General features: G+C 74.2%; 51 protein-coding genes (1 of these 51 running past the window's edge). 29 read left to right on the top strand and 22 right to left on the bottom strand.

What is annotated here, in order from left to right; translation table 11 throughout:
• Positions 1-455: the end of a CCA tRNA nucleotidyltransferase gene (locus ACI794_RS10335; RefSeq protein WP_456603671.1), read on the top strand. 1045 nt of this gene lie to the left of the window's left edge; 455 of the gene's 1500 nt are visible here — the last part of the coding sequence; its start codon lies off the left edge, out of view; the stop codon is at positions 453-455.
• A 12-nt stretch (positions 456-467) separates the two neighbouring features.
• Here the strand turns inward: ACI794_RS10335 and ACI794_RS10340 are convergent, their stop codons facing one another.
• Positions 468-1739, bottom strand: a complete 1272-nt coding sequence (locus ACI794_RS10340) for an MFS transporter (RefSeq protein WP_456603672.1) — start codon at positions 1737-1739, stop codon at positions 468-470.
• A gap of 192 nt (positions 1740-1931) precedes the next feature.
• On the opposite strand from ACI794_RS10340, the gene ACI794_RS10345 reads away from it, so the two are divergent.
• Positions 1932-2585 carry a YqgE/AlgH family protein gene (locus ACI794_RS10345; RefSeq protein ID WP_456603673.1) on the top strand — a complete coding sequence of 218 codons (654 nt, stop codon included), beginning with the start codon at positions 1932-1934 and terminating at the stop codon, positions 2583-2585.
• Positions 2586-2708: 123 nt separating this feature from the next.
• On the opposite strand, the gene ACI794_RS10350 is transcribed toward ACI794_RS10345, so the two are convergent.
• The 3 genes from ACI794_RS10350 to ACI794_RS10360 all read right to left on the bottom strand — a co-directional run bounded on the left by ACI794_RS10350 (position 2709) and on the right by ACI794_RS10360 (position 5515).
• A complete protein-coding gene (locus tag ACI794_RS10350) occupies positions 2709-3464 on the bottom strand; it encodes a hypothetical protein (protein WP_456603674.1) in 756 nt (251 codons plus the stop codon).
• A 120-nt stretch (positions 3465-3584) separates the two neighbouring features.
• Positions 3585-4664, bottom strand: a complete 1080-nt coding sequence (locus ACI794_RS10355; protein ID WP_456582731.1) for an inositol-3-phosphate synthase — start codon at positions 4662-4664, stop codon at positions 3585-3587.
• Between the two features lie 92 nt (positions 4665-4756).
• Positions 4757-5515 (bottom strand): helix-turn-helix transcriptional regulator, encoded by a 759-nt coding sequence (locus ACI794_RS10360; RefSeq protein ID WP_456616325.1) that lies wholly within the window; start codon positions 5513-5515, stop codon positions 4757-4759.
• Positions 5516-5675: 160 nt separating this feature from the next.
• On the opposite strand from ACI794_RS10360, the gene ACI794_RS10365 reads away from it, so the two are divergent.
• From ACI794_RS10365 to ACI794_RS10375, 3 genes are all read left to right on the top strand, one after another.
• The gene (locus ACI794_RS10365) at positions 5676-6089 is read left to right on the top strand and encodes a DUF5318 family protein (RefSeq protein ID WP_456582733.1); all 414 of its coding nucleotides are present in this window, start codon (positions 5676-5678) and stop codon (positions 6087-6089) included.
• 144 nt (positions 6090-6233) lie between these two features.
• Complete coding sequence (locus ACI794_RS10370; protein ID WP_456616326.1) at positions 6234-8750, top strand: transglycosylase domain-containing protein; 2517 nt, start codon at positions 6234-6236, stop codon at positions 8748-8750.
• A 21-nt stretch (positions 8751-8771) separates the two neighbouring features.
• Entirely contained in the window at positions 8772-10274 is a 1503-nt protein-coding gene (locus tag ACI794_RS10375) for a glycosyltransferase family 87 protein (protein WP_456603677.1), read from the top strand.
• Here ACI794_RS10375 and ACI794_RS10380 read toward each other — a convergent pair.
• Positions 10254-11066 (bottom strand): deoxyribonuclease IV, encoded by an 813-nt coding sequence (locus tag ACI794_RS10380; RefSeq protein WP_456603678.1) that lies wholly within the window; start codon positions 11064-11066, stop codon positions 10254-10256. The two genes, ACI794_RS10375 and ACI794_RS10380, sit on opposite strands and share 21 nt — an antisense overlap.
• 123 nt (positions 11067-11189) lie before the next feature.
• Here ACI794_RS10380 and ACI794_RS10385 point away from each other — a divergent pair, with 123 nt between their 5' ends.
• The 6 genes from ACI794_RS10385 to dnaB all read left to right on the top strand — a co-directional run bounded on the left by ACI794_RS10385 (position 11190) and on the right by dnaB (position 16129).
• Positions 11190-12203, top strand: a complete 1014-nt coding sequence (locus ACI794_RS10385) for a hypothetical protein (protein ID WP_456616327.1) — start codon at positions 11190-11192, stop codon at positions 12201-12203.
• 212 nt (positions 12204-12415) lie between these two features.
• A complete protein-coding gene (gene rpsF, locus ACI794_RS10390; RefSeq protein ID WP_456603680.1) occupies positions 12416-12703 on the top strand; it encodes a 30S ribosomal protein S6 in 288 nt (95 codons plus the stop codon).
• A 2-nt stretch (positions 12704-12705) separates the two neighbouring features.
• Positions 12706-13194: a single-stranded DNA-binding protein gene (locus ACI794_RS10395; protein WP_456603681.1), complete on the top strand. Its 489-nt coding sequence runs from the start codon at positions 12706-12708 to the stop codon at positions 13192-13194.
• 103 nt (positions 13195-13297) lie between these two features.
• A complete protein-coding gene (gene rpsR, locus ACI794_RS10400; RefSeq protein WP_014378671.1) occupies positions 13298-13534 on the top strand; it encodes a 30S ribosomal protein S18 in 237 nt (78 codons plus the stop codon).
• A gap of 11 nt (positions 13535-13545) precedes the next feature.
• Positions 13546-13992: a 50S ribosomal protein L9 gene (gene rplI, locus ACI794_RS10405; protein ID WP_456582740.1), complete on the top strand. Its 447-nt coding sequence runs from the start codon at positions 13546-13548 to the stop codon at positions 13990-13992.
• 766 nt (positions 13993-14758) lie between these two features.
• Entirely contained in the window at positions 14759-16129 is a 1371-nt protein-coding gene (gene dnaB, locus ACI794_RS10410) for a replicative DNA helicase (protein WP_456603682.1), read from the top strand.
• 86 nt (positions 16130-16215) lie between these two features.
• Here dnaB and ACI794_RS10415 read toward each other — a convergent pair whose 3' ends face one another.
• Both ACI794_RS10415 and ACI794_RS10420 read right to left on the bottom strand, forming a co-directional pair.
• Complete coding sequence (locus ACI794_RS10415; protein ID WP_456582742.1) at positions 16216-17415, bottom strand: fatty acid desaturase family protein; 1200 nt, start codon at positions 17413-17415, stop codon at positions 16216-16218.
• A gap of 25 nt (positions 17416-17440) precedes the next feature.
• Positions 17441-18550 (bottom strand): ferredoxin reductase, encoded by a 1110-nt coding sequence (locus ACI794_RS10420; protein WP_456603683.1) that lies wholly within the window; start codon positions 18548-18550, stop codon positions 17441-17443.
• Between the two features lie 92 nt (positions 18551-18642).
• Between ACI794_RS10420 and ACI794_RS10425 the strand changes: the two genes are divergently transcribed.
• The 3 genes from ACI794_RS10425 to ACI794_RS10435 are packed head-to-tail and all read left to right on the top strand — an operon-like array spanning position 18643 to position 22117.
• Positions 18643-19854, top strand: a complete 1212-nt coding sequence (locus ACI794_RS10425; RefSeq protein ID WP_456603684.1) for a PucR family transcriptional regulator — start codon at positions 18643-18645, stop codon at positions 19852-19854.
• Positions 19851-21197 carry a CoA transferase gene (locus ACI794_RS10430; RefSeq protein ID WP_456603685.1) on the top strand — a complete coding sequence of 449 codons (1347 nt, stop codon included), beginning with the start codon at positions 19851-19853 and terminating at the stop codon, positions 21195-21197. The genes ACI794_RS10425 and ACI794_RS10430 overlap by 4 nt, the downstream gene beginning before the upstream one ends.
• Positions 21198-21229: 32 nt before the next feature.
• Positions 21230-22117: a hypothetical protein gene (locus tag ACI794_RS10435; protein ID WP_456603686.1), complete on the top strand. Its 888-nt coding sequence runs from the start codon at positions 21230-21232 to the stop codon at positions 22115-22117.
• A 106-nt stretch (positions 22118-22223) separates the two neighbouring features.
• Here ACI794_RS10435 and ACI794_RS10440 read toward each other — a convergent pair whose 3' ends face one another.
• The 4 genes from ACI794_RS10440 to ACI794_RS10455 form a co-directional block, all read right to left on the bottom strand.
• Entirely contained in the window at positions 22224-22838 is a 615-nt protein-coding gene (locus ACI794_RS10440; protein WP_456616328.1) for a class I SAM-dependent methyltransferase, read from the bottom strand.
• Positions 22839-22887: 49 nt separating this feature from the next.
• Positions 22888-24228, bottom strand: coding sequence for a DNA polymerase IV (locus ACI794_RS10445; RefSeq protein ID WP_456616329.1), 1341 nt, complete (start codon positions 24226-24228; stop codon positions 22888-22890).
• 152 nt (positions 24229-24380) lie between these two features.
• On the bottom strand, positions 24381-24743 hold the full coding sequence (locus ACI794_RS10450) for a hypothetical protein (RefSeq protein WP_456616330.1): 363 nt from the start codon (positions 24741-24743) through the stop codon (positions 24381-24383).
• A 47-nt stretch (positions 24744-24790) separates the two neighbouring features.
• Entirely contained in the window at positions 24791-26533 is a 1743-nt protein-coding gene (locus ACI794_RS10455; RefSeq protein ID WP_456616331.1) for a helicase, read from the bottom strand.
• Between the two features lie 223 nt (positions 26534-26756).
• Between ACI794_RS10455 and ACI794_RS10460 the strand changes: the two genes are divergently transcribed.
• Genes ACI794_RS10460 through ACI794_RS10470 form a run of 3 tightly spaced genes read left to right on the top strand, consistent with a single transcriptional unit; the run spans position 26757 to position 29216 of the window.
• Positions 26757-28004 carry a DUF3152 domain-containing protein gene (locus ACI794_RS10460; protein WP_456603692.1) on the top strand — a complete coding sequence of 416 codons (1248 nt, stop codon included), beginning with the start codon at positions 26757-26759 and terminating at the stop codon, positions 28002-28004.
• Positions 28005-28047: 43 nt separating this feature from the next.
• Positions 28048-28884, top strand: coding sequence for an alpha/beta fold hydrolase (locus ACI794_RS10465; RefSeq protein ID WP_456603693.1), 837 nt, complete (start codon positions 28048-28050; stop codon positions 28882-28884).
• Positions 28881-29216, top strand: coding sequence for a YnfA family protein (locus ACI794_RS10470; protein ID WP_456603694.1), 336 nt, complete (start codon positions 28881-28883; stop codon positions 29214-29216). Before ACI794_RS10465 ends, ACI794_RS10470 begins: the two co-directional genes overlap by 4 nt.
• 25 nt (positions 29217-29241) lie before the next feature.
• Here ACI794_RS10470 and ACI794_RS10475 read toward each other — a convergent pair whose 3' ends face one another.
• Both ACI794_RS10475 and ACI794_RS10480 read right to left on the bottom strand, forming a co-directional pair.
• Positions 29242-29979, bottom strand: a complete 738-nt coding sequence (locus ACI794_RS10475) for a DUF222 domain-containing protein (protein WP_456616332.1) — start codon at positions 29977-29979, stop codon at positions 29242-29244.
• Positions 29885-30457, bottom strand: coding sequence for a DUF222 domain-containing protein (locus tag ACI794_RS10480; protein WP_456616333.1), 573 nt, complete (start codon positions 30455-30457; stop codon positions 29885-29887). The genes ACI794_RS10475 and ACI794_RS10480 overlap by 95 nt, the downstream gene beginning before the upstream one ends.
• 226 nt (positions 30458-30683) lie before the next feature.
• Between ACI794_RS10480 and ACI794_RS10485 the strand changes: the two genes are divergently transcribed.
• From ACI794_RS10485 to pgm, 4 genes are read left to right on the top strand one after another with little or no spacing between them, the layout of a single operon-like run.
• Positions 30684-31139, top strand: a complete 456-nt coding sequence (locus tag ACI794_RS10485; protein ID WP_456616334.1) for a DUF4190 domain-containing protein — start codon at positions 30684-30686, stop codon at positions 31137-31139.
• 48 nt (positions 31140-31187) lie between these two features.
• Complete coding sequence (locus ACI794_RS10490; RefSeq protein WP_456603697.1) at positions 31188-32042, top strand: helix-turn-helix domain-containing protein; 855 nt, start codon at positions 31188-31190, stop codon at positions 32040-32042.
• Entirely contained in the window at positions 32039-32476 is a 438-nt protein-coding gene (locus tag ACI794_RS10495; RefSeq protein WP_456603698.1) for a VOC family protein, read from the top strand. Before ACI794_RS10490 ends, ACI794_RS10495 begins: the two co-directional genes overlap by 4 nt.
• Positions 32477-32514: 38 nt before the next feature.
• Positions 32515-34149, top strand: coding sequence for a phosphoglucomutase (alpha-D-glucose-1,6-bisphosphate-dependent) (gene pgm, locus ACI794_RS10500; RefSeq protein WP_456603699.1), 1635 nt, complete (start codon positions 32515-32517; stop codon positions 34147-34149).
• Positions 34150-34164: 15 nt separating this feature from the next.
• Here pgm and ACI794_RS10505 read toward each other — a convergent pair whose 3' ends face one another.
• The 6 genes from ACI794_RS10505 to ACI794_RS10530 all read right to left on the bottom strand — a co-directional run bounded on the left by ACI794_RS10505 (position 34165) and on the right by ACI794_RS10530 (position 39840).
• On the bottom strand, positions 34165-34731 hold the full coding sequence (locus ACI794_RS10505) for an HAAS signaling domain-containing protein (RefSeq protein ID WP_456603700.1): 567 nt from the start codon (positions 34729-34731) through the stop codon (positions 34165-34167).
• 10 nt (positions 34732-34741) lie between these two features.
• Positions 34742-35086, bottom strand: coding sequence for a PadR family transcriptional regulator (locus ACI794_RS10510; RefSeq protein ID WP_456582760.1), 345 nt, complete (start codon positions 35084-35086; stop codon positions 34742-34744).
• Between the two features lie 99 nt (positions 35087-35185).
• Positions 35186-36703 carry a glycerol kinase GlpK gene (gene glpK / locus ACI794_RS10515; protein WP_456603702.1) on the bottom strand — a complete coding sequence of 506 codons (1518 nt, stop codon included), beginning with the start codon at positions 36701-36703 and terminating at the stop codon, positions 35186-35188.
• Positions 36704-36726: 23 nt separating this feature from the next.
• Entirely contained in the window at positions 36727-37461 is a 735-nt protein-coding gene (locus ACI794_RS10520) for an MIP/aquaporin family protein (RefSeq protein WP_456603703.1), read from the bottom strand.
• A gap of 155 nt (positions 37462-37616) precedes the next feature.
• Positions 37617-39119 carry a glycerol kinase GlpK gene (gene glpK, locus ACI794_RS10525; RefSeq protein WP_456603704.1) on the bottom strand — a complete coding sequence of 501 codons (1503 nt, stop codon included), beginning with the start codon at positions 39117-39119 and terminating at the stop codon, positions 37617-37619.
• A complete protein-coding gene (locus ACI794_RS10530; RefSeq protein ID WP_456603705.1) occupies positions 39112-39840 on the bottom strand; it encodes an IclR family transcriptional regulator in 729 nt (242 codons plus the stop codon). Before ACI794_RS10530 ends, glpK (ACI794_RS10525) begins: the two co-directional genes overlap by 8 nt.
• A 229-nt stretch (positions 39841-40069) precedes the next feature.
• Here ACI794_RS10530 and ACI794_RS10535 point away from each other — a divergent pair, with 229 nt between their 5' ends.
• Positions 40070-41800, top strand: coding sequence for a glycerol-3-phosphate dehydrogenase/oxidase (locus ACI794_RS10535; RefSeq protein WP_456580227.1), 1731 nt, complete (start codon positions 40070-40072; stop codon positions 41798-41800).
• Between the two features lie 42 nt (positions 41801-41842).
• On the opposite strand, the gene ACI794_RS10540 is transcribed toward ACI794_RS10535, so the two are convergent.
• Entirely contained in the window at positions 41843-42745 is a 903-nt protein-coding gene (locus ACI794_RS10540; protein WP_456603706.1) for a GGDEF domain-containing protein, read from the bottom strand.
• Between the two features lie 154 nt (positions 42746-42899).
• On the opposite strand from ACI794_RS10540, the gene ACI794_RS10545 reads away from it, so the two are divergent.
• The 3 genes from ACI794_RS10545 (at position 42900) to ACI794_RS10555 (ending at position 45108) form a co-directional block, all read left to right on the top strand.
• Entirely contained in the window at positions 42900-43835 is a 936-nt protein-coding gene (locus ACI794_RS10545; RefSeq protein WP_456616335.1) for a hydroxymethylglutaryl-CoA lyase, read from the top strand.
• Positions 43835-44350 carry a flavin reductase family protein gene (locus ACI794_RS10550; RefSeq protein WP_456580230.1) on the top strand — a complete coding sequence of 172 codons (516 nt, stop codon included), beginning with the start codon at positions 43835-43837 and terminating at the stop codon, positions 44348-44350. Before ACI794_RS10545 ends, ACI794_RS10550 begins: the two co-directional genes overlap by 1 nt.
• A gap of 62 nt (positions 44351-44412) precedes the next feature.
• Positions 44413-45108 carry a hypothetical protein gene (locus ACI794_RS10555; protein WP_456603708.1) on the top strand — a complete coding sequence of 232 codons (696 nt, stop codon included), beginning with the start codon at positions 44413-44415 and terminating at the stop codon, positions 45106-45108.
• Here ACI794_RS10555 and ACI794_RS10560 read toward each other — a convergent pair.
• Together ACI794_RS10560 and ACI794_RS10565 are read right to left on the bottom strand one after the other, a co-directional pair.
• Positions 45105-45530: a hypothetical protein gene (locus ACI794_RS10560; RefSeq protein ID WP_456603709.1), complete on the bottom strand. Its 426-nt coding sequence runs from the start codon at positions 45528-45530 to the stop codon at positions 45105-45107. The genes ACI794_RS10555 and ACI794_RS10560 overlap by 4 nt on opposite strands.
• Positions 45523-45885 (bottom strand): hypothetical protein, encoded by a 363-nt coding sequence (locus ACI794_RS10565; RefSeq protein ID WP_456603710.1) that lies wholly within the window; start codon positions 45883-45885, stop codon positions 45523-45525. Before ACI794_RS10565 ends, ACI794_RS10560 begins: the two co-directional genes overlap by 8 nt.
• A gap of 184 nt (positions 45886-46069) precedes the next feature.
• Between ACI794_RS10565 and ACI794_RS10570 the strand changes: the two genes are divergently transcribed.
• Genes ACI794_RS10570 through ACI794_RS10585 form a run of 4 tightly spaced genes read left to right on the top strand, consistent with a single transcriptional unit; the run spans position 46070 to position 49958 of the window.
• Positions 46070-47077: a siderophore ABC transporter substrate-binding protein gene (locus ACI794_RS10570; RefSeq protein WP_456616336.1), complete on the top strand. Its 1008-nt coding sequence runs from the start codon at positions 46070-46072 to the stop codon at positions 47075-47077.
• 37 nt (positions 47078-47114) lie between these two features.
• Positions 47115-48137 (top strand): ABC transporter permease, encoded by a 1023-nt coding sequence (locus tag ACI794_RS10575; protein ID WP_456603712.1) that lies wholly within the window; start codon positions 47115-47117, stop codon positions 48135-48137.
• A complete protein-coding gene (locus ACI794_RS10580) occupies positions 48127-49203 on the top strand; it encodes an iron chelate uptake ABC transporter family permease subunit (RefSeq protein ID WP_456616337.1) in 1077 nt (358 codons plus the stop codon). Before ACI794_RS10575 ends, ACI794_RS10580 begins: the two co-directional genes overlap by 11 nt.
• A complete protein-coding gene (locus ACI794_RS10585) occupies positions 49200-49958 on the top strand; it encodes an iron ABC transporter ATP-binding protein (protein WP_456603714.1) in 759 nt (252 codons plus the stop codon). The genes ACI794_RS10580 and ACI794_RS10585 overlap by 4 nt, the downstream gene beginning before the upstream one ends.
• The last annotated feature ends 132 nt before the right edge of the window (positions 49959-50090 follow it).

Raw genomic sequence — 50090 nt, forward strand, 5'->3', positions numbered from 1 at the left:
AGCGGCTGATGGCGCTGCGGTACTCCAAGGAGATCGTCGAGGCGGTCTCCCGGCTCACCTTCCTGCACCTGCGCTTCCACGGCTACGGGGACGGGCAGTGGACCGACTCCGCCGTCCGGCGCTACGTCACGGACGCCGGCGACCTGCTCCCGCGGCTGCACAAGCTCGTGCGGTCGGACTCGACGACCCGCAACAAGCGGCGCGCCGCCGCGCTGTCGGCGACCTACGACTCCCTGGAGCAGCGGATCGCCGAGCTCGCCGCGCAGGAGGACCTGGCGCGCGTGCGCCCCGACCTCGACGGCAACGCGATCATGGAGATCCTGGGTCTCGGGCCCGGTCCCGAGGTGGGTGCGGCGTGGCGCTTCCTGAAGGACCTGCGGCTCGAGCGGGGGCCGCTGGACCGTGACGACGCCGAGACCGCGCTGCGCGCGTGGTGGGCCGCCCGGCAGGGCTGACCGCCCCTCCGCTCAGCGCCGGGCCATGCGGGCGTGCAGCAGCGCGGTGCCGACGTACCCCGCGCCGACGACGGTGAGCAGCGGCGGTGAGACCCCCGACTCGGGGAGGGTGAACGCCGCGGCGACGAGTGCGGCGACGTAGCCCACGTTGACGACGGTGTCGTAGACGGAGAAGACCCGGCCCCGGTGGTCGTCGTCGATCGACTCCTGCAAGGTCGCGTCGACGCAGATCTTCACGCCCTGGCCCATGAGCCCGAGGACGAACCCGGCGAGCACGGCGGCCGAGGGCTGGAACAGCAGCCCGAGGCCGGCCTGAAGCAGCCCGCCCGTGGTCAGCAGGATGCCGATCCACGGCACCGTGCCGATGCGGCGCACGACGGGCGGGGTGGCGACGGCGGCGGTGAGCGTGCCGGCGGCGATCGCGGCGACGACCACGCCGAGCCCCACCAGGCCCCCGGGCAGCGGGCCGCTCCCGTCGACGAACGTGTTGCGGTAGAGCAGCAGGGTCATGAGCGTCAGCAGGCCGAACCAGACGCGGTGCAGACCGATGGCGGTGAGCGCGGCGGCGGCCTGCCGGTGCGCCCACGCGTGCCGGGCACCGGAGGCCATGCCGGTCAGCACCTGCGCCACCGACATCCGCGCGGTGCGGGCCATGTGGTCGGGCCCGAGGTAGGCCCGCGTGAACCCGGCGACGACCGCCGCGGCCGCGAGGTAGGGCACGGCGGAGGAGAGGGCCAGCGTGGCGTACCCGGCGTCGCCGGACCCGGTCAGCTGCAGCAGCGCCAGCGCGGCTCCACCCCCGACCACCGTGGCCACCGCGCCCGACGTCGTCGACAGGGCGTTCGCCGGGACCAGCGAGGACTCGTCGGTGGTGTGCGGGAGGCCGGCCGAGAGCGCGGAGAGCACGAACCGGTTCACCGAGAAGACGGCGAGGCCGGCGAGGTAGAAGGCCGGCCCCTGCACGCCGGCGAGCACGAGGGCGGCCACCACGGCCACGAGTCCGGCGCGCAGCACGTTGGCGCGCAGGAGCACCTGGCGCCGGCTCCAGCGGTCCAGCCAGACGCCGGCGAACGGCCCGACGAACGAATAGGGCAGCAGCAGGACGGCGAAGCCCGCGGCGACGTCGACGGGATCGGCGGCGCGCTGCGGGTTGAACAGCACCGTGCCCGCCAGCGCGGCCTGGAAGACGCCGTCCCCGAACTGGGAGAGCAACCGGGTGCCCAGCAGCCGGCGGAAGTCCCCGCGCACCAGGAGACCGCGCACGGTCGTCCCCGCCCCCGCCACACGGCCAGCCTAGAGAAAGGACCCCGTGCCCCCCGCCACTCGCGAGCTCGCGGCGGGACCCTGCACGGGGCCGCCGTGCCCCGCCACTCGCGAGCTCGCGGCGGGACCCTGCACGGGGCCGCCCGTGCCCCCCGCGCGCAGGGCGAGCGGCCACCGGCGCCGACGTGGGGCACACTGAGAAGGATGTCGCCGGTGCCTCCCCCGCCCGAGCCCGAGTCCGGTCCGCCTGCACGGCCCGCGACCGGTCGCCGCCGTGCCGGCGCGGTACCCCAGCTGTCGGTCGGCAGCCTGGACGACGTGCGGGCGGGCGCCCTCCTCGTGGCGATGCCGGCGCTCACCGAGCCCACGTTCGCCGGCGCGGTCGTCTACGTCCTGGACCACTCCGACACCGGCACGCTAGGCGTGGTGCTGGGTCAGCCCAGCCAGGTCCAGATCCGCGACGTGCTGCCCGGGTGGTGCGATCTGGCGGTGGAGCCGGGCGTCTTCCACGTCGGCGGGCCGTGCGAGACCGACACCGCGCTCTGCCTGGCGACGGCGGCGGTCGACGCCAGCGAACCCGGCCTGCGGTCCGTGGCCGGGGACGTCCACCTCGTCGACCTCGACGGGGACCCGGAGGCGCTCACCGGCCGCCTCTCGGGCCTGCGGGTGTTCGCGGGCTACGCGGGTTGGTCGCCCGGTCAGCTGGCCGGTGAGCTCGCCGAGGGGGCGTGGGCCTGCGTGCCGAGCCGACCCGGCGACGTCCTCTGCGAGCTGTCCGGCCCCGAGCTGTGGCGGCGGGTGGTGGGCCGGCAGACCGGTCGCCTGGCCGTCCTCTCCTCCGCCACGCTGGACCCCACGGTCAACTGACGTCCCTCCCGGCTCGTGTCGGGCAGCGCGATCCGGCGTCGTCTGGTAGGAAAGAGCCCGGGAAGGGGCGGTCTGGGGAAGAGGCCGCCCCTTCCCGCTTCTCTGCGGTGACGATTCCCCGCCTCAGACCCCGAACGCCGCAGCGATCTCCGGGTGGTCCGTCGCCGCCGCCGTCTCCTCCGCCGTGGGGAGTGCCAGCCGGCGGGTGCCGTGCTCGGCGAGCGTGACCGTCACCTCGACGCCGCCCAGCGGGGTCCGGTACTGCACCAGCGTCCGGTCGGAGTCGTCCACCGCCACCGTGCGCTCCTCGCGGAGCCGGTACACCGTCGTCGGCCGGCCGTCGACCGCCTGCTCCCCGTCCCACCGGTACGGGCCGTCCAGGAATGCCGACGGCGGGTCGGCCCGCTCCGCGGCGAGGTTCTGCAGCACCCGGACGAGCACGTCGAGCAGCGGTGGGTCCGCGGCGCCGGCCGGCAGGGTCCGGCGCAGGTAGGTCGCGTCCGGGGCGCCGTCGGCGGCGAGCGCCTCGGTCAGCCCGGGCACGTCGCCGGCCCAGAGGTCGTCGCGGTCGAAGAACAGGGTGCGGGTGTCCCGGTCCTCGCCCCCGACCGTCGTCACCGCCTGGGCCTGCCCGACCCCGCGGCGGAAATCGATCTGCCCGGTGAGGGTGAGCACCGCGTCGTCGGCGAAGGGGGCGGTGACGACGAAGTCCGCGCCGCCCTCCTCGTGGTTGCGGTGGAGCAGCTCGGCCAGGACGGCGGCGTCGTCCTCGGTGACCGGCTCACCGGCCTGCCGCTGGTCGCTGGTGCACCCGGCGAGGAGCAGGAGGGCCAGCCCGGCCGCGCCCGCCCGGCGGACGAGCTGTCGGCGGGCACGCATGCGGTGCAGCGTAGGCAGCCGATCGCCCGGGATCGGCGACGACGCGGCGGGGGCGAAGGAGGCTTTACCTGCGTCCTGGTCCCCAGGGACGTAGGTAAAGCCTCCTATGCCCGGTGGGCCTCAGCGCTCGATGTCGCCCCGGATGAACGCCTCGACGGCGTCGCGGGCCTCGCTGTCGTCGTACTGCACCGGCGGGCTCTTCATGAAGTAGGACGACGCCGACAGGATCGGGCCGCCGATGCCGCGGTCCTTGGCGATCTTTGCGGCGCGGACGGCGTCGATGATGATGCCGGCCGAGTTCGGGCTGTCCCAGACCTCGAGCTTGTACTCCAGGTTCAGCGGGACGTCGCCGAACGCGCGGCCCTCCAGGCGGACGTAGGCCCACTTGCGGTCGCTCAGCCACGGCACGTGGTCCGACGGGCCGATGTGCACGTTGCCCACGCCCATGTCCCGGTCGACCTGGCTGGTGACGGACTGGGTCTTGGAGATCTTCTTGGACTCCAGACGCTCGCGCTCGAGCATGTTCTTGAAGTCCATGTTGCCGCCGACGTTCAGCTGCATCGTGCGGTCGAGCTGCACGCCGCGGTCCTCGAACAACTTGGCGAGCACCCGGTGGGTGATCGTGGCGCCGACCTGGCTCTTGATGTCGTCACCGACGATCGGCACGCCGGCGGCGGTGAACCTGTCCGCCCACTCCTTGGTGCCGGCGATGAAGACGGGGAGGGCGTTGACGAAGGCGACACCGGCGTCGAGCGCGGCCTGCGCGTAGAACTCGGCGGCCTGCTGGGAGCCGACGGGGAGGTAGCACACGAGGACGTCGGCACCGGACTCGCGCAGGGCGGCGACGACGTCGACCGGCTGCTCGTCGGACTCCTCGATGGTCTCCCGGTAGTACTTGCCCAGGCCGTCGAGGGTGGTGCCGCGCTGCACCGTCACGCCCAGCGGCGGGACGTCGCAGATGGTGATGGTGTTGTTCTCGCTGGCCACGATGGCCTCGGACAGGTCCCGGCCGACCTTCTTGGCGTCGACGTCGAACGCGGCGACGAACTCGATGTCGGAGACGTGGTACTCGCCGAACCGGACGTGCATCAGCCCCGGCACGGACGTCGTCTCGTCGGCGTCCCGGTAGTAGTGGACGCCCTGCACCAGCGAGGCGGCGCAGTTACCGACGCCGACGATGGCGACCTTGACTGACCCCATGACTCTCCTTCTCCCTGGACCGTTGGGCCCGTGTACGTGAACCGCGTGCGGTCCGGTGATGGCTGCGCCCGGGCGCGGAGGCCCCGGCGTGTTCAGGTGGTGATCGGCGGTGGCTTCGCCCCGATCGGGTCGGGCCGCGCGGTTCCGCCCGTCTCCTGTCGTGTCGTCCCTGGCTCCTGCGCCTCCGACGACGCAGCCCCCGGCTCCGACGCCTCCCGGCGCACCGCCCCCGGCTCCGTCGCCTCCCGGCGCACCGCTGCGGGCTCCGTCGCCTCCCGGCGCACCGCTGCCGGCTCCGTCGCCTCCCGGCGCTCGCTGTCGATGAGCTCCGACAGCCAGCGGACCTCCCTGTCCACCGACTCCAGGCCGTGCCGCTGGAGTTCGAGCGTGTAGCGGTCGAGCCGCTCGCGGGTCCGCGCCAGAGACGACCGCAGCCCCTCGCGCTGCCGCTCCACGGTGCGCCGGCGGCCCTCGAGGATCCGCAGCCGCACGTCGTGCGCCGTGTGCCGGAAGAAGGCCAGGCGGACGCCGAAGAACCCGCCGTCGTCGTAGGCCTCCGGGCCGGTCTGGCTGACCAGCTCGTGGAACCGCTCCTTGCCTTCCGCGGTGATCGTGTAGACCACCTTCCCGCGACGGCCGGTGAGCGGCGGTGCGTCGGCCGGGAGCAGGCCACGCGGGGTGGGCTCATCGGTGGAGATCAGCCCGGCTGCCTGCATCCGCCGGAGGGCGGGGTACAGCGAACCGTAGGAGATGCTGCGCAAGCCACCGAGCACCGCGGCGAGCTGCTTGCGCAGCTCGTACCCGTGCATCGGGGCCTGGTGCAGCAGACCGAGGATGGCGAACTCGAGCACGTCGCCCTCCCCCGGGTGGTCCCTGTCGATCGATGTATCGGCACGATACATCGGGCAGCGCGCCCGCTCTACACGGAGGCGTGGGGCAGGTGGGTCACCCGGGGTGAGTACGGTGCTCGGCGACCCCACGGACGCGGGCCCGGTGCGTACATTGGCCGCCGTGCCCGGACGTCGTTCCGTCGTGGACTACTCGCTGCAGCGGCGAGCCGTCCTGGCGGGAGTACATGCGGGCCGCACCGGGTTGTTCGAGGTGTGCGACGCGAGCCCGTACCTCTCACGGGCGGCGAAGTACCACGGAGAGCCGACCGACGCCGCGTGCCCGGTCTGCCGACGTGAACGTCTCACCCTGGTGAACTACGTGTACGGCGAGCACCTCGGGCCGGTGGCCGGCCAGGCCAAGACCGAGGCCGAGCTCGCCCGCATGGACGCCGCCCAGGACGAGTTCTCCGTGTACCGGGTCGAGGTCTGCCGCGCCTGCGGCTGGAACCACCTCGACTGCTCGTACGTCCTCGGTGCCGAGCCCGAGCCGGGGCGCAAGCCCCGCGGCAGGCGCCGGACCGCTCCCGAGCGGTGACGGACGGGCCGGCGACCGGCCCCGACCGTGCCACCGGGCCCGCGACGGAGCGGGCCCGCTGCGCTGCCACAAGCTGAAGACGAACCGCTGCGTCCGGGCAGGTGCCCGGCGTCGCCCATGACAGTCCAGGAAAGGGGTGTGCTCGTGCCCAGCCACGACGAGACCTCGCCCGTCGCACCGCGGGCCGGGTCGGTGCGCCGGCCGCCGGCCACCCGTACCCGCAGCACCGGTGGCGGAGGCGGCACCGGGCGTCCCCCGGGCGGGCGCCCGTCGGGCGGCGGTCGCCCGCCCGCCTCGCGCGGCGGCACCACGGCGTCGCGTGGCGGTTCCGGGCGTCCCGCCGCGCGACCGGCCGCGGCCAAGGGCAAGGCGGCGCGCAGCAAGAAGCAGCGCCGCCAGCGCCGGCTGAAGATCACCGCCGCGCTGATGGGCGGGCTGATGGCCCTGCTGTTCGTCTTCGTCGGCGTCGTCTACGCCAGCACCCAGGTGCCCAGCCCCGACTCGGTCTCCACGAAGCAGACCACGGTCATCTACTACTCCGACGGCGTGACCGAGATGGCGCGGCTGGGCGACGAGAACCGCACGAACGTGCCCCTGTCGGCCATCAGCGAGCCGGCGCAGCGCGCGGTGCTCGCGGCCGAGAACCGCAGCTTCTACTCCGACCCGGGCATCTCCTTCACCGGCATCGTGCGCGCCGCCTGGAACAACCTGACCGGTGGCTCCACGCAGGGCGGTTCGACGATCACGCAGCAGTACGTGAAGAACGCCTTCCTGACGCACGACCAGACGTTCAGCCGCAAGTTCCAGGAGCTGTTCCTGGCGATCAAGTTGGACAACAACTTCTCGAAGGAGCAGATCCTCGAGAACTACCTCAACACCATCTACTACGGCCGCGGCGCCTACGGCATCGAGGCGGCGGCGAACACCTACTTCGGCATCCCGGCCGCCGAGCTGACCGCGCAGCAGGCCGCGGTGCTCGCCGTCCTCATCCGGAGCCCCTCCAACTACGACCCGGAGACCAACCCCGAGGGCGCCCAGGACCGCTGGGGTCTGGTGCTCGACGCGATGGTCGAGGAGGGCTGGCTGACGGCGGAGGAGCGCGAGGCCTCGGCGTACCCGCCGGTGCTGCCGAAGACCGACTCCACCCTCGGCATGCCGGAGGGGCCCGAGGGCCACATCGTCCGCCAGGTCACCCAGGAGATGCAGGAGCGGTACCGCTACGACGAGCAGCAGGTCAACGCCGGTGGCCTGCAGATCACGACCACGATCAGCAAGCCGGCGCAGGACGCCGCCGTCGCCGCCGTCCGCGAGGTCACGGCACCGCCGGAGCCGCAGGAGCTGCGGGAGGCCCTCGTGGCCGTCGACCCGCGCAGCGGCGGGGTCGTCGCCTACTACGGCGGCGAGAACGGGGTCGGCACCGACTACGCGCAGGCCAAGCGCCAGCCCGGGTCGTCGGTCAAGCCCTACGTGCTGGCCACCGCCCTGGAGCAGGGCATCGGCATCCAGGCCCGGCGCGACGGCAGCGACGACCAGGAGTTCCCCGACCGGCCGGGGCTGCCGGTGACCAACTCCGGCGGCGCCAGCTGCTCCGCGTGCACGCTCACCGAGGCGATCACGCGGTCGCTCAACACGACCTTCTACGGCCTGGCCTACGAGGTCGGCCCGGAGAACGTGCGCGACACGATCCTCGCGGCCACCGGCCTGCCCGACACGTGGGGCGGCAGCGACTTCTTCGCGGGCAAGACCGTCCTGGCCAACTCCGACGGCCTCACCGGCTCGTCCATCGGCATCGGCGAGTACGAGCTGCGCCCGTTCGACCAGGCGCAGGGGTTCGCGACGCTCGCCGCCGGCGGGGTCTTCCGCGACGCCCACTTCATCGGGAAGGTGACCGACAGCGCGGGCACCGTGCTGGTGGACCAGACGGCGGCCGCCGCCGGCGAGCAGGTCCTGCCGGCCGACGTCGTCAACGACGTCACCGTCGCCCTGAAGGACGTCGCCTCCTACTCGCGCCGGGCGCTGGAGGGCGGCCGAGAGGTCGCCAGCAAGACCGGCACCCAGGGGCAGGGCGAGAACAACTCCGACGCGTGGATGGTCGGGTACACCCCCTCCATCGCGACCGCGGTCTGGGTGGGCAACGACTCCCCCAGCGACCCGATCGTCGACTCCCGCGGGCGGATCATCTACGGCTCGGGGCTGCCCGGTGCCATCTGGCAGCGGTTCATGGACGCGGTGCTCGCCGGTACCCCCGAGGAGGACCTGCCGGACCGGGCGCTGATCAAGGGCGACAGCGGCGAGGGCGTGCCCGCGCCCACGACGGAGGCCCCCGCTCCGGTGGAGACCCCGGCCGCGCCGTCGTCGCCGAGTCCGTCCAGGCCGAGCTTCCCGGACGCCAACGGCAACGGCGTGGACGACCGCACGGAGTTCCCGGACCGGAACGGCAACGGCATCGACGACCGCACGGAGTTCCCGGACGCCAACGGCAACGGTGTGGACGACCGCACGGAGTTCCCGGACGCCAACGGCAACGGCGTGGACGACCGCACCGAGCAGCCTCAGTTCCCGGACCAGAACGGCAACGGCATCGACGACCGCACCGAGCGGACGACACCGCCTTCAGCCGGCGGCACACCGGGCCCCGTCGTCCCGCCGCCCGTCGACTGACCGATCACGCACACTGCTCGCATGAGCAGCACCCCCACGGGCCCGTCCGCCACCGCGGACGGGCCCGTGCTGGTTCCACGTGGAACCCAGCCGCCGTCCGCACCGGACCGCGTGGTGCCGTCCTGGACCGACCCCGTGGTGCGGCAGGCCAGCGAGGCCGTCGGGGGGCCGTGGGGCCGCTTCGCCGTCACCGGCCGGGCCCTGTTCTGGACGCCGCTGCGGGTGTGCCTCCTCTTCGCCACCCTGGCGCTCGCGGTCGCCTGGGTGAAGCAGGCGCCCTGCGCCGACGGGAACTGGGCCGGCTCGGTCCAGTACACGCACTTCTGCTACTCCGACACGGTGCCGCTGTTCGGGCTGCACGGCCTGGCCGACGGCGCGATCCCCTACCTGGACTCCGCCGTCGAGTACCCCGTGCTCACCGGCGGCTTCATGGCCCTCGCGGCCGCCGTCGCCGCCGGGTACGACCGCGCCGCGACGGCATCGGGCCTGCTGCCCGAGGTCGCGCCGGTGCTCAGCTACTACGTGGTGACCTGCCTGCTGCTCACCATCTGCGCGCTCCTCGTGGTGCGGGCCACCCTCGCGCTGGCCGGCCGCCGCCCGTGGGACGCGGCCATGATCGGGCTGTCCCCGCTGCTGGTGGTGCACGCCTTCACGAACTGGGACCTGCTGGCCGTCGCGCTCGCCACCTTCGGCATGTGGGCCTGGGCGAGGCACCGCCCGGTGCTCGCCGGCGTCCTGCTGGGCCTCGGCGTCGCCGCGAAGCTCTACCCGGCGTTGCTGCTCGCCGCGCTGCTGCTGCTCTGCCTGCGGGCCGGACGGCTGGCCGTGTGGGCGAGGACGGCGGCCGCCGCGGCGCTGACCTGGGTCGTGGTCAACCTCCCCGTCGCGGTGCTCGCACCGGAGAACTGGTCCCGCTTCTTCACCCTCAACAGGACGCGCCCGGCCGACCCCGACTCGCTGTGGAACATCGCCCTGCACGTGGCCGGGGACCAGCTGCTCGACGGCCCGCTGGCCGAGGGGCAGACGCCCACGGTGCTCAACGCGGCGGTCGCGGTCGTGCTCCTCGCCGCGCTCGGCGCGGTGGCCTGGCTGACGCTGGCCGCGCCGGTGCGGCCGCGGGTCGCCCAGATCGCGTTCCTGCTGGTCGCGGTCTTCCTGCTCACCAACAAGGTGTGGAGCCCGCAGTACTCGCTGTGGCTGCTCCCGCTCGCGGTGCTCGCCCGGCCCCGGTGGCGCTCGCTCCTGGCCTGGCAGGCCACCGAGGCGCTGCTCTGGGTGCCGCGCCTGCTCTGGTACCTGGGGACGGACAACCGAGGCATCGACGTGGAGTGGTTCTTCCTCGCCGTGACGCTCCGCGACGCAGCCGTCCTCGTCCTCGTGGCGCTGGTGGTGCGCGACGTCCTCCATCCCGACCGGGACGTCGTCCGCACCAGCTGGCCGGGGGTGGACGATCCGGCCGGCGGACCACTGGACCACGCCCCCGACCGGCGGGTGCTCCGGCGGTCAGCCGAGGGCGTCGCGTAGCAGCGCGATCTCGGCCGCGTGGCCGGCGGCGTCGCCGGGGGTCTCGAGGACCACCGGGCAGCCCGCCGCCCGCGCGACCTCCACCAGCACCTCGGCCGGGATCTCGCCGCCGGTCAGGGGCGCGTGCCGGTCGCGGCCGGACCCCGCCGGGTCGCGGCTGTTGTTCAGGTGCAGCAGGTCGATCCGGCCGGTCACCGCCCGGACGGCGTCGACGACGGTGCCGAGGTCCCAGCCGGCGGCCCAGCCGTGGCAGGTGTCCAGCACGAAACCGGCCCCGAACTCGCCGACGGCCTCCCACAGGCGGCCCAGCGCGTCCAGGTCGCGGGCCATCGCGTTGCCGCCGCCCGCGGTGTTCTCGATGAGCACCGGCACCGGGAAGCCGCCCTGCTCGGCCTGGCGGGAGAAGGTCTTGCGCCAGTTGTCCACCCCGACCGCGGGGTCGACGCCGGCCAGGACGTGCCCGCCGTGCACGACCAGGCCCCGGGCGCCGATCTCCGCGGCGGCCCGGGCGTGCTTGCCCAGCATCGTCCGGCTGGGGATGCGGATGCGGTTGTTCGTCGTCGCCACGTTGAGGACGTAGGGGGCGTGGACGTAGACGGCGACGTCCGAGCCCCGCAGCTCGTCGGCGTCGGGCCGGGGCCCGGGCGCCTTCCAACCCTGCGGGTCGCCGAGGAAGACCTGCACGGCGTCGGCGTCCACCTCCGCGGCACGGGCCAGCGGGCCGCCCCGGTCGAGGTCGCCGTCGTCGGCGAGGCCGGCGCCCACGTGTACGCCGATCGGGTGACCACCCATGCTGACCTCCGGTTTCCCGTGGATTTCCAGCTTGCCCGTATCGCGCGCGTCACATCATCGTTGTGGCTGTGACGGCGGTTACCCGCCGGTAGCACTGGGGCGTCGACGTGGAGGTAGCAGAGCATGGCAACGGGTCGCATCGGTCGCACGGCCCGCCGGGGCATCGCCGTGGCGGTCCTGGGCTGGCTGGGCGTGGCGGCGGCCTCGGTGGCGGCCCCCGTCGCCACCGCCGCCCCGACGGCGACCGTGCCGATCCGGGACCTGACCCAGCTCGTGGTCTCGGTCGACCAGGGCGGGGCGGTGACCTTCGTCAACGAGCTGCAGGACAGGACGGTGCAGGTGGGCGGTGGTGGGCTGCTGCCCTCGCTGATCAGCGTCACCGCCAGCACCGAGGTCACGCTCACCCTGCCGTCGGGGCAGCGGGAGCTCGCACCCGGCGCCGGCCACACCGAGCGCTTCGACCGCAGCTGCGTCGCCGGCTGCTGGCTGGCCTTCAGCTACTCGCTGGAATCCGGCGCCGCGCTCACCCAACCCCTGGTCGACGCCACGACCGCGCTCCTGCCGCCGCTGCCCCGGCCCCAGCCCCTCGTGGTGAACACGCTCCTGCCGCTGCCGAACGTGCCCGGCGTCAACCTGCCCCAGCTGCCGCCGGTGACGCTGCCGGCCGCCCCGCCCCCGTCGGCCCCGAAGCCCGCACCGGCGCCGGAGGCCCCGCAGCCACCGGCCACCGGGCAGCCGACCCCGGACGCCGCCCCGGCGCCGCAGGACGTGCCGGGCGACCAGTACACGTACGAGACCGGCTCCGGCGGGGCCGCGCAGCTCCTCCCCGGGGCCCGGGCCTCCGCCGCGGCGCTCGACCCGACCCGATCCGTGGCCCCCGGCCGGTCCGGGAGCGGCGGTGAGCGCGACGGCTCCGGCGGTGTCACCGGCACCTACGACGGCGCCACCGTCCCCGAGTTCGGGCAGCTGGCCGGCCTCAGCACGCCGGCGCCGGGCGCGGACGGGGACGGCGAGGCGGTCGCCTCCGGGGCGCAGCCGGGCACGCTGCCCGCCGCGGCGCTCGCTGCCGTCGTCGCGCTCGCCACGGTCACCGCCGCGCTGGTGCGCACCCTGCAGGCGGCCCGCGGGTCCCGCTGACGTCGGCCCCGTCCCGGGGGTCCCGCCCGAGCTCGCGAGGCGTCGGGAGGGGCGGGGTCCTCGGTCTGTGGGCAGCGCCTGGCCCGCCGGACCGGGCCGCTGGTAGCCTGGCGGCAGCGCGTTCCGGCTCCTGCCGGGGCGCGCGACGCGTGTACGACCCTCCTGCTGCAGATTCCCTGCAGCCGCGAAGACCAGAGGAGGTGGGGTTCTCCGTGCGTCACTACGAACTGATGGTCATTCTCGACCCCGACCTGGAGGAGCGCACGATCGCTCCCTCGCTCGACCGGTTCCTGACCGTCGTCACCAACTCCGGTGGCACCGTCAAGACCGAGATCTGGGGCCGTCGCCGCATGGCCTACGAGATCAAGAAGCACGTCGAGGGCATCTACGCCATCGTCGACATCCAGGCCGAGCCGGCCGCGGTGGCCGAGCTCGACCGGCAGCTGAACCTCAACGAGTCGGTCCTGCGCACGAAGCTGATGCGGCCCGAGGTCCACTGACCATGGCCGGCGAGACCGTCATCACCGTCATCGGCAACCTGACCGCCGATCCGGAGCTGCGCTTCACGCCGTCGGGCGCTGCCGTCGCGAACTTCACCGTGGCCTCCACGCCGCGGACCTTCGACCGCCAGTCGCAGGAGTGGAAGGACGGCGAAGCGCTCTTCCTCCGCTGCAACGTCTGGCGGCAGGCTGCGGAGAACGTGGCCGAGTCGCTGACCCGCGGGTCGCGGGTGATCGTGAGCGGTCGTCTGAAGCAGCGCTCGTTCGAGACGAAGGAAGGCGAGAAGCGCACCGTCGTCGAGCTCGAGGTCGACGAGATCGGCCCCTCGCTGCGCTACGCCACGGCCAAGGTCACCCGCGCCTCGCGCGGTGAGGGCGGCGGCGGTGGCGGCGGCTTCGGCGGCGGCGGTGGCGGCGGTTTCGGCGGCGGCGGTGGCGCGAGCGACCCGTGGTCGACCCCCGCCGGTCCGTCCGACGAGCCGCCCTTCTGACAGGACCTCCTCGCCCCCACACCTGGCTCCGCTCGGTGTGGGCCCCTGCGAGGAGGCCGTTCCATCCCCTCGATGTTCCTGATCTGACTACTGGAGAACTCCGGTGCCCAAGCCCCCTGTTCGCAAGCCCAAGAAGAAGGTCTGCCAGTTCTGCAAGGACAAGGCGACCTACGTCGACTACAAGGACACGACCCTGCTGCGGAAGTTCATCTCCGACCGCGGCAAGATCCGTGCCCGCCGCGTCAGCGGCAACTGCAGCCAGCACCAGCGGGACGTCGCCACGGCCGTGAAGAACAGCCGTGAGATGGCCCTGCTGCCCTACACCTCGACGGCGCGCTGATCATGAGCACGATGAAGCTGATCCTGACGCAGGAGGTCACCGGTCTCGGGTCCTCCGGCGACACCGTCGAGGTCAAGGGTGGCTACGGTCGCAACTACCTCCTCCCGCGCGGGCTGGCCATCGCGGCCACCCGGGGTGCGGAGAAGCAGGTCGAGTCCCTGCGCCGGGCGCGTGCCGCCCGCGAGGTGGCCTCGCACGAGGAGGCGCAGGCCGTGGCCGGCCGCCTGTCCGGGCTGACCGTCCGGGTGCCGGCGCGCGCCGGTGACGGCGGCCGCCTGTTCGGCCGGGTCACCACCGCCGACGTCGCCGCCGCCGTCACGGCCGCCGGCGGGCCGGAGCTCGACCGTCGCCGGATCGAGCTGCCCAGCAGCATCAAGACCACGGGTCAGCACACCGTCACCGTGCGGGTGCACCCCGAGGTCACGGCGCCGCTGACCATCGAGGTCGTCGCGAGCTGATCGGTCGCTGTCCCGCACGGGGACAGCACCGCCCACGAGGGGCGTCGGACGGGAGTCCGGCGCCCCTCGTGGCGTCTCCGGGTCCGGCGGTCGGGCCGACGTGGTCGGCGTGGTCCGACGTCGTGCGGATTCTGCGGACGATCGGCGGCTCGGGGGTCGAGCGCTGCCGGGGCGGTCGAGCGCTCCCAGGGCGGCCGCACGCCCGCGCGGGGTGTCCTCCCGCCCACCCGGTGCTCCGGGGCCCGTGCGGCCGCTCTGGGGGCGATGACGCCGGCGGTGCGTCGTGGCTCCCGCCGCCCACGGGGGCCCCGGCAGCCGGTCGGCGTCTCCGGGTGTGGCCGCTCCCCGGGGACCCCCGAGCAGGCCCCTGACCGCGCCGGTCACCGCTGTGACTCGTGGTGCGACGCCGGGATATTTCTTCCGATGTTTTCTCCGTCCACATCCGGTGCACGGCGTCCGTGCAGGTCAGCCGGGGTGGACCGGTCGGCGCGCGGTGACTGTCCCCCGGCTCCTCCACATGTCGACACGCCTCCGTCCACCGACTTGTCCACAAGTTGTGCAGATCGGCGTGCACACCGGTGGTGGACGTGGCCTCCGCGGCTTCCTAACGTCCTGTCCGGCCCCCGAGCGGACGACGGATTGTCGGTCCCCTCCGGTAGGCAGGAGCCGAACACGTGTTCGGCACGGCGCCGTCCGCCGAGCTCGCGTACTTCCCCTGCGCGCGGTGGTGATGCGGGCGCGCCCGCAAGGAGATGGAGGTACCCCCGTGGCGGTGGCCGACGAGTTCAGCCGACCGTCCGCGACGGCGCCGGAGTACGACCGGCAGCCCCCGCAGGACGTAGCGGCGGAGCAGTCGGTGCTCGGCGGCATGCTGCTGAGCAAGGACGCGATCGCCGACGTCGTGGAGGTCTTGCACGGCAACGACTTCTACCGGCCGGCGCACCAGGTGATCTTCGACTGCATCCTGGATCTCTACGGGCGCGGCGAACCGGCGGACGCGATCACCGTCGCGGCGGAGCTGAACCGGACCGACCAGCTGTCGAAGATGGGCGGCGCTGTCTACCTGCACACGCTCATCCAGTCGACGCCGACGGCGGCGAACGCCGGCTACTACGCCGCGATCGTCGCCGAGCAGGCGGTGCTGCGCCGCCTGGTGGAGGCCGGCACCCGGGTCGTTCAGCTCGGCTACGGCGCAGCCGGCGGCAAGGGCGACGTCGACGACATCGTGGACCGCGCCCAGCAGGAGATCTACGACGTCACCGAGAAGCGCATGAGCGAGGACTACTCGCGCCTCGAGGACGTGCTCCAGCCGACGATGGACGAGCTGGACGCGATCGCCTCCCGCGGTGGCACCGCGCGCGGCGTCCCCACCGGCATCCGCGACCTCGACGAGCTCACCAACGGTCTGCAGGCCGGCCAGATGGTCGTCATCGCGGCCAGGCCTGGGGTGGGCAAGTCGACCCTGGGACTCGACATCGCGCGGTCGGCGACGGTGAAGCACCAGATGCCGGCGGTGATCTTCTCGCTGGAGATGAGCAAGCACGAGATCACCATGCGTCTGCTCTCGGCCGAGGCGAAGGTGCCGCTGCACCACATGCGCGCCGGCACGCTCTCCGACGAGGACTGGGCCAAGCTGGCCCGCCGCATGGGCGAGGTGGCCGACGCCCCCCTCTACATCGACGACTCACCGAACATGACGATGATGGAGATCCGGGCCAAGGCGCGGCGGCTCAAGCAGCGCAACGACCTCAAGCTCGTGGTCATCGACTACCTCCAGCTGATGACCTCGGGCAAGCGGGTCGAGAGCCGCCAGCAGGAGGTCTCGGAGTTCTCCCGTGCGCTGAAGCTGCTGGCCAAGGAGCTCGAGGTCCCGGTCATCGCGATGTCGCAGCTGAACCGTGGCTCGGAGCAGCGGCAGGACAAGAAGCCGATGCTGTCGGACCTCCGTGAGTCCGGCTCGATCGAGCAGGACGCCGACATGGTCATGATGATCCACCGCGAGGACATGTACGAGAAGGAGTCCCCGCGGGCCGGCGAGGCGGACATCATGCTGGTCAAGCACCGCAACGGCCCGACCGCCAACGTCACCGTCGCCTTCCAGGGCCACTACAGCCGCTTCGTCGACATGGCCAACTGAGCAGACCCAGGTCGAGCGACGGCTGAACGCCAGAGGCCCAGAACCGTCACGGTTCTGGGCCTCTGCCGTTCAGCGGCGCCGCTGGATCAGGCGGCGGCCTTCTGCTGCAGCGCGCGGCGGACCTTGGGCCCGCCGGTGGTCATCTTGTACAGCTTGGCCAGCTGCGCCGGGGCGTTCTTCGGCGTCGTCTCGGCCAGCCAGCCGTTGGGCAGCGAGAGCCGGATGACCTTGTGCCACGCGCTCGCGACCTGCTTGTACAGCGGGGCGGAGTGGTAGCTCAGGCCGTAGCGGTCGAAGATCTCCTTCACCCGCGGGGCGATCTCGGCGTACCGGTTGCTGGGGATGTCGGGGAACAGGTGGTGCTCCACCTGGTGCGACAGGTTCCCGGTCATGATGTGCATGGCCTTGCTGCCGGAGATGTTCGCCGAGCCCAGCATCTGGCGGACGTACCACTCACCGCGGGTCTCGCCCTCGATCGAGGTCTTCTCGAAGGTCTCGACGCCCTCGGGGAAGTGCCCGCACATGATCACCGAGTGCGACCAGAGGTTGCGCACCACGTTGGCCGTGAAGTTCGCCGCCAGGGTCGGTACGAACGACGGGCCCGACAGCAGCGGGTGGACGACGTAGTCCTTGGCGGCCTGGTTGCGGATCTTCTTCAGGACCTGCTTGGCGGCGGCGCGGAACGCGGGGTCCTTGCGACGCTTCTTGGTGGCCAGGTTCTTGCCCAGCTCCAGGTCGTACGCCGCGATGCCGTACTCGAAGAAGCAGGCGTTGATGAAGTTCCAGAGCGGCTGCGCCAGGTACATCGGGTGCCACTTCTGGTCCTCGTCGACGCGCATGATGCCGTAGCCGAGGTCGTTGTCCTTGCCGATCACGTTCGTGTACGTGTGGTGCAGCTCGTTGTGCGAGTGCTTCCACTGCTCGGCGGGGCTGGCCATGTCCCACTCCCACGTCGTGGAGTGGATCTTCGGGTCCCGCATCCAGTCCCACTGGCCGTGCAGGATGTTGTGCCCGATCTCCATGTTCTCGAGGATCTTGGCGACCGACAGCCCCGCGGTCCCGAGCACCCAGGCCGGCGGGAACTTCGAGAACAGCAGGACGGCGCGGCTGCCGAGCTCCAGCTTGCGCTGGACGTCGATGACCGTGCGGATGTACTTGGCGTCGTCCTCCCCGAGGCTGTCGCGCACCTCCTGGCGGATGGTGTCGAGCTCCTTGCCGATGAGCTCGATGTCCTCGGGGGTGAGGCGCTCGATCGGGTTGTCGGGCTTCTTCTGGATGACGGTCATGGGGAGCTCCTCTGCTCGGGCTCGGTCAGTGGTCGATGTCGCAGGCGCCGGCGGCGGCGCTGACGCAGGTCTGGATGAGGACGCCGTCCCCGACGTCCTCGGCGGTGGTGATCTCGCCGTTGCGCAGGTCGCGGACCGCACCCGCCCGCATGGGGAGCACGCAGCCGTAGCAGATGCCCATGCGGCACCCGCTCGGCATGAGGACGCCGGCCTCCTCGGCGGCGTCGAGGATCGGCGTGGCACCGTCTGCCTCGAGGGTGGTCCCGTTCTTGGTGAAGGTGACCGTGCCGCCCTCGCCGGTGACGAGGATCCGCGGGCGGAAGCGCTCGGTGTAGAGCCGGTCGGCGATGCCCACCGAGGCCCAGTGCTCCTCCAGCGCCTCCAGCATGCCCACCGGGCCGCAGGCCCAGGTGGCGCGCTCGTGCAGGTCGGGCACCAGCTCGGCGATCGACCGGGCGTCGAGCATCCCGGCGCTGTCGGTGTGCTGCTCGATCAGCCGGATCCGGCCCTCGGCGGCCAGCTGCCGCAGCTCTGCACCGAAGACGACGTCGTCGGCGGTGGGCGCGGAGTGCACCAGCACGGTGTCGGCCAGGCGGTCGACCGAGTTGCGCAGGATGCCCATGACCGGGGTGATGCCGGAGCCGGCGGTGACGAACAGCGCCTTGGCGGGCACCTGCTCGGGCAGGCAGAACTCACCGGTGGCCTGGTCCAGCTGGACGATCGTGCCCGGCTTCACGCGGCGCACCAGGTGGTTGCTCACCTTGCCGTCCGGGATCGCCTTCACGGTGATGGTGAAGCAGCCATCGGCCCGGCCGAGCACCGAGGTGATCGAGTAGGCGCGCCACTGGCGGACGCCGTCGATGTCGATGCCGATGCGCACGTACTGGCCCGGGACGTGCGGCAGCCAGTCGCGACCGGGGCGGATCACGATGGTCGCGGCGTCGCGGGTCTCCCGCTGGACGGCCTCGATCCGGCCGCGCAGGGCCGCTCCGGAGCGGAGCGGGTCGAACAGGTCCAGGTAGTCGACCGGCAGCAGCGGGGTGGTCACCAGCTCGGCGAGCTTGAACACCCTGTCCCGCAGCGCCGTGCGCGACGGCGTGCGAGCCGCGGCGGGGCGCGGAGCGGTGGCTGTCATGCACTTAGCTTTCCCAGTCCACCTGCCAGATACCTGTGCCGCTGACGTGAATCGGGCGGTAGCTTCTGTTCCCGGAGAACAAAGGAGGCACGATGTCGCTGGACGCCGCACCGTTCCCGGAGGCCGTGGCGGCGGCGATGCGCACCGAGCTGCCCGCGGTCGCCGAGCGCGCCGTCGAGGAGATCATCGTGGCCGTCCCGGGCTACGCCGACGCCTTCCTCGGTCCCATGGGACGCAAGATCTCCACCGCGGTCGAGCTGGCGCTGCGGGGTTTCCTCCAGCTGGCCGCCGTCGGGGGCAACGTGGACGCCGGCACGCCGGGCGGCCCGGTCGTCGAGGCGGCCTACGCCCTGGGCCGCGGCGAGGCGCGCAGCGGCCGCTCGATGGACGCGCTGCTGGCCGCCTACCGGGTCGGCGCGCGGGTGTCGTGGCGGGACATGAGCGCCACCGCCGTCCGCGCGGGCCTGGACCCCATGTCGCTGGCCCGGTTCGCCGAGCTCGTCTTCGCCTACATCGACCAGCTCTCCGCCGCGAGCGTCGCCGGGCACGCCGACGAGCTGGCCTCCAGCGGCCGGGTGCGCCAGCGCCAGCTGGAGCGGCTGGCGCGGGGCCTGCTCATCGGCAGCCCGCACAGGGAGCTGGCCGAGATGGCGGAGCGGGCGGAGTGGACCCCGCCGCGCACGCTGACCGTTGTGCTGCTGCCCGAGGGCAGGGTCCGCGGGGTGATGGTCTCCCTCGACCCGCGCACGCTCGTGACCGCCGAGGACCTGCCCGGGCTGGATCCCGCCGAGGAGCTGGCGGCGCTGCTCGTGCCGGATGCCGAGGGCGCGGCGCGAGGGGCGCTGCTGCGCGGCCTGGCCGGCCGCCGGGCGGTGGTCGGGCCCGCCCGGCCCTGGTGGGGCGCCCAGGCCTCCTACGGCCGCGTGGTGCGCGCCCTCCGCCTGGGCATGGCAGCGGTCGAGGACGCGCCCCTGGACACCGACGCCCGGCTCGCCGAGCTGGTGCTGCGGGCCGACGAGGAGGCGCTGGCCGACCTGCGGGTGCGGGCGCTGGCCCCGCTGGAGGAGGTGGGGGAGAGCGCCCGGGAGAAGCTGACCGAGACGCTGCGCTCCTGGCTGCTGCACCACGGCCGGCGCGACCAGGTCGCCGCGGCGCTGTTCGTGCACCCGCAGACCGTGCGCTACCGGATGACCCAGCTGCGCCAGCTCTACGGCCCCCGGCTGGAGGACCCGCGGACGGTGCTGGAGCTCACCGTCGCGCTCGGCGTCGCGCCGGCGCCCCCGGCGCCCGGTGGGCCGGGGTGACCCTCGGGTCGGGCGCGGCCCGGCTGGTCGAGGAGGTGCGGACGGCGGTCGGCGCCGACCGGGACGACGTGGCGCCGGTGGTGCACGGGCGCACCGGCCTGGCCGGCCCCCTGGACGTCCCGGGGCTCGCGGTAGGTGCGGTCGCCGCCCAGCTGCTCGCCGCCCGAGCGCTCGACGACGATGCGCTCGACGACGGTGCGCTCGACGACGGTGCGCCGGCCCGGGTCCGGATCGACGCCGGGCACGTCGCCGCCTCCTTCGCCGGCGAGCGGCACGTCAGGTTTCACGGGAAACCGGCCGGTGGCGGATTCGCCCCGCTGTCGCGCTTCTGGCGGACCGCCGACGGCTGGGTGCGGCTGCACGGCAACTACCCGCGCCACCGCGCCGCCGTCCGCGTGGTGCTCGGCGAGGAGGTGGCGTCGGCCGCGCTGGAGTGGCGCGCCGAGGAGCTGGAGACGGCGGTGGTGGCGGCCGGCGGTGCGGCGGCCGCCGTCCGGAGCGCGGCGGCCTGGGCCGCGCACCCGCAGGCGGCGGCGCTGCACGGGCAGCCGCTGGTGGTGGTGACCCGGGCGGCGGAGCACCCGGGACGCCGGGTGCGCCTCCGCGGGTTGCGGGTGCTCGACCTGACCCGCGTCATCGCCGGCCCCGTCGCCACGCGGGCACTGGCCGCGCAGGGTGCGGACGTCCTCCGGGTCGACTCCCCGCGCGCACCCGACGACCCGGGGCTGCTGCTCGACACCGGCGCGGGCAAGCGGCACGTGCTGCTCGACCTCGCGCACCGGCACGACCGCGGCCGGGTGGAGGAGCTGCTGGCCGGGGCCGACGTCGTCGTCCAGGGATACCGGCCGGGCGCGCTCGACGCGCACGGTCTCGATCCCGGGTCGCTGGCCGGGCGCCACCCGCACCTGGTGGTCGCCCGCCTGTCGGCGTGGGGCACCCGCGGGCCGTGGGGGAGCCGCCGGGGGTTCGACTCGCTGGTCCAGGCGGCGACCGGCATCGCCGTGCTCTACGGCGACGGCGGCGCGCCCGGTGCGCTGCCCGTGCAGGCGCTCGACCACGCGACCGGGCACCTGGCCGCGGCCGCCGTCCTCGGCCTGCTGCGTCGCCAGCGCGACGAGGGAGGCGGCTGGTGCGCCGAGCTCTCCCTCGCCGCCACGGCGCACCACCTGCTCGCGGCGGGGCCTGCCGACGAACCACCGGGGCCGGCACCGGACCCGGGGCCGTGGCTGGTCGAGCTCCCGTCGCCGGCCGGACCGGTGACCGTCGTCGCGCCACCGGGTGCACCTGCACGGCCGACGGGGGCATTGCTGCCGCCCCACGCCCGGCCGCGCTGGCTCCCCTGACGACCCGGCCGCCGATCCGCCAGGCTGACGCGGTGACCGTCGACCTGACCGCCGCCGCAGGGTTCCTCGCCAGCGCCGGGCGGGTGCTGGACCGCCGCCGCTTCGAGTTCCTGTTCGACGGGGGGCCGCTGGAGCCGGTGCTCGCCGCCGTCGAGGGCTACCGCAACGCCGACGGTGGCTACGGGTGGGGGCTCGAGCCGGACCTGCGCTCGGCCACCAGCCAGCCCGGCGGGGCGCTGCACGCGCTCGAGGTGTTCGCCGACGTCACGCCGGCCACCACGGCGCAGGCCCGCGAGCTCTGCGACTGGCTCGCGGCGGCGAGCCTGCCCGACGGCGGACTGCCCTTCGCACTGCCGGTCCCCGATCCGGCCGCCTGCGCCCCGTTCTGGACCGGCGCCGACCCGACCCGGTCGTCGCTGCAGATCACCGCCGTCGTCGCCGCGACCGCGCACCAGGTCGCCGCAGGCGATCCGGCCGTGGCCCGGCACCCGTGGCTGGACCGGGCGACCGGCTACTGCCTCGACGCCGTCGGTGAGGTGGACGGCGGCACCCACGCCATGGAGCTGGCCTTCGCGGTCCGGTTCCTCGACGCCGTCGCCGCGGCCCGGCCGGAGGCGGCGGGCCTGGTGGAGCGGCTGTCCGCCTTCGTCCCGGACGACGGCCGGCTGCACGTGGCCGGGGGCGCCGTCGACGAGTACATGCGGCCGCTGGATTTCGCGCCCCTGCCCGGCGGCCCGGCGCGGACCCTGTTCGCCCCCGGCGTCGTGGACGCCGAGCTCGACCGGCTGGCGGAGGGGCAGCAGGCCGACGGCGGGTGGGCGGTGGACTTCGGCAGCTTCTCCCCCGCGGCCGCGCTGGAGTGGCGCGGCCACCGCACGGTGCAGGCGCTCGTGCTCCTGCGGGCCAACGGGCGGCTCTGAGCGCCCCGGAGGCACACGCCATCCGCCGGGCGGCCGGCGTGCGGACACCGGGTACGCCGTGCGGTTCGCCGATGACCCTGATGGGCCGCACGGCGCCCTGGTGAGGTCAGGCGGGGCGCAGCAGCGCGACCAGGAACTCCGAGTCGGGTGTGAACGGCCGCAGGTCCCAGGTCGAGAGCAGCAGGTCGGGCGCCCAGCCGGCCGCCTGCGCGTCGGCGAGGAACTCGTCGAAGTCGTAGCCGCGTCCGGCACCGAAACCGATCGCCGCCCGGCCCTCGGGGGCGACGTGGGCGCGCAACCGCCGCAGCACTGCCCCGCGGGTCGACGGCGCGAGGAACGCCATGACGTTCCCGGCGCTCACGATCGCATCGAAGGGCTCGTCGATGCCCCGGGCCGGCAGGTCGAGTTCGGCGAGGTCGCCGACCAGCCACCGCGGGCCCGGGTGGTCCTCCTCGGCCGCCGCGATGAGCACCGGGTCGACGTCGACCCCCACCACCCGGTGGCCCACCTCGTGCAGGTGCCCGCCGACCCGCCCGGGGCCGCACCCGGCGTCCAGGACCCGCGATCCGCGAGGCAGCATCGCGTCGACCAGCCGCGCCTCACCCACCAGGTCCATCCCCTGCTCGGCGAGCGTGCGGAACCGCTGCACGTAGGCCGCCGAGTGGGAGGGGTCCTCCTCGGTCAGGCGGATCCAGGCGCTGGGTTCGGGACGTGCGGCCATGGAGCCGTTCTACAGGTGGGGGTGCCCGGTGCGCAGGACCGGGCGGGTGTCACGCGGGAGGTCTCCAGTCGGGCGGGTCGGTGGGCTGCAGCGCCGGGTCGTCGGCGGCCAGCGTGCGCACCGGCCCGGGCGGCGTCAACGGCCCCTCGAAGCGCACCGTCACCCGGCCCAGGCCCCGGCCCCACACCCAGCCGGCGCCGAGTTCCTCGTGCCGCACGTCCTGGCCGGGCCACCACCGCTTCTCGACCGGCAGCGGCGGCTCCGCGGTCGCCTGCGGTTCGGGCGCCGCGGCCTCCTCGCCGGTCTCGTCGTCCTCGGCGGTGAAGAGATCGCCCTGCGCGTAGAGGGAGAGCCCGGAGACCCCGACGCCGAGCAGCCGCAGCCCGCCACTGGTGCCGGCCTCGGTGAGCAGCCGTCGGGCGGTGGCGCCGATCAGCCGGGCGTCGTCGGTCGGCTGCGGCAGCGTCTGCGAGCGGGTGATCGTGGTGAAGTCGTACCGGCGGAGCTTCAGCGTGACCGTGCGCCCCGAGTAGGCCGACGCGCGGAGCCGGTTCCCCACCCGGGCCGCCATCGAGTCGATCTCGCGGTTCAGCACGGCGAGGTCGGTGAGATCCCGCTCGAAGGTCTCCTCGTGCGACACCGACTTCACCTCCCGGTCGGGGACGACGGCGCGGTCGTCCTCGGCGCGGGCCAGGGCGTGCAGCCCCGCGCCGTGCGCGCGGCCCGCCAGCGCCACCAGGTCCGGGAGCGACTTGGCGGCGAGGTCGCCCACCGTCCGCACGCCGACCTGGTGCAGCCGCTCCGCCGTCGCCGGGCCGACGCCGCCGAGCCGGGTGACCGGCAGCGGATGCAGGAGGTCGAGCTCGGCGCCCGGGGCCACGACGACGAGGCCGTCGGGCTTCTCGAGGTCGGAGGCGATCTTGGCCATCAGCTTCGAGCTGCCGATGCCGACCGACCCGGTGACCCCGCCGGTGGCCGCGGCGATGCGCTCCTTGAGCCTCTCGGCTAGTTCCGTCACACCGGAAACCGAGAGGTCGTGCCCGGGTCCCGCGGCGAGGTCGACGTACGCCTCGTCGATCGAGACGGGTTCCACCAGGGGTGAGAGCTCGCGCAGCAGATCCATGACGACGTCGGAGGTGCGGCGGTAGGCGGCGAACCGGCCGCCGAGGAAGGCGGTGCCCGCGGGGCAGCGCCGGCGGGCCTCCGCCGTGGACATCGCCGAGCGCGCGCCGTACGCCCGCGCCTCGTAGGAGGCGGTGGCGACGACGCCCCGGCCGCCCACGCCGCCGACGACGACCGGCCGGCCGCGCAGCGAGGGCTTGTCCCGCTGCTCGACCGCGGCGAAGAAGGCGTCGAGGTCCAGGTGCAGGATGCTCGCCTCCCGCCTCATGCCACCGATGATCGCCCGTCGCGCCCCGCGGCAGGCGGATGACCCTCCGGGGCAGGGACGGCGGCGGGGCCGATCCGGTCCCGGCGGCGCGAGCGGGCCCACGGTGCCGCGGAGCCGGTGGTGCCCTTCCCCCGGTGCCCGGGTCGGCGGGCTCACGGGCGCTGGCCGCTCCGGAGAGCGGCCCGGGCTCCGAGGTGTGACAGCCCGGCGGTCGCCGTCCATGCCGTGCCGAGAGCGGCGGCCGCACCGGCGACGACCGTGGGCGCCCATGACGGCTCCTGGTGGACGACGTCACCGGTGGCCGGGTCCGTCCACGTGCAGGCGACCCCGAGGGGCAGCGCTGATGCGGTGACCCGGACCTGCCACGTCTCGTACGGCGGGCTGTACGGCGCTCCCCGCGACGAGCAGGCCTCGTGGCGGCCGTCGCCGAGCGCCGGCGCCCACGCCACCGCGAGGGTGCCCAGGGTGAGCAGGGCCGCGAGCGCGAGAACGGCCACCCCGGGACGGGCGGGCACCCGCCACCGCCTCGGGTTCCGCCCGCCCAGGACCACCTCCGCCGCCCTCAGCCCTCGGTGAGGGCGGCGGCGGGCAGCCAGTCGGCGTCGAGCAGTTCGGCGATCTCCCGCAGCGAGGAGGTGTCCGCGCCGGCCGTGGAGCCGCTCACCGCGAGCCGCTCCACCATCACCCGCGCGACCTGCTCCTCCACCGTGTCGGCGGCGAAGGCCACCCGCCACGGCGAGGAGCGCCCGTCGCGGTGGGTGCGCCCGGTGACCTGCCGGGCCTGGATGCCGGAGAAGCGCGGCTGGTGGAACAGCCCCACGCGCGGGATCTCCGAGGCCGTGGAACCGTCGGGCAGCAGCTCCCCGGCGTGCAGGCTCATCGACGCCGTGACGGTGAAGACGCAGACCGCGGCGTCCCCCCGCTGGAAGCGCAGCCGTTCGGCCTCGACGTCGAACCGGTCGCGGCCGTAGATCCCGGCCACCGGGATCCCCGCGTCGAGCAAGGCCTGACGGATCGGGTCGGCCGCCGTCTCCACGAACTCCACCGACACCGCGACCTGCCGCTCGGCCTCGACCTGCGCCTTGATCCAGTCGACCGTGGCCTGCACACGGATCAGCCCGGCCTTCTGGCGGAACCGGAGCAGGGCGGCCCGGCCTCGCGCGGTCTGCCGGCTGCGCCGCGCCAGGCGCATCTCGGCCCGGAACTCCGACCACTCCGCCTCGTACTGCGTCCGCTCGGCCGGGGTGAGCAGCACCGGGGTGCCGGTCACCGACACCGGCCCCCACGGCGCGGGACGGTGCAGCGTGGCCGGCGGGTCTGCGTCGGCGAGCCAGGACTGCAGGCGGGCCAGGTCCGCCCGGCGCGCGTCGGCGTCCTCGGTCCACTGCCAGCCGTAGCGGCCACGTTCCACGTGGAACGTGTGCCGCTCCAGCGCCTTCGGGAGGTCGGCCCACTCCTTGATCGACTCCCCGTGCCGGGCGGCGAACTCGGGCGCCAGGTAGGGCAGTTCCAGCGGCGTGTGCGCCGGCGTCGCGGTCGCGGCGAGCACGTACGGGGTGTCCTTGACCCGGGCGGCGCCGGAGACGGCCTTCCAGTGCCTCCAGCGCTGGGTGGTCGTGTGCCGCACCATGTGCGCCTCGTCGGCGACGACGACGTCGAACCGCAGCCTGGCCACCTTGCCCAGTCGATCCCAGGTGGTGACGCACCAGCGCAGCCCGCCGTCGCCGAACCCGGCGATGGAGCGGGCCCAGTGCGGGATGGTGATGGCGGCCGGTCGGTCGGCGATGACCAGCACCGTGCGCACCGGTCGCTGCGCGGCGATCTCGTGCACCGCCAGGATCGCGGTCCCGGTCTTGCCCACGCCCGGGTCGTCGCCGAGGAGGAAGACCCGCCCGCCCGCGGCGGCGTGCGCGGCGACGACGGCGGCGCCCTCCTCCTGCTGGGGGCGCGGGACGAGCGCGGGGGTGACCGGCAGCGGACGCGGCGCCTCGTTCAGCTCGTCCTCGAGGAAGCGCTCGAGGCTGTAGGCGGGCGGGTCGTACGGCGCGAGCTCGGGCGGGAGCGCCCGGCCGACCCACACGTGCGCCTGCAGCCCGGGGTGCCAGACGGCTCCCGGAGCCGGGGCGCGGAAGGGCACGGCGAGCACCCACACCCGTTCGCCCGGACCGGCCGTGGGCAGCTCGGGAGCGGTCTTCTTCGGCGCCGGCCTCCGCGGGGAGGCCTTCCGGGTCGCCGTCGTCCGGCGCGTGCGCGTGCTGCCGCCCGTGCTGCGGCTGCTGCCCGCGCTCCGGCGTCGTCCTGGCATGGCCACCCCCCCCGTCGATCCTCCGGCACCGTAGAGGCCGGGGGTGACGGCCCCGGGCAGGCGGCCAGCGCGCCGTCCTCGGATCGTCACGCGATCGACATGCCACCGGGCTGCCCGGATGCGGTAGACCGGTCGGTGACAGCAGCCGGCGCTCGATCGGTCTCCCGTCGTCCGCCGGTCCGGATGCGACGTCTGGGCAGCGATGCCCGCGCGGGAGGACCCGATGACCAGAGCCCTGCGTCTCCTGCTCGCCGCCCTCGTCGCCGTGGCGGCCGTGGTGCTGCAGCCCGCCGTCGCCTCGGCCGCGGAGCGGACCGTGACCTACACGGTGTCCACGCGCGGCACGGTCGTCGGCGACCTGGGCCACTTCGCCACCGTGGCGCGCGATGCGCTCAACGACCCGAGAGGGTGGAGTCTCGGTGGCACCGTGGCGTTCGAGCAGGTGGGCTCGGGCAGCGAGTTCGACCTCATCCTGGCGTCGCCGTCCGTGATCGCCGCCGCCTCCCCGGGATGCAGCGCCCAGTGGAGCTGCCGGGTGGGGCGCTCGGTCTACATCAACGACGAGCGGTGGCGCTTCGGCACGGCGTCGTGGCCGCACGGCATCGACACCTACCAGCGCTACGTCATCAACCACGAGGTCGGGCACTGGATCGGCTTGGGGCACACCGACTGCCCCACCGCCGGCCGGACGGCGTGGGTGATGCAGCAGCAGTCGATCTCCCTGCAGAGCTGCCGGGCCAACGTGTGGCCCGTCATCGCCGAGCGCGAGCGGGCGGGCTCCCTGCTGGGGGTCTCCGTCGGCTGGTCGGCGATCGAGGCGCACTACCGGGCTCTGGGCCAGGAGGGCGGGATCCTGGGTGTGCCGGTGGACTGGGAGCAGCGCTCGCCGGACGGCGTCGGCGCGTATCAGAACTTCGCCCGCCCGGCGACGATCTACTGGAGTCCGGCGACGGGGGCGCACGAGATCTACGGGGCCATCCGCGGGCACTACGGGTCGCTGGGCTACGAGCTCGGGGTGCTGGGCTACCCGACGACCGGCGAACGCGGCTCACCGGACGGCGTCGGGCGGTACCAGAACTTCTCGCGCCCGGGGACCATCTACTTCACGCCGGCGACGGGGGCGCACGAGATCTACGGCGCGATCCGGGGGCACTACGGGTCGCTGGCGTACGAGCTGGGTCCGCTGGGCTACCCGATCACCGGCGAGCGGGGCTCACCGGACGGGGTGGGCCGGTACCAGAACTTCTCCCGGCCTGGCGGTGCCTCGATCTACTTCACGCCGAGCACGGGGGCGCACGAGGTCTACGGGCCGATCTGGTCCCGCTGGGGGGAGACCGGCTGGGAGCTGGGACAGCTCGGCTACCCGGTGAGCGGTGTCTACGACGTCGCCGGCGGCAGCCGGACGGACTTCGAGGGCGGTCACATCACCCTGGACGACGCGACCGGCGAGACCGAGGTCGTGTTCGACTGACCGCGGAGCCGCACGGCACCGCACGCTCTGGTGGAATCGCCGGGTGACGGAGAACGCCGAGGAAGCCCTGCACGCCCGGACGCTGGGCGAGGCCGGCCCGCGCGTGGTGTTCGTCCACGGTCTGTTCGGCCAGGGCAAGAACTGGACGACGATCGCCAAGGGCCTGGCCGACGACCACCGGGTGACCCTCCTGGACCTGCCCAACCACGGCCACTCCCCGTGGACCGAGCGGGTGGACTACGTGGACATGGCCGAGATGGTCGCGGCCGAGCTGGAGTCGTTCGGCGAGCCGGCCACGCTCGTCGGGCATTCCATGGGCGGCAAGGTCGCGATGCAGCTGGCGCTGCGCCGGCCGGAGCTGCTGCGGGCGCTCGTCGTGGTCGACATCGCACCGGTCGAGTACCCGCTGCAGGGTGGCCGCACCGAGGACCCCGACGAGGAGGCCTCGCCGTTCGCCGCGTTCATCGCCGCGATGCGGGCGGTGGACCTGGAGGCGCTGGAGTCCCGCGCCGACGCCGAGGCCGCCCTGCGTGCCGCCGTCCCCAGCCGGATGGTGCGCAGCTTCCTGCTGCAGAGCCTGAGCCGGGAGGAGGAGGGCGACGGCTGGCACTGGCGGCTGAACCTCGAGCTCCTCGAGCGGGACCTCGGCGAGCTGCGCGGCTTCCCCGAGCCCCCGCCCGGCGCGACCTTCGACGGGCCGGTGCTCTGGATCGCCGGGGCGAACTCGCACTACGTGCTCCCGGAGGACCGGCCGCACATGGATGCGATCTTCCCGTCCACGCGCCTGGTGAAGGTGAAGAACGCCGGGCACTGGGTGCACTCCGAGCAGCCCGACATCTTCCTCGCGACGCTGCGTCGGTTCCTCGAGGCGGTGGAGTGACCGTCACCCGGTCGCTCCTGCTGTTCGCGCTGGCGGCGGTCGCCGAGATCGGCGGTGCCTGGCTCGTCTGGCAGGGGGTGCGTGAGCACCGCGGCTGGCTGTGGATCGGCGCGGGGGTGATCGCGCTCGGCCTGTACGGGTTCGTCGCGACGCTGCAGCCCGACGCCCACTTCGGCCGGATCCTCGCCGCCTACGGCGGTGTCTTCGTGGCGGGTTCGCTGGCCTGGGGCATGGTCGTCGACGGGTTCCGCCCCGACCGCTACGACGTCGCGGGCGCGCTGATCTGCCTCGTCGGCGTCGCGGTGATCATGTACGCCCCGCGGGGCGCATAGCGGTCAGCGGGGTGCCGCCGGTGGGTCAGGGGCCGGCGCGGCTGAGGATCTCGGTGCCGTCGGGCCGGTAGGTGCGCCACTGGCTCGTGCCGGGATCCCGGCGGAGGGTGAAGCCGCCTTCGTGGCAGCTGGTGTGGTGCCGTTCGCAGAGCAGCGCCCCGTTGTCGCAGCTCGTCGGCCCGCCGTGCGCCCAGTGGACGACGTGGTGGACGTCGCACCACTCCGGCGGGGCGTCGCAGCCGGCGAAGACGCAGTGCCCGTCGCGGACCTCGACGGCCCGGCGGATCGCCGCCGACGCGGTCCGCTGCGCGCGCCCGACGTCCAGCGGCAGCCCGTCGGGGCCGGTGATGACGCGGGCGACGCCGGCGTCGCAGGCCAGCCGGCGTGCCGTCTCGGGGTTGATGGGACCGGCCCAGCCCAGGGATCCGCCGGCCACGCCGGGTGCGCCGCGGGCGGCGCACAGGGGGAACCAGTCGATCGTCACGCGCACGTGCGGCCGTTCACCGCGGACGTCGGGGAGCAAGCCGCCGTCGAGAGCCCCGCGAGCCAGCGCGACCAGCGCATCGGCCTGCCGCTCGGCGTGGGAGCGGAGGTCACCGGCGGGGCGGTCGCCGTTCATGAGTGCGGTGAGCGCGCTGTGCAGGTACTCACCGCCGACGGCATCGAGGTCACCGCGCAGGTGCACCCGCCCGTCGAGCCCCGACGCCATGGTGAACCGGCGGCGGACGTCGGCGGCGTCGTCCAGGGTCCCGTCGGGATCCACCCCGGCGACCCACTCCTTGACCGCCCCGAGCGGTCTCGTTCGGGGCGGTGGCCCGGGCCAGGTCGGCCAGGATGCCGTCGGTCTCGCCGAGGTCGATACCGATCTCGGCGGCCTTGGCGATCCGGCCAGGCGTCATGGCCTTCGTGATCGCCCGGGCATGCGCCGCACTGATCGCCCCGGCTGCGAACGCTGCCGCGGTCCCTGGGAGCTGTTCGAGCCGCCGGCCCGTCGAGACCGTCGTCGTGGCTTGCTCGGGGGCCATGCGGCAGCTACCCCGCAGCCAAGCCTTCATGGAGACGGCGCCGTCGCGGCGGTAGGCCTCCCGGCGATCGGCCGCGCGCACGGCGGTGGTCAGCGACGCGGTGACCCGGTTGACCGCGGTGCTCAGCTCACCGACCAGGTCCAGCAGCGTGTCATCCGACAGCCCGCCCAGGTCGATCGACGCCAGCTCGTCCAGGGCAGAACGCAGCTCGGACACCGGCTGCCTCCCTCCCGCCAGGACCTCCTCCGACACCCCGACACTAGGCCGGGGGTACGACAGAAACCGCAGGTCAGAAGGTGTGTGCCGCTCACGCGCCTCGTCCGGGCGCTCCCCAGTCGGGGTGGTCCTGCCGCGCGCCGAACCCGCAGCGTCACCGCCGACCGCCACGATGGGGCGACCGCCGGGGACGTGCTCCCGGCGCGGCAGCCACAGGAGCGAGCAGATGACGTACCCCGGTCCGACCCACCCCGGCGCCGACGACCCGTACCGGCCGGCCCCGGCGGCGTGGGGCCAGCAGCCGGCTACCCACGGCGGCCCGCCGCCGTCCGGCGGCGGGAGCTACGGCCCGCCCGCCTTCGCTCCGTACGGTCAGCCCGGCCCCTACGGCCCGCCGTACCCCGGCCCCTACGGCCAGCCCCCCTACGGTGGGTACCCGTACGCGCCGCCGCAGTGCACCAACGGCATGGCCATCGCGTCGCTCGTGCTGGGCATCCTCTGGCTGTACTGGATCGGCAGCATCCTGGCGCTGGTCTTCGGCTACCTCGCCAAACGGCAGATCCAGGAGCGCGGCGAGGCCGGCGGTGGCATGGCGACGGCGGGGATCGTCCTCGGCTGGATCGGCGTGGGCTTCTTCGCCCTGTTCGTGCTCTTCGGGATCGCCCGCGCCACCGGCTTCTGAGCCCGGCGGCCCCTGGAACCCGAGCCGCTCCGCTGCCATCCTGACCGGGTGCGGCAGGAGTCGGTGGTGCACCGCCCGCACCCGGCGCTGCGCCCGTACGTGGCTGCCGCGGTCGGCTACCGGCACGAGGGCTTCCCGCCGGGGGAGCACCTGGGCCTCCCCTCCCCCTGGCTGACCGTCGTCCTCACCCTCGACCACCCGCTGGAGCTGGCCGCGCACCCGGATCCCGCGCAGCCCCCCGGCCGGTTCGACGCCCTCGTCGGCGGGCTGCACACCCGCCCGGCGCGGATCGTCCACCCCGGCCGGCAGGCCGGCATCCAGCTCTCCCTCAGCCCGCTCGGCGCCCGGGCCCTGCTGGGGGTGCCGGCCGGCGCGCTCGCCTCGGTGGACGTCGCCCTGGCGGACCTGCTGGGCCCCGCCGGTGCGGAGCTGCTCGCCCGGGTCCGCGCCGCCGAGGGCTGGGCGGCGAGGTTCGCCGCTCTGGACGACGGGCTGCTGCGCCGGCTGCGGGACGACGACGCCGGCCCGGTCGAGGTGGTCGAGGCCTGGCGGCTGACCACGGCGGGCGGCGGGCGGCTGCTGGTCTCGCAGGTGGCCGACCGGGTCGGCTGGTCCACCCGGCACCTCGAGCAGCGGTTCCGCGCCGAGACAGGGCTGGGGCCCAAGGAGGCGGCCCGCGTGGTGCGCTTCGACCGGGCTCGCCGCGGGCTCGCCCGGCGCGCCTCCCGCGGCCTGTCGCCGGACCTCGCCGGGCTCGCCGTCGCCACCGGGTTCAGCGACCAGGCGCACCTGACCCGGGAGTGGCGGGCGTTCTCCGGGCTGGCGCCGACCCGCTGGCTGGCGGCGGAGTTCGGATACGTGCAAGACACCTCCGTGCTGGACTCGGCACTCTCGGGCGCATGACGAACCCGATGACCACCGCAGAGACACCCGACGCGGGCCAGGCCCCGCCGCCCCAGGTGTGGCCCGCCTTCCGCGCCCGCGACGCCCGGGCGCTCATCCGCTTCCTCGTGGACGCCTTCGGCTTCGAGGAGACCGCCACCTACGGGGACGGCGAGCGGGTCGACCACGCCCAGCTCGACTGGCCCGAGGGCGGCGGCGTCATGCTCGGCTCGGTCCGTGACGACGGCGGCCAGTGGCCGGTGGAGTCCACCGGCTGCTACGTGGTCACGGCCGACCCGGACGCCGTGCACGCCCGCGCGGTCGCCGCCGGAGCCGAGATCGTCCGGCCGCCGTACGACACCGACTACGGGTCGCGCGACTTCGCCGTCCGCGACCCCGAGGGCAATCTCTGGCAGTTCGGCACCTACCGCGGCGAGCCGCGCCGCACCGGCTGAGCTCGCGCGGGACCGGCGCGGACGCCAAGATCACCGGTATGAGCGACGCCCGCGCCGGACAGCCCGCCCAGCCCGCCGACCTGATCGACGTGGCGTCGCTGGTCAGCGCGTACTACACCGTCGAGCCCGACCCCGCCGAACCCGCGCAGCAGGTCGTCTTCGGCACCTCCGGGCACCGCGGGTCGTCGCTCGACGCGGCCTTCAACGAGGCGCACATCCTCGCCACCACCCAGGCGATCTGCGAGTACCGCGCCGCGCAGGGGTTCGACGGGCCGCTCTTCCTGGGGCGCGACACCCACGCGCTCTCCGAGCCGGCCTGGGCGACGGCCCTGGAGGTGCTGGCGGCCAACGACGTGACCGTCCTGGTCGACGCCGGCGGCCGGTACACCCCCACCCCGGCCATCAGCCACGCGATCCTCCGGGCCAATCAGGGCAAGGAGTCGGGCCTGGCGGACGGCGTCGTCGTCACCCCGTCCCACAACCCGCCGCGCGACGGCGGGTTCAAGTACAACCCGCCCAGCGGCGGGCCCGCCGACACCGACGCCACCGGCTGGATCGCCGGGCGGGCCAACGACCTGCTGCGCGCCGGCCTCAGCGGCGTCCGCCGCGTCCCGGTGGAGCAGGCGCGCGCCGCGGCGCAGAGCTACGACTTCCTGGGCACCTACGTCGACGACCTCCCCGGCGTCGTCGACCTGGACGCGATCCGCCAGGCCGGCGTCCGGATCGGCGCCGACCCCCTGGGCGGCGCCAGCGTCGACTACTGGGCGGCGATCGCCGAGCGCCACCGGCTCGACCTGACCGTCGTCAACCCGCTGGTCGACCCCACCTGGCGGTTCATGACGCTGGACTGGGACGGCAAGATCCGCATGGACTGCTCGTCCCCGCACGCGATGGCCTCGCTGGTCGACCGTCGGCACGAGTTCCAGATCGCCACCGGCAACGACGCGGACGCCGACCGGCACGGCATCGTCACCCCCGACGGCGGGCTGATGAACCCCAACCACTTCCTGGCCGTCGCGATCGCCTACCTGCTCAGCCACCGCCCCGGCTGGGCCAAGGAGGTCGCCGTCGGCAAGACCCTGGTGTCCAGCTCGCTCATCGACCGGGTGGTGAAGGACCTGGACCGGCGGCTGGTCGAGGTCCCCGTCGGCTTCAAGTGGTTCGTGCCGGGCCTCCTCGACGGGTCGGTCGCCTTCGGCGGCGAGGAGTCGGCCGGCGCCTCCTTCCTGCGCCGCGACGGCGGGGTCTGGACGACGGACAAGGACGGCATCCTCCTCGCGCTGCTCGCCGCCGAGATCCAGGCCGTGACCGGGCGGTCGCCGTCCAGGCTGCACAAGCAGCTGACCGACCACTTCGGGGAGTCGGCCTACGCCCGCATCGACGCCCCGGCGACCCGCGCCGAGAAGGCGGCCCTGGGCAAGCTCGCGCCGGAGGACGTCTCGGCCACCGAGCTGGCCGGCGAGCCGATCACCGCCAAGCTCACCCGCGCGCCGGGCAACGACGCCCCGATCGGCGGCCTCAAGGTGACGACGGAGAACGCCTGGTTCGCCGCCCGACCGTCGGGCACCGAGGACGTCTACAAGATCTACGCGGAGTCCTTCCGCGGCCCCGAGCACCTGGCGCAGGTGCAGGAGGAGGCCCGCGCCGTCGTGGCGACCGCGCTCGGGAGCTGACGCCGGGCCCGCCGGTCAGCGGGTGAGCAGCCCGCCGACCACCGTCATCGCGAGGAGCAGCACCGGGACGCCGGCCAGGAGGGCCACCTGCCCGCGGGTGAACGGCGCCGTGTCGGCGCCGGTGCGCGGGTCGAGGACCGGGTCGGCGTCCTCGCCCCGCCGTGCGGCGAGCACGAAGCGCGCGGTGCAGGCGGCCAGGACCAGCGCGCCGGCCGCGGCGACCGCCCAGGCGGGGAGCCCCAGCAGCGAGGCGTCACCCGCGGCCAGGGACCACAGCCCGTCGGCGAGGGCGAACCCGCCCAGCCCGGTGAGCAGCGCCACGAGCACGTCCCAGCCGGTCAGCGTCCCCCGCAGCGTGGCGAGCGGGCCGGCGGGGCGGATGCCCAGGGCTGCTGCCACCTCGTCGGCGTACTGCTTCGGGCTCCCGAAGGCCTCGCGCGGGTGCTCGCCGGTCTCGGCGACGTGGCTCTGCACCTCGGCGAGCACCTCACCGATCCGCGTGCCCGGCACGTCGCGGAGGCGCAGGCGCAGCAGCAGGTCGTCGCACCAGGCCTGCTCGGTGCTGTTCAGCAGCTTCCCCATGGCGGGCTCCTCAGACGGGGACGGACGGGGACGAGAGCAGGCCGGTGGCCCGCTCGGTGAACACGCGCCACTGGCCGGCGCGCTCCTGCAGGGCCTGCCCACCGGCGGCGGTCAGCGTGAAGAACTTGCGCCCGGGGCCGCCGTCGCCGGCCGCCCAGGAGGAGGAGACCAGCCCCTCGGCCTCCAGCCGGGTCAGGATCGGGTACAGCGTGCCGCCCTTCACCGATCCCAGCCCGGCCTCGGCGAGGCGCGCGGCGATGGCGTAGCCGTACGTCGGCCCGTCGGCGACGACGCGCAGCACGCACAGCGAGAGGACGCCGCGCAGCCACTCCCCGGGCCAGCGCTCCTCCGTCACGCGGCGGACGGTACCGACGACTAGTCAGGCGCGCAAGCTACTCAGGGGCCCGACCCACGGGGCAGCGGTCCGGTCGGCCGCCGCCCCGCGGGTGCTCCTTCAGCTGACGTCCTCGTCCACCCAGTCCAGGGACTTGGTGACCGCCTTCTGCCAGTTGCGGTAGTTCCGCTCCCGCTCCTCGGCCGCCATCTGCGGCTCCCAGCGCTTGTCCTCGGCCCACTTGGCGGTCAGCTCGTCCAGGTCGGACCAGAAGCCCACCGCCAGCCCGGCCGCGTACGCGGCACCCAGCGCCGTCGTCTCGGCGATCTTCGGGCGGATGACCGGGACGTCGAGGAGGTCGGCCTGGAACTGCATGAGCAGCTCGTTGCCGACCATCCCGCCGTCCACCCGCAGCTCGGTCAGGTCGACGCCGGAGTCGGCGTTCATGGCGTCGAGCACCTCGCGGGTCTGGTAGGCGGTCGCCTCGAGCACCGCCCGGGCGAGGTGGCCCTTGTTGACGTACCGGGTCAGCCCGACGACGGCGCCGCGGGCGTCGGACCGCCAGTGCGGGGCGAACAGCCCGGAGAACGCCGGGACGAAGTACGAGCCGCCGTTGTCGTCCACGGTGCGGGCCAGGTCCTCGATCTCGGGAGCGCTCTTGATCATCCCGAGGTTGTCGCGCACCCACTGCACCAGCGAGCCGGTGACGGCGATCGAGCCCTCCAGCGCGTAGACCGGCTTGCCGTCACCGAGCTGGTAGCAGAGCGTGGTCAGCAGGCCGTTCTGCGACGGCACGGCCTCCTCGCCGGTGTTCAGCAGCATGAAGTTGCCGGTGCCGTAGGTGTTCTTGGCCATCCCGCGCTCGAAGCACACCTGCCCGAACGTCGCCGCCTGCTGGTCGCCCAGCGACCCGGCGATCGGCACGCCGGCCAGGAACCCGGCCTTGCGCCCCCGGCCGTACTCCTCGGAGTTGGACCGGATCTCCGGCAGCATCGACATCGGGATGCCCATCTCCTCCGCGATGGACTCGTCCCAGGCGAGCGTCCGGTAGTCCATGAGCATCGTGCGGGAGGCGTTGGAGACGTCGGTGAGGTGCTGGCCGCCGTCCGCACCGCCGGTCATGTTCCACATCAGCCAGGAGTCGATGGTCCCCATGAGCAGCTCACCGCGCTCGGCCCGCTCGCGGGCGCCCTCGACGTTGTCGAGGATCCAGCGGACCTTCGGCCCGGCGAAGTAGGTGGCCAGCGGCAGCCCGACCCGGTCCTTGTACCGGTCGGCGCCACCCCCCAGCGCACCGAGGTCCTCGATGATCTTCGTGGTGCGGGTGTCCTGCCACACGATGGCGTTGTAGACCGGCTCGCCGGTCGCCCGGTCCCAGACGACGGCGGTCTCCCGCTGGTTGGTGATCCCGATGGCGACGATGTCCGAGGGGCCGGCGTCGCTGCGGGCGAGGGCCTGGCCGACCACCTCCCGGGTGTTGCGCCAGATCTCCATCGCGTCGTGCTCGACCCACCCGGCCCTCGGGAAGATCTGCTCGTGCTCCTTCTGCCCGACCGAGACCACCGCGCCGTCGTGGTCGAAGATCATGCAGCGGGTGCTCGTGGTGCCCTGGTCGATGGCTGCGACGTACTGCGGCATGGGAGTTCCTCTCGGTTGGGCGGTCAGAAGGAGACGTGCGACAGGCCGCCCGCGAGGACGGCACCGATGATCGGGCCCACGATCGGCACCCAGGCGTAGCCCCAGTTGCTGTCGCCCTTGCCGCGGATGGGCAGGACGGCGTGGGCGAGGCGCGGGCCGAGGTCGCGGGCGGGGTTGATGGCGTAGCCGGTGGGCCCGCCGAGGGAGGCGCCGATGCCGACGACCAGCAGGGCGACGGCCAGCGGGCCGAGCTGGGTGGGCGTGTCCCCGAACCGCAGGATGATGTAGACGAGCACGAACGTGCCGATGACCTCGCTGACCACGTTGTCCTTGACCGTGCCCATGGCCGGCCCGGTGGCGAAGGTGCCCAGCTGGGTCCCGGCGGCCTCCGGGTCGTTGTAGTGCCCGTAGTAGGCGAGGTAGGCCAGCACCGCGCCGAGGAAGGCGCCGACCAGCTGGCCGGCGAAGTAGGTGAAGGTGGTGGCGACGGTGACGGGGATGCCGGGGGCGTACTCGTCGGTCCCGCTCACCCACAGGCCGACGGTGACCGCCGGGTTGATGTGCGCCCCGGAGGCCGCACCCGCGAAGACGCCGGCGAAGACCGCGAGCCCCCAGCCGAAGATGATGACGATCCAGCCGCTGCCGTTGCCCAAGGTCTTCGGCAGCACGACGTTGGCCACCACCCCGACACCGAGCAGGAGCAGGATGCCGGTGCCGAGCACTTCACTGAAGAAGACGGTCCAGAGGCTCGTGTCCACGTGTAGGGGCTCCTCCCAGGGGGTCCGCAGCACTGCGGACCGTGGATGTCATCGGATCCCGGGTGATCACCACCGCCGGATCCGTCCCGCGGACCGTAGGAGCGCGACTGTGACGGGGACAACAGTCGCGGTTCGACATGATCGGACAGCGGTGATCACGGCGCCCCCCAGTCGATGCTGAGCTGAACCGCCCGCTCCCACCGCGGGTACTCGGCGTCCAGCGCCTCGGCCCGCCCGGGCGAGGGCGACCACTGCGCCGCGCGGTGCCAGTTGCGGCGCAGCGCCGCGATGTCGGACCAGACGCCGACCGCGAGCCCGGCGGCGTACGCGGCCCCCAGCGAGACGGTCTCCCCCACCATCGGGCGGACCACCGGCGTGTCCAGCACGTCGGCGATGAACTGCATCAGCAGGTTGTTCGTGGTCATCCCGCCGTCCACCCGGAGCGCCGGCAGCGACAGGCCCGAGTCGGCCGCCATCGCGCGCACCACGTCCCGGGTCTGCCAGCCGGTCGCCTCCAGCACGGCCCGCGCCAGGTGCCCCTTGGTGACGTAGGAGGTCAGCCCGGCCACCAGCCCCCGGGCCTCGCCCCGCCAGTGCGGGGCGAGCAGGCCGGAGAACGCGGGGACGACGTAGCAGCCGCCGTTGTCCTCGACGGTGCGGGCCAGCGTCTCCACCTCGGGCGCGGTGCCGATGAGCCCGAGCCCGTCGCGGAGCCACTGGACCAGGGCGCCGGCGACCGCCACCGAGCCCTCCAGGGCGTACCGCACCGGCTCGCCCGCCAGCTGGTAGGCGACCGTGCTGATCGAACCCGAGCGCGTCTGCACCAACTCCGTGCCGGTGTTCTGGAGCAGGAAGCTCCCGGTGCCGTAGGTGCACTTGGCCTCACCGGGCGCGAAGCAGGCCTGCCCGAACAGCGCCGCCTGCTGGTCCCCGAGCGCCCCGGCGATGGGCAGCGGCTGGGCGAGCGCGGTGGCCGGCCCCAGCACGCCGACCGAGGGCCGGATCTCGGGCAGCATCGCCGCGGGGATGCCGAAGAAGTCCAGCAGGTCGGGGTCCCACGTGCAGCTGCGCACGTCCATCAGCAGGGTGCGGCTGGCGTTGGTGACGTCGGTGACGTGCCGGCCGCCGTCCGGACCGCCCGTGAGGTTCCAGATCAGCCAGGTCTCCATCGTGCCGAACAGCAGCTCGCCGCGTTCGGCCCGCTCCCGGGCGCGGGGGACGTTCTCGAGGATCCAGCGCAGACGCGGCCCGGAGAAGTAGCCGGCGATCGCCATGCCGCTGCGCTCGCGTACGAGCTCGGCGTCCGGGCGGGCGCAGAGCTCGGTGACCAGGTCTGCGGTGCGGGTGTCCTGCCAGACGAGGGCGCGCAGCACGGGCCGGCCCGTCGCGCGGTCCCAGACGACGGTGGTCTCGCGCTGGTTGGCGATGCCGAGCGCGACGACGGTGCCCGCGGAGCCGACGTCGGCCAGCACCTGGTCGGCCGTCCCCCGGGTGTTCGCCCAGATCTCCATCGGGTCGTGCTCCACCCAGCCGGGTCGGGGGAAGTACTGCCGGTGCTCGCGCTGCCGGACGGCGACCATGCGGCCGCCGCGGTCGAAGACCAGGGAACGGGTCGACGTCGTCCCCTGGTCGACGGCGAGCACGTAGCGGTCAGGCACCGCCGTACCCCAGCTCGCGGGAGACGGCGGCGGCCGCGTCGGTCACCATGGTCAGCAGCAGGCCGCGCGGTGCGCCACGGCCGTCGAACAGCGAGGTCACCGGGCCGCTGACACCGAGGGCGGCCACGACGGGGCCGCCGGGCCCGCGGACGGGGGCGGCGATGCACCCGCGGCCGGCCTCGTGCTCCCCCCGCTCGGCGGCCCAGCCCCGGGCGCGCACCTCGGCCAGCTCGGTGGCCCGGCCGTCGGTCGCGGTCCGCGCCGCCCGGTTCCCCGGCGCGTGCGCCAGGAGCACCTTGCCCAGGCCGGTCGTCCGGGCCGGCAGCGCGACCCCCACCTCGAGCACCTGCGCCGAGTCGTCCGGCCGGAAGATGTGGTGGACGACGACCACCTCGTCCTCGCCGGCGAGGGTGGCCAGCCGCACCGTGTGGCCGCTGCGGGCGGCCAGGGCGTCGGCCCAGTTCGAGGCCCGTGACCGCAGCTCGTTGACGTCCAGCCTGCTGCCCAGGTTGAGCAGCCCGGGGCCGACGCTGTACCGGCCGGTCTCCCGGTCCTGCGCCACGAACCCCACGTGCAGCAGCGTGCGGAGCAGGCCGTGGGTGGTGGTCTTGGCCAGACCGACGGCCTCGGCGATGTCCGTGACGCCGAGCGCCCCGCGCGCGCCCGCGACCACCTGGAGGATCGCCGCCGCCCGCTCGATGGACTGCACGGTGCCCGGCATGGCGCGACGCTAGGGCATCGGCGGCCTCCGTCGTCGATTTCGCGGTACGACCATGTCGGACCGAGGTGTTCGACGGCGTGCCCGGGACCGACCTACCGTGGCCGTAGCCGGGGGCCGGAGGAGCACGCCTGCCCCTGCGGCCGACGGCAGTGACACGGAGGTGCACGGGCACCCGGGCACCCCACCAGTGCGTCCCGCCCGGTGGGCGGGCATCCCCCGGGGAGTGCAGATGACGGCAGTACGCCCACTCGGACCCCAGCAGCGAGCGCAGGCCTGGGCCGAGCTCGCGGAGGGCGGCTTCGAGGTCCTCGTCGTCGGCGGCGGGGTGACCGGGGCCGGGGTGGCGCTGGACGCCGCGACCCGGGGCCTGCGTACCGCGCTGGTCGAGGCCCGTGACTTCGCCAGCGGCACCTCGTCCCGCTCCTCCAAGCTCTTCCACGGCGGGCTGCGCTACCTGGAGCAGCTCGACTTCGGCCTGGTCCGGGAGGCGCTGCACGAGCGCGACCTGTCGGTGAACCGGCTGGCCCCGCACCTGGTCAAGCCGGTGCCGTTCCTCTACCCGCTCACCCACCGCGGCTGGGAACGGCCCTACGTGACCGCCGGGCTCGCTCTCTACGACGGGCTGGCCCGGCTCGGGGCGCTGTCCGAGCCGATGCCCGCGCAGAAGCACCTGACCCGCACCGGTGCCCGCCGGATGTTCCCCGCGCTCCGGCCCGACGCGCTCGTCGGCGCCGTCCGCTACTACGACGCCCAGGCCGACGACGCGCGGCACACCCTCACCGTGGCCCGCACCGCGGCCACCTACGGGGCGACCGTGCTCAACTCCGCCGAGGTCGTCGGCTTCGAGCACGCCGGCGGCCGGGTGGTCGGCGCGCGCGTCCGCGACGTGGAGACCGGCGAGGAGGTGGACGTCAGCAGCGAGGTCGTCGTCAACGCCACCGGGGTGTGGACCGACGACGTCCAGACGCTGGTCGGCGGGCGCGGCAGGTTCCACGTGCGCGCCAGCAAGGGCGTGCACATCGTCGTCCCCCGCGACCGGATCAACGGCGAGGCCGGGCTGATCCTGCGCACCGAGAAGTCCGTGCTGTTCGTCATCCCCTGGGGCAGCCACTGGATCGTCGGGACGACGGACACCGACTGGGAGCTGGACAAGGCGCACCCGGCGGCCAGCAAGGCCGACATCGACTACATCCTCGACCACGTCAACCGGGTGCTGTCGGTCCCGCTGACCCACGACGACATCACCGGGGTCTACGCCGGCCTGCGCCCGCTGCTGTCCGGGGAGAGCGAGTCGACCAGCCAGCTCTCCCGGGAGCACGCCGTCGCCCGGCCGATGCCGGGCGTTATCGCCGTGGCGGGCGGCAAGTACACGACCTACCGCCCCATGGCGGCGGACGCGGTCGACGCCGTGGCGCAGGACGTCAGCCGGACCGTGCCCCCGAGCGTCACGGAGAACATCCCGCTGGTGGGCGCCGAGGGCTACGCGGCGATGCTGAACAGCCTCGACGGCCTCTCCCGGCGCTGGGACATCCCGCGCTTCCGCGCCGAGCACCTGCTCAACCGGTTCGGATCGCTGACACCGGACGTCCTCGCGCTGGCCGAGGACCGGCCGGAGCTGCTGGAGCCGGTGCCCGGGGCCGAGGAGTACCTCATGGCCGAGATGGTGTGGGCCGCCGGGCACGAGGCGGCACTGCACCTGGACGACCTGCTGGCCCGCCGCACCCGCATCTCCATCGAGACCCCGCACCGCGGCGTGGAGTGCGCCGAGCCGGTCGCCCGCGTGGTCGCCGACGTGCTGGGCTGGGACGAGCAGCGGATCGCCAACGAGGTGGCCAGCTACAGCGCGCGGGTGGAGGCCGAGCGCCGCTCGCAGACCGAGCCGGGTGACCAGGAGGCCGACGCCGCGCGGGTGGCGGCCCCGGACACGCGGGCCGTCGCGGTCGGCCGCGCGCTCGGGTAGCCGCCGTCCGCCTCAGCGGCGCTGCTGCCGTCCGGCGCCGACTCAGCGGCGCGGTGCCGTCCGGCGCCGCGCCTTGTCCGCGTACATGTCGTCGTCGGCGACCCGCACCACCCGCTCGTAGACCTCCTCGGGCCGCTCGCCGCCCGGGGCGGTGCCGATGCCGATGCTGATCCCGACCGGCACCCGCGTCCCGCCGAGCTCCAGCGGTTCGGTGACCGTCGTGCGCAGCCGGTCGGCGAGCGCCTGGGCGTCCGCCCGCTCGGTGTTCTCGCAGACGATGCTGAACTCGTCCCCGCCCAGGCGGGCCGCGGTGTCGCTCGCGCGCAGCACCGACCGCAGCCGCTCGGCGAACGAGACCAGCACCAGGTCGCCCATCGGGTGGCCCAGCTCGTCGTTGATCGCCTTGAAGCCGTCCAGGTCGATGATCAGCACGCAGGTGGGGGTGTTCTCCCGGCGGCCCCGGTCGAGCGCGTGCCGCAGCCGGTCCTGGAAGAGCAGCCGGTTCGGCAGCCCGGTGAGCGGGTCGTGCAGCGAGCGGTGCACCAACTGCGCCTCGAGCGCCTTGCGCTCGGTGATGTCCTCGATGATGAGGACCAGGTGCGCGGCCTGGCCCTCGTCGCTCTCGGGCACCCACGAGGCGGTGATCTGCACCGGGAGGTCGCCGCCGTCCGCCCGTCGCAGGCGGGTCTCCAGGCGCATCGGGCGCTCGGGCCGGGCGATGAGCGAGGCGTGCGCCTCCCGGGCGACGGGAACCGCCTCCGGGTGGATGAAGTCCAGCACCGACCGGCCGTACAGCTCGTCGGCGGGGCGGCCCAGCATGGTCGAGAGCGCCGGGTTGACGTCGACGAGCAGGCCCGCAGGGGTCGTCAGGGCGATCCCCATCGGCGCGTTGGCGAAGGCGCTCCGCCGATCCGCCGGGGGCAGCGCGTCCGCCACCTCGATCACCTCACCTCCCCGTGCTGGGGTCCATCTTGCTGGACGGGGACGACGATCCGCTGGCTGGACCGGCTGTCGCGGTTCCCGGACGCCTGATCGGGGGAACCCGCCGCGGGCGGGGGAGGATGCGGGGGACGACGACGCCGGCGCGGAGGAGACGCAGATGAACGAGTTCGACCTGGTGCTGTCCAGCTCCGTCGACGTGCGCGAGGTGGGCATGCGCGACGGCCTGCAGCTGGAGGCTCCCGTGCCGCTGGAGGCCAAGCTCGCGATGCTGGAGGCCCTGGTGGCCACCGGGGTCCGCCGGATCGAGGCGACGTCGTTCGTCTCGCCGAAGGCGGTCCCCGCGCTCGCCGACGCCGACCAGGTGGCCGCGGAGCTGCAGCGGTGGCCGGAGGTCCACTGGTCGGCGCTGGTCGCCAACCCGCGCGGTGCCGTCCGCGCCGTGGACGCGGGCGTCGCCGACCTCGAGTACGTCGTCTCCGCCTCCGACGGGCACAGCCGCGCCAACGCGGGCCGGAGCACCGCCGAGGCCGTCGGCGCCGTCGGGGAGATCGCCGCGCTGGCCCACGGCGCGGGTGGCTCCCTGGAGGTCATCATCGCCACCGCCTGGGACTGCCCCTTCGACGGGCGCACCCCGGTGGCGCGCACCGTCGACGTGGCGCGGGCGGCGGTCACGGCCGGCGCCGACCAGCTCTGCCTCGGCGACACGATCGGCACGACGACGCCGCTGCGCGTGGTCACGCTCGTGGACGCGGTCCGCCGGGCGTGCCCGGGCGTCGCCGTCGGCGTGCACTTCCACGACACCCGGGGCACCGGGCAGGCCAACGCGCTCGCCGCGGTGCAGGCCGGGGTCACCCAGCTCGACTCCTCCATCGGCGGCCTCGGCGGCTGCCCCTTCGCGCCCGGGGCCAGCGGCAACATCGCCACCGAGGAGCTGGTCTACATGCTGGAGGAGTCCGGCGTGCGGACCGGGCTGGACCTCGACGCGCTGCTGGTGGCGGCGCGGGTGACGGAGCAGGCCGTCGGCCACGAGCTGCCGAGCTCGCTCTACCGCGCCGGTGGCCGGTCGGTGCCGCGCTCCGCGGGCGGGCGGTGATGGGCGCCGACGCCGTCTCCGAGCCGCCCCGGGTGGTCGACCCCCGGGTGATGCGCGAGGTCCTCGGGCACTTCGCCTCCGGGGTCACCGTGGTCACCGCCGACACCCCCGACGGGCCGATCGGCTTCACCTGCCAGTCCTTCAGCTCGCTCTCCCTCGACCCGCCGCTGGTCGCGCTGGCCCCCGCGCGCACGTCCCGCACCTGGGCCCGGTTGCGCGAGATCGGCCGGTTCTGCGTCAACGTGCTCGCCGAGGGCCAGGACGCCGTCTCGCAGAACTTCGCCCGCTCCGGCACGGACAAGTTCGCGGGGGTGCCGTGGACTCCGAGCGCGCACGGCTCCCCCGTGCTCGACGACGTCGTGGCCTGGATCGACGGCGAGCTGTGGGCCGAGTACGACGGCGGGGACCACACGATCGTCGTCGCCCGGGTCCTCGACCTCGGTGCGGTCCCCGACCGCCGGCCACTGCTCTTCCACCGGGGGGCCTACGGCCTGCTGCGCGACGGCGAGGACTAGCCGCCCGGTTCGGGGGGCACAGCCGTGCACGGACGCGACACCCCGGACGCGAGGAGGCCCCGATGGGACTGCTGGACCGGCTCTTCGGCCGCAGGCGGCGCGACGACCACGGCTACGGCTACGGCGCGGGGCAGCGCCCGGGGGACGGTGGGTGGTACGCCGACGACCGGTCTCCGCGTGCACCCGGCTCGGCCGACGAGCAGGCGATCGAGCGCTACCGCTACCTGCTGCGCACCGCCCCGCCGGACCAGATCGAGCAGGCGCACGCCGAGGCGTTCGCCCAGCTCACCCCCGAGCAGCGCGCCCAGGTGCTGGCCCGGCTCAGCGAGGCGGTACCCACCGGCGAGCGGCCGGCCGGCGACGACCCGCGGACGCTCGCCCGCGCCGCCACCCGCGCCGAGCTGCGGCAGCCGGGCTTCATGGAGCGCACCTTCAGCGGCCCGGCGCACGGCCCGGGGTACGGCCCGGGGCGGGGCTACGGCGGTCCCGGGATGGGCAGCATGATCGGCGGCAGCATGCTCGGCACCATCGGGGGGCTGGTCATCGGCACGGCGGTCGCCGACGCGCTGTTCGACACCGGGCTCGGCGACGGCGGCCTCTTCGGCGGCGGCGACGAGGAGGCCTACGCGGCCGGCTACGAGGACGGCGCCGGCGGCGGGTACGAGGACCCCGGGGCCGGCTACGGGGGCGACTACGGCGGCGGCGACTTCGGTGGAGGGGACTTCGGCGGGGGCGACTTCGGCGGCGGGGACTTCTAGACCCGGCGGCGGCGGAGCAGCAGCAGGCCGAGCACCGGCAGCACCAGCGGTACGTAGCCGTACCCCCGGCCGAACGCGGACCAGACCGTCTCGTCCGGGAACGCCGCCGGGTCCGCGAGCGACAGGGTGCCGACGACGAGCACCCCCACCAGCTCGACGAGGATCGCGACCAGGGCGGTCCGCCGCCCCCCGCGGCCGCCGCGGGCCAGGCCCACGGTCGCCACGACGTACACCGCCGCCGCCAACGCCGAGAGCAGGTAGGCCAGCGGCGCCTCGTCGAAGCGGGTGGCCAGCTGCACCCCGGCCCGCGACCCCGCCGCGAGCGCGAAGATCCCGTAGACGAGCACCAGCACCCGGGCCGGTCCCGTGGTCCCGCCCGCGGGCGCCGCCTCGGCGGGGCCGCCCAGCCCGCGCTCACGCACCGGTGGCCTCCCAGAGCTGCAGCAGCCGCCACACCATGACGCCGACGGCGGCGCCCGCCACCGCCAGCACGGTCCCCGCCCAGCGGGTGCGCTCGGCCCGTGCCCACAGCACCCCGGCGAGCGGGATCAGCACGACGCCGACGAGGTAGCCCAGGAACGTGGGGGTGTCGGCCGGGGTGCCCCCGCCCATCCGCGCGACGGCGAGGACCGCCTGCACCAGCAGGAGGGCCTCCAGCACCGCGGCGGCGGCCAGGTGCACCAGGCCGATCCGGCGGCGCGCGACCGTGGAGGCCAGGCCCGCGAGGACGACGAGGGCCGCGGCCGCGGTGATCGCGACGACGAGGGGGGGTGTCACGGGCGCCGCGCGAACGGGACGGGGACGAGCACGCCGCCATGATCCCGCTCCCGGGGGCGCGGGCGGCCGGGGGGTCGAGCCCGGAGCGGCGTCCGCCGGACCCGGTAGAGACGCGCCAGGACCGGTATGGCAGCTTAGGGACGCCTTACTAAGGCATACCTACCCTCAGTCCGACAGGAGCACGATGCGCACCGTCGCCCGGCCGCTCGCGGCCCTCGCCCTCCCCGTCGTCCTCGCGCTCTCCGCGTGCGGCGGGGACGCCGACGCCGAGACCGCCGCCACCACCGGGGCCGAGACCGTCTCGTTCACCTGGGACCGCAACGTCGCCGGCGAGGACGAGGACCCGCGCTACGAGGAGACCACGGTCGAGGTCCCCAGGAACCCCGAGAGGATCGTCACCTTCGACATCGCCAGCCTCGACACCATCGGTGCGCTGGGCGGCGAGATCGCCGGCGCACCGCTGGAGTCCGTGCCGGAGTACCTCCAGGGCTACCTGGCCGACGACGCGTTCAACGCCGGCACCCTCTTCGAGGCCGACCTCGTCGAGATCGAGGCCCAGCAGCCCGATCTGATCGTCGTCGCCAACCGGTCGGCGGCGCTGTACGAGGACCTGAGCGAGATCGCCCCCACGGTGGACCTCAGCCTGCGCGGCTCCTACACCGACAACCTGCAGCGCACCACCACGTTCCTGGGTGAGGTGCTGGGCGCCGAGGACCAGGCCGCCGCGGCGCTGGAGGAGATCGACGCGGGCATCGAGGAGGCGCGGGCCGCCACCGCCGAGGCCGGTGCGGGCCTCGGGCTCATGGTCGCGGGCGGCGAGCTCAGCGCGATGGCCCCCGCGGGGGAGGTCGCCGTCGGCCCGGCCGTCCGCGGTGGCCTGATCTACGACGTGTTCGGCGTGGAGCCCGCCGTCGAGGACGTCGAGGCGGCGACCCACGGCGAGCCCGTCTCCTTCGAGTTCCTGCTCGAGACCGACCCCGACACGCTCTGGGTCGTCGACCGGGACGCCGCCACGGGTGAGGGGGGCGCGCAGCCGGCCGCGGCGGTGCTCGACAACGAGATCGTCCGGCAGACGACCGCCGCGCGGGAGGACCGGATCGTCTACCTCGACCCGCAGGCCTGGTACATCGTGTTCGGCGGTCTGGACACCACCCGGATCATGATCGACGACGTCCTCCAGATCGCGGAGTGACCGACCGGACCGACGCCGCGCAGCGCGCCTGCCGCTCGTGACAGCGCTCGCGCCGGCACCGACGAGCACCCCCGCCCGGGTGCGGCCCAGCCGCCGCACGTGGGTGGGGGTGCTCGTCGGCGTCCTGCTCGTCCTCCTCGCCGTCACGAGCCTGTTCGTCGGGGTCTCCGACGTCACCCCGGCGTCGCTGCTGGCCGGCGGCGCCGAGAGCGACGCGGCCTTCCTGCTGGTGGCCAGCCGGATCCCGCGGACGGTCGCCGTCGTGCTGGTCGGCGCCTCCCTGGGCATCGCCGGGCTCATCCTGCAGATGCTCGTGCGCAACAAGTTCGTGGAGCCCAGCACGACCGGGGTCACGGAGTTCGCGACCCTCGGCGCCCTGGTCACCATGGTCTTCTTCCCGGGCATGGCCGTCCTGGGCAAGATGGGCGTCGCCGCCGCGTTCGGCCTCCTCGGCACCTGGGTCTTCCTCCGGGTGGTCCGCGTCGTGCCGGTGCGCCAGCTGGTGCTCGTCCCGCTGGTCGGCCTCATGCTCGGCGGCGTCGTCGCCTCGGTGACCGTCTTCTTCGCCTACCGCCTGGACCTGCTGCAGTCCCTCCAGCAGTGGTCGCAGGGCAGCTTCGCCAGCGTCATGCAGGGCCGGTACGAGCTGGTCTGGATCGCGGGCCTGATGGTCGTCGTCGCCTGGATCGCCGCCGACCGCTTCAGCGTGATCGGCCTCGGCGAGGAGTTCGCCACCAACCTCGGCCTCGCCTACCGGCGGGTGGTCGCCATCGGCATGGTGGTCGTCGCCGTGATCACGGCGGCGGTGCTGGTGACGGCGGGGATGATCCCCTTCCTCGGGCTCGTCGTCCCGAACGTCGTCAGCCTCCTCGTCGGGGACAACGTGCGCCGCGCGATCCCCTGGGTGGCGGGGCTGGGGGCGCTCTTCGTCGTGGCCTGCGACATCCTCGCGCGGGTCCTGCGCTTCCCGTACGAGATCCCGCTGTCGCTCGTCGTCGGCATCATCGGCGCTGCGCTGTTCCTCTGGCTGCTGCTGCGGAGGAGGAGCCGTGCTCACTGACCCCGCCACCGCGGCCTCCGGCGGCGCCGCGACGACCGCCGACCCCGCTCCCGCGCCCGGCTCACCGCCCGACCACGGCCGGCGCACCCGGATGGGTGCGCGCCTGGCCGCGGCCTGGGAGCGGCCGCCCGTGCGCCTGGCGGTCCTCGGCGCCGTCGTGCTGGGGCTCACGGCGCTCTACCTGTTCACCGACGTCCCCGGCTCGCTCGCCTTCGCGGTGGAGATCCGCAGCCTGGCGCTGGCCGCGATGCTCGTCGTCGCGGCGTCGGTCGGGGTCTCGACGGTGGTCTTCCACACCATCACCCAGAACCGCATCCTCACCCCCGCGATCATGGGGTTCGACGCGTTCTACCTGCTGATCTCCACCGTGATCGTCTTCGTCGCGGGGTCGGCGTCCTTCCTCGCCGCTGACGGGCTCACGCTGTGGCTGGTGCAGGTCGCCGTCATGGTCACCTTCAGCGTCGCGCTCTTCACCTGGCTCTTCGGCGGCAAGCGGCGCTCGATCCACCTCATGCTGCTGGTGGGCATCGTGCTCGGCACCTTCTTCCGCGCCGTCACCGAGTGGATGCAGCGGATGCTCGACCCGCTGGATTTCCAGGTGCTCTCCGACGCGATGTTCGCCTCGCTCACCCGGCCCGACGAGCTGCTGCTGGTCCTCACCGCGGCCCTCGTCGTCCTCGGCTGCGCCGCCGTCGTCCCGCTGCTGCGGACGCTGGACGTGCTGACGCTGGGTGCACCGGCCGCGGTCGGCCTGGGGGTGGACCACCGGCGCGTGGTCATGGCCCTGTTCACCGTCGTCTCGGTGATGGTCGCTGCGTCGACGGCGCTGGTCGGGCCGATCCTGTTCTTCGGCCTGATCGTGGCGAACCTTGCCTACCCGTACGCGCGGTCGTTCCGGCACGCGTGGACGTTGCCCACCGCGGTGCTCATCGGGATGGTCTGCCTGCTCGGCGGCCAGCTGGTGCTCGACCGGGTGTTCGACTTCGGCGGCACGCTCTCCACGATCATCGAGTTCGCCGGCGGACTGTTCTTCCTGTACCTCGTGCTGCGGAAGGGGGCGCGGTGATCGCGCTGGAGAACGCGACCAAGCGCTACGGCCGCCAGACGGTGGTCGACGACGTCTCCCTGGAGCTGGGCGGGGAGGGCGTGACGGCGCTCATCGGCCCGAACGGCGCGGGGAAGTCCACGCTCTTCGCGCTGGTCGGCCGGCTCCTCGCGCCGGACGCCGGGCGCATCGCGGTGGACGGCATGGACGTCGCGACGACGCCGTCGCACCAGTTGGCGAAGGTGCTGGCGGTGCTGCGGCAGGACAACCACGTCGCCGCGCGGCTGACGGTGCACGACCTCGTGGAGTTCGGCCGCTTCCCGCACTCGCGGGGCCGGCTGACGGTGCACGACCGCGAGCACATCGAGCGGGCGATCGGCTACCTGGACCTCGAGGGCTACCGGCACCGGTTCCTCGACGAGCTCTCCGGCGGGCAGCGCCAGCGGGCATTCATCGCGATGGTGCTCGCGCAGGACACCAAGTACGTGCTGCTCGACGAGCCGCTGAACAACCTGGACCTGCGGCACATGACCGAGATCATGCGGCTCGTGCGGCAGCTGGCCGACGAGCTCGGCAAGCGGGTGGTCACCGTGCTGCACGACATCAACTTCGCGGCGACCTACGCCGACCGGATCGTCGCGATGCGCGACGGCGTGGTGGTCGCCGACGGGCCGGCGCGGGAGATCATGCGGCCCGAGGTGCTGGCCGCGGTCTACGACACCACCGTGGACGTGCGGGAGATCGACGGCCGCCCGGTCGCCCTCTACTACGGCTGACCCGCTGGGATCAGGTGCCCTGATCGTCGCGGGGGGGGGGGGGGGGGGGGGGGGGGGGGGGGGGGGGGGGGGGGGGGGGGGGGGGGGGGGGGGGGGGGGGGCGCGGGGGCGCCCCCGCGGGTCGGGCGGCGG

It is taken from the genome of Blastococcus sp. SYSU DS0541, assembly GCF_054050875.1.

Bases quoted from the DNA above. Each gene is read 5' to 3' on its own strand.
- ACI794_RS10555 (WP_456603708.1), top strand. From the start codon at position 44,413: ATGGGACTGCTGGACCGGCTCTTCGGCCGCAGGCGGCGCGACGACCAC.
- ACI794_RS10380 (WP_456603678.1), bottom strand. From the start codon at position 11,066: ATGGGTGGTCACCCGATCGGCGTACACGTGGGCGCCGGCCTCGCCGAC.
- ACI794_RS10355 (WP_456582731.1), bottom strand. From the start codon at position 4,664: ATGGGGTCAGTCAAGGTCGCCATCGTCGGCGTCGGTAACTGCGCCGCC.
- ACI794_RS10495 (WP_456603698.1), top strand. From the start codon at position 32,039: ATGACGAACCCGATGACCACCGCAGAGACACCCGACGCGGGCCAGGCC.
- ACI794_RS10455 (WP_456616331.1), bottom strand. From the start codon at position 26,533: ATGCCAGGACGACGCCGGAGCGCGGGCAGCAGCCGCAGCACGGGCGGC.
- glpK (WP_456603702.1), bottom strand. From the start codon at position 36,703: ATGCCGCAGTACGTCGCAGCCATCGACCAGGGCACCACGAGCACCCGC.
- ACI794_RS10460 (WP_456603692.1), top strand. From the start codon at position 26,757: ATGACCAGAGCCCTGCGTCTCCTGCTCGCCGCCCTCGTCGCCGTGGCG.
- ACI794_RS10485 (WP_456616334.1), top strand. From the start codon at position 30,684: ATGACGTACCCCGGTCCGACCCACCCCGGCGCCGACGACCCGTACCGG.
- ACI794_RS10420 (WP_456603683.1), bottom strand. From the start codon at position 18,550: ATGACAGCCACCGCTCCGCGCCCCGCCGCGGCTCGCACGCCGTCGCGC.
- ACI794_RS10530 (WP_456603705.1), bottom strand. From the start codon at position 39,840: ATGCCGGGCACCGTGCAGTCCATCGAGCGGGCGGCGGCGATCCTCCAG.
- ACI794_RS10385 (WP_456616327.1), top strand. From the start codon at position 11,190: ATGGCAACGGGTCGCATCGGTCGCACGGCCCGCCGGGGCATCGCCGTG.
- ACI794_RS10440 (WP_456616328.1), bottom strand. From the start codon at position 22,838: ATGGCCGCACGTCCCGAACCCAGCGCCTGGATCCGCCTGACCGAGGAG.
- pgm (WP_456603699.1), top strand. From the start codon at position 32,515: ATGAGCGACGCCCGCGCCGGACAGCCCGCCCAGCCCGCCGACCTGATC.
- ACI794_RS10415 (WP_456582742.1), bottom strand. From the start codon at position 17,415: ATGACCGTCATCCAGAAGAAGCCCGACAACCCGATCGAGCGCCTCACC.
- ACI794_RS10350 (WP_456603674.1), bottom strand. From the start codon at position 3,464: ATGCGTGCCCGCCGACAGCTCGTCCGCCGGGCGGGCGCGGCCGGGCTG.
- ACI794_RS10445 (WP_456616329.1), bottom strand. From the start codon at position 24,228: ATGAGGCGGGAGGCGAGCATCCTGCACCTGGACCTCGACGCCTTCTTC.
- ACI794_RS10505 (WP_456603700.1), bottom strand. From the start codon at position 34,731: ATGGGGAAGCTGCTGAACAGCACCGAGCAGGCCTGGTGCGACGACCTG.
- ACI794_RS10545 (WP_456616335.1), top strand. From the start codon at position 42,900: ATGAACGAGTTCGACCTGGTGCTGTCCAGCTCCGTCGACGTGCGCGAG.
- rplI (WP_456582740.1), top strand. From the start codon at position 13,546: ATGAAGCTGATCCTGACGCAGGAGGTCACCGGTCTCGGGTCCTCCGGC.
- ACI794_RS10425 (WP_456603684.1), top strand. From the start codon at position 18,643: ATGTCGCTGGACGCCGCACCGTTCCCGGAGGCCGTGGCGGCGGCGATG.
- ACI794_RS10535 (WP_456580227.1), top strand. From the start codon at position 40,070: ATGACGGCAGTACGCCCACTCGGACCCCAGCAGCGAGCGCAGGCCTGG.
- ACI794_RS10395 (WP_456603681.1), top strand. From the start codon at position 12,706: ATGGCCGGCGAGACCGTCATCACCGTCATCGGCAACCTGACCGCCGAT.
- ACI794_RS10570 (WP_456616336.1), top strand. From the start codon at position 46,070: ATGCGCACCGTCGCCCGGCCGCTCGCGGCCCTCGCCCTCCCCGTCGTC.
- ACI794_RS10375 (WP_456603677.1), top strand. From the start codon at position 8,772: ATGAGCAGCACCCCCACGGGCCCGTCCGCCACCGCGGACGGGCCCGTG.
- ACI794_RS10550 (WP_456580230.1), top strand. From the start codon at position 43,835: ATGGGCGCCGACGCCGTCTCCGAGCCGCCCCGGGTGGTCGACCCCCGG.